The organism is Mesorhizobium sp. M1312 (assembly GCF_040318115.1).
Classification (GTDB): domain Bacteria; phylum Pseudomonadota; class Alphaproteobacteria; order Rhizobiales; family Rhizobiaceae; genus Mesorhizobium.
In genome coordinates this window covers 57,672-99,890 of the sequence record NZ_JAMYLQ010000031.1, presented here as the reverse complement: position 1 = coordinate 99,890, position 42,219 = coordinate 57,672, and the positions used below count along the sequence as shown (strand labels likewise).

The window sequence follows — 42,219 nt, the reverse complement described above, 5'->3', positions numbered from 1 at the left end:
GGGTTAAAGGCCACTCTCCAATCAGCTTCGCTGTTGCATTGATTTTTCGGCGCGTGGACATGCCCCTTTATATAGGTCACCGATTTTCGACAGCGATGAGCCGATCGCAAAGCCAACAGAGTTCTAATCCGCCAGCGGTCTGAACCACGATGCCCTAAAGGCGCAACCACGATTGTTAGCGGGGCCGCTTGCAATTTCGGCTAACAGGAAGCGGCAGAGTTGATCTCAAAGTGCGTTGCCGCCTGGCTTTTTGGGGCCGTCAGAGGACCGGCCGCTTCTCGCGCCCAGAAAGCGATGAACCTTGCGAGCACTTCGCAAAAATGATCGGCAGCTTGCGGATCGTCTTGCTCGTCGCCGCCCGTAGCGCGTTGGCGACGGCCGGGCCGATCGGCGGCACACCCGGCTCGCCAACGCCCGTGGGCGGCTCGTCGGACGGCACAATGTGCACCTCGACGCGCGGCATCTGCTCGATCCTGAGCGGCGTATAGGTGTCGTAGTTCTCTTGGTCTACGACACCGCCCGTCAGGGTCAGCTCCTCCTGGAGGATCGCGCCTAGCCCGAAGCCGATACCGCCCTCCATCTGAGCGCGGATCTGGTCAGGATTTATCGCGGTGCCGCAATCTACCGCGCAGACGACGCGGTCGACTTTGAAATCATTTCCATCGTTGAAGGTGATCTCCACCACCTCGGCGACATAGGTCGAGAGGCTTTCATGCAGGGCGACGCCGCGGAAACGGCCTTCCGGCAGAGGCTTGTCCCAGCCTGCCTTCTCAGCAGCCAATTTCAGCACGCCGGCATGCCGTGGATGGTGACCGAGCATCGACAAGCGGAAGTCGACCGGATCACGGTTCGCAGCGGCGGCGAGCTCATCGATCAGGGTTTCCATTGCGTAAGCGGTGTGGGTGGAGCCTACCGAACGCCACCACAGCACTGGGATGTTCACGTCCGTGGTGGTCAGCTCGATCTTCAGGTTCGGGATCGCATAGGGCAGGTTGGTGGCGCCCTCCACGGAGGTCGGATCGATGCCGTTCTCGATCATCGCCGCAAAGGGCGAACCGCCCGCGATCGATTGGCCCACGATGTGGTCATGAAGAGCGACGACATTGCCTTCCTTGTCGAGCCCCGCCTTGACTGCGTGCACATAGGCCGGCCGGTACCGCCCACCCCGCATGTCGTTCTCGCGGGTCCACTGCACCTTCACTGGCTTGCCGGGTCCCAGTGCACGCGCCGTGGAAACAGCTTCGATAATGAGATCTGCGTCCGAGACCGCTCGGCGGCCGAAGCTGCCGCCGGTCTTCATCACGTGCAGCCTCACCTTGTCCGGCGTGGTGCCGCCTACTTGAGCGGCAGCCGCCTGATAAAGGTCGGGCATCTGGTGTCCGCCCCAGACGTCGATGGTGCCGTCTTCGTTGATTCGGGCGGCCGCGTTGAGTGGCTCGATCGAAGCATGGACAAGATAGGGGAATTCGTAGTGCCCTTGGATGACTTTCTCAGCACTGGCCAACGCTGCGGGAGTGTTACCGTCGTCGCGCGCGGTGGCCGCGCCCGGATCGTCTGCTGCCTTAGTGTATTCGGCCATGATCTCGGCCGTGCCGCGCCTTTCGGCCTTCTCTTCGTTCCAGGTCACCTCCACGAGATCGCGGCCCTTGAGCGCCGTCCACATGTCCCTGCCGACCACGGCAATGCCGCGCGGCGTCTGGACGACATCGACAATGCCGTCGAGTGCCTTGGCCTTGGAGGCGTCGAAGCTCTCGATCTCAGCGCCGAACTTCGGCGGATGGATCATAACGGCCGTATTGAGTCCATCCATCTTGAGGTCGATCGTGTAGGTCTGCGCGCCATTGGTCTTGCCGGCGGAATCGTAGCGCTTGAGGCTGTCCGATCCGATCTGGGCCCACTTGTCGCGCGGCTTTAGCGGCACGTCGTCGGGAACCGGCATTCCCGCTGCGGCTTCAGCCAGATCACCGAAGCGCGCCTGCATCCCTGAGGCGTGCGACACGACCCCGGAAGCGACTGTGATCTCGCCGGCTGGCACGTCCCACCGCTGCGCCGCGGCCGCCACCAGCATGGCCCGTGCGGCAGCACCCGCCTTGCGGTAGCGCTCCCACGACGAGCTCATCGACGTGGAGCCACCGGTTCCCTGCGCGGCCCCGCCCCAGGCGAGATTGCCGTAGAGCGCGGTATTGCCATATCCGCCGACCACGTGGACCTGCGCCCAGTCGCCGTCGAGCTCTTCCATAACCAGGGTGGCGATGCCGAAATAGGAGCCTTGTCCCATCTCGAACTGCGAGGAGTGGATGACGATTCGGTTCTCCGGTGTGATCTCGACATAGGTCTGGAAGGGGTTCGCCTGGACCGTTGCAGGCGTCGTTTGTGCGTTGGCGGGCGCGGCCATCATTAGCCGGTAGCCCACGGCGAGGCCCGCGGTGGTGACGGCCGTGCCGAGGAGGAACTGGCGGCGCGTGGGCCGCACGGAATTATGCTTCGGGAGAAACTGCAACATGCCTCAAGTCTCCAGCCGGTTGGCGGTCTCGTGGATGGCCGCGCGGATGCGATGATAGGTGGCGCAGCGGCAGAGATTGCCGCTCATCGCCGAATCAATATCATCGTCCGTCGGCTTCGGCGTCTCTGTCAGGAGGGCCACGGCCGACATGATCTGGCCAGACTGGCAATAGCCGCATTGAGGTACGTCGAACTCGGCCCACACGGCCTGGACCGTTTCGCCGATCTTGCCCGACACGCCCTCAATGGTGGTGATCGAGGCTCCTTCGATGTCGCCGACTGCGGTCTGGCACGAGCGCGTCGGCATGCCGTTAACGTGAACCGTGCAAGCGCCGCACTGGGCAAGGCCGCAACCGAATTTCGTTCCTGTGAGTCCGATGCCGTCACGGATCGCCCAGAGCAGCGGCATCTCTGGATCGACGTCGAGTGTTCGCGCCTCGCCATTGATGGTAAAAGCGACCATGGCTTGCTCTCCTTGTCCTGAGCTGGCTATCTCGTTGCGCCTCCGCCCGGCTGGGAACCGGACTCTTCTTGCTGAGGCATAGCGACCACAGACTAGGATCGCGCAGCTCGAGCAACAAGCCGCTAGCTGGCAAATCGCGAGATCGTGAAGTGGGTCGTGTCGAAAGGCTGGAGGCAACTGAATGTCATTTTTGGGCCGACCGGCCGGTCAGTTTCCGGCTCGATGACCTGATTGGCAGTCATTGCGCTTCGAAGCCTAAACCCCAGACATGAACTGTAGCAGCATCATACAAGATGACATCAAGCGGCGATTTTTCGTTGCGCTGCACCGCTAGCTCGTTCGCGCGGTTCATGATCCGCTGGTTATCCGCGGATGCTGGTTCACCATAGATGCCAACATAGAGCTTGCGAAACTTGCCACGCGCTATGCGGTTAAGGATGTGGTCGTCATTCGCAGCGAGCGAATGGCCGAAAATGAAGAAGCAATGGCTGGCGGTCTTCACATTCGCGGTGAACTGCTTGAAGCCTTGGTACAGGTAGGCATTGTGACGGATCTTCGCCTTCTTCTGGGCGCTGGTGGGCTGATGAAGGGCGGCTTAGGGTCATGATTTCCGGTTCATCGCGCTGCAATGACCGATGAGTCACAGACGCTGCATTTCGCGCTAGACCGCAGCTGCGGTATTCTCGATCATACGCTCAGCCGTCCTATTCGCACCTCGTTGCCGCCGTTCGCCGCGCCTATCGATCGGAGGCCTTCCAGCCTCGCGATAGCCGCGCTATGTGGCTGCACACAACCTGACGACGAACAGGAGCAAGATTGGACATAGAAGCCAGCACAAGATCGCCCTCCCCCTGTCCTTGCTCGTTTTCATGCGAAAACAATCAAACTGAGTGCTGCGGGGATAGCGAGGTCGATTTGGCCCACTTCAGAGCGAAGTCGGCCATAAGCCATTGATATAATTTTGGTGGGCCCTGAGGGTGCTTGGAAAGTCAGAAATATCAAAGGCTATTCGACAGTGGGACTGTGTTGCGTTACTATGCTCTCGGGTCTTTTCCGGTTGATTTGTCCCACCCTAATGCCGATTGCGGTCATTCGCCGCTGCCTTGGTCAATTCCCGATTCCACAAGCATCCGGTCCTGAGTGGGCAGACGGCCTTCCTAGTGGTAATTAGTCAGCGACACGTTGACCGTTCTCGTCATGCGCGGGTGAAATCTACGTTCGACCATATACGTCGTCGAAGCGAACGATATCATCCTCGCCGAGATAATCGCCGCTCTGCACTTCAATGATCACCAGGTCAATTCTGCCTGGGTTCTCCAGCCGATGCTTATGGCCGCAGGGGATGTAGGCTGATTCGTTTGTCGCCAGGAACAACTCCTGCTCGCCATTGACGATTTTCGCGGAGCCGCTGACCACGACCCAGTGCTCCGAACGATGATAGTGCATCTGCAGGCTCAGCCGCCGACCGGGCTTCACCTCGATGCGTTTGATCTTGAAGCGCTCGCCTTCCTCAAGAACCGTGTAGGTACCCCACGGCCGGTGTACCGTGCTATGGACCAGGTGAGCTTCATGTCCTGAAGCCTTGAGGCCCTCGAACAGCTTCTTGACGTCCTGAACGCGGTCGCGGGATGCGACAAGCAAAGCGTCCGGGGAATCGACGATCACCAGATCGCTGACACCGACCGTCCCGATGACGCGCTTGTCGGAGCTCACATAGCTGCCGGTCGTGTCGACCATATGCACATCGCCGCGTATCCTGTTCCCGCTTTCGTCGGGGGCGATCAAATCGGCCATTGCGTTCCAGGATCCGATGTCGTTCCAATCCATGTCGCAGGCAACCACGGCAAGTTTGTTCGTCTTCTCCATGACAGCGTGGTCGAGCGAGATTCGCGGGGCGGAGCCGAAATGCTCAGGCGCGAGTTCGATTTTGGCAAAGCCTTCGCCTTGACTGAAGCGGCCGTTCTCGTAGCTGTCGGAGACGGCCTGGATCACCGCGGGGCAATGCGATGCCATCTCGTCGAGCATGGTTTGTGCGCTAAAGCAGAAAATGCCGGCGTTCCAGAAGAAGCGCTTGGACGCGACATAGGCTTTGGCTGTGTCCAGATCCGGTTTTTCAACGAAACGGACGACTTTCTCACCATCCGCTTCGATATAGCCGAATGCCGTGTCCGGTCTGGTTGGGGTGATGCCCAATGTGGCGATCCGCCCGAGCTTCGCATATTCGATGGCCCGGCCCATGACGTCTAAAAATGCAGGCAGGTTTCCAACCATGTGATCGGCCGGGAAGACGCATAGAATTGCGTCAGTGCCTTGAGTTGCCCGGGCATGGATGGCGGCTGCCGCCACGGCGGCGGCCGTATCGCGGCCTTCAGGCTCGAGCAGAAAGGTGCGTGGCAGGACCACGGAATCCAGTTCGTCAAAGTCGTCCTTCGTAACGAAGAGGTGTTCCCCGGATATCATACCGACGAGTTCCACTACGCCCTCTATCGAAGCGGCGCGCAGCCAGTGTGCTGAATGAGAGAATGTCCATCTGCTACTTTGAGGAAAGGTTTGGGGTGCGATTGCCTCGAAGCGGGCCATAGCCGCGATCCGGCTCCACCGCTGATGATGACGGGAACCACTTTCATTAAACAACCTCGATTTCGTCTCTGGACGTCATTGCCCGCGTCCTTAGCGTCAGCGTCACGACCGCCATCGCTCTGGGATGGTCTTGCGGCGCTCCGAGTAACAGCGAAGTTCTGGCGCGTTGCCGGACGGCCGCAGATGAATGATCTCGTCATTCTGTATTCGTGCCCTAAGGCCGTCGGTTTCATCGACGTCGGCAACAGTCCCGAATGGAGCCAAGAACTGCTGCAGTGTGTCCGGATCCTCGAGCCTGCGGATCAAGCTGAGCAGCTGCGGGACATTTAGCGTATGCCATGGCCCGCCTCTCGTGAATTGCGGTCGATGTCTCTATGCCTGTTCGTTGCATCTGCCGAATTGCCCAGGTAGCGGGTCCTAATCAAGATGAGAGATTCTTTGGCTGCCTTCTATCAAAATCAAACGACTTGGGTCCTTCAGATCGAACTCAATTACCCGCGGTACGAAAAGGCGTGCATATCGTGTAAAGGCGCTCGTCGGAGGAAACCGAATTACGGTATCGCAGCGCCCGAGAAGATACATCTCAACGAGGGCGGAAATTCCGCCGTCAATCCCGAGTGCTGCAGTGTGCAAGGGGCCATCTTGATCGGATCGGAAACGCTTGGGGACGGTGAGAAGATCGGGAAACCTGGCCGACAGGTGATCCAGGATTTGCGCACTGTCCGTGCACAAGAACAGCCGCACAGGCTTGGGGTGCGGTAACGCTTTAGCCTTATCAACCGCAGTGCACACTTGTCGAACGGCGAACTCCGGATCGGCCCAGTAGGGCGCATGGTCCATGATGTCTTCACCGTTACCATGTCGAACATGAACCCCGATGATGCTGTGCCCCTCAAAACATTCTTGGTAAATGGCATCTATGCGTGTTTGAATTTCAGACCGAGGCTTGACACTCTGGAAGACCTGCCGCTCGGCATCCTCATCGCAGCGCCACATCAAACAAGCGTCACACACTACTGTGTTCGCTTCGACATCGTGTTCGGCCTGAAAGAGCTCGCCCAACTCGTCGCGCTCTTGGAAAATCTGCTCATCTGGGCGGTAAAGGCAGTCGATCGCTGGCCTATTCCACCACTCCGGGAAGAATGGACCCGGGAAGGAAAAGTCGTTGATCCGGTCGTCGCAAATAGCCGGTACGCCAGCGATGTCATTGATCGGTTGGAAGAACACCGGAAAGGCATTTGTGAAGGGTTGGTCGAGATAGCAGGACCCGCGCCAGTCGACGGCTAGCGTTCGTCCCGACCGCTGAGCGTAGCGCCAAGCGGCCGCCAGCGACCACAGACAATCACCGAACCCCGTACGCCTCTGAGAGACGACGAACCTGCGCTTTACCAATCCACTGACCTGCATTTTCGGAAATCTCGTTTCAGAGACGAGGTTGCATCTGGCTTGGGATCTCTTAATCGATACTAATCGACCGTTACGCCGGGCGATTTGGTAGAGGCTGCGCGTGGGGCAGAAGAGCTCCCTCAGCACTGTCCTTATCTCTGTGACGCTCGCAAATCTTGACGCCGGGTACACTCGCTTCCGGTTTAAATTCAGCGTTCTCTAATGCGCCCGGCGACATGTGTAAAATTGATTGCGTGGATGTGGCCCATCCATGTGATGAATACTAAGGCGTTCTTGACGATGAGCCTCTGCTGACGTGGGGCCGCGCTTTGCTAAGCGAAACAGCCGGTCGAGGCTAAGTCCTTTTTTCAAGTCCAATTCTTAACTGCCTCAACGTAACATGTCATTTGCGGGCGTTTCCTGAAGGACGGATGTGCAGGACCCGCCAGCCGTCGAATGTCAGGCGCAGGCCATCCACGTCATTTATGGCCATCATGGCGTCCGGTCCCATCGAAAGATGCGACACGGCGCCCTCTGACGCTTTCAAGTGCGCCAACATGGCGCAACTCCTGCCGGATAGCTTTCGAGCCGGCTGGACTGAGCGACTGGCACGCGATGCTGTGCGACGACGGCCGAGAGAGGAATTTTGGCGTCTGCAGCCATGTGGAGGATCGTTCCGACGGTTCTGCGGGTTCTCGGTGTCAGAGCCAACACCTGTGCGAACCCGCTCTCGTCCGTTTTCGACAGGCCCTTGAGGTTCATGACCCATGCACGCCTGTCGATGCGGCGATCATCGCCTCGGCCAGCGAAGACGATGAAGAGGGCCATTGGGTCAAGCACAAGGGCCGACCGGCGTTTCATTGCTTCAAAGCCCATTTCGGTGCCTACGCCGATACGGCCCTTGTCGAGGAGATCGCGTCACGGCGCCCACACCGAGGACGGCAACGCCGTTCCTGATGCTCTGCCCGACAATCCCGGCGAAGTGTTTGCCGACAGCGCCTACCGAGGCAATCATCTCGGCGACGCGGTGCGCGCAAGGGTGGAAGGCCGCGCATCGTCGCAACCGCTATGTGGGGGCGCGACGAGGCCGAAAGCTCGACGCATGGAACCAACCGATCCACAGAATTTGTAGTCGGATCGAGAAGATCTTCGGCACCTGTAGCCGGATGCGATGGCGAGGGCTGGCAAAGCGGCCGTTCAAATTCGCCGCACTGCGATCGCCTACAGGTATGAAACACAGTTTGATGGTCGCCTCGTCCCGCCCATCGTTGAAGCCCAGCCACCGTTTTCGGGCTAGCGCGCCCGAAATTCCATGGAGGTCAATACGTAATGCCCTACCCGCGCTTTTCGCCGCCGTCTCAGATGTGCAGCCGCCGACTGACACGAACTTTGTCTTCGCGCGGAGCGAAACCTCGCACCCACGACTTTGTGCCGCCGATGGGGCCGCGCTGCCCAAACAATCCATTTTGTGGATGCACCTCATCCAAACAATCGATTTCACTGATCAAAACAATTTCCATTAGAAGACGCTGAAGCAGGCAATGATTAAGATTACTTGGTTAGCGCAAAAGAGCGGTAAGGTGGAGTTGTCGGCTTGGACCCACATGCCCGCCATATTATCTGAGAACGACTACGTGCCCTGTTGGCGCAGGGCAAGACGATTCTACTGGCCACCCACTTCGTGGAAGAAGCGGAGCGGCTATGCAACCGACGTGCGTGCTTGAGAACGGACGTGCGTCCTCACTCGCTGATTGATGAGCAAATCGGGTGCGACGTGATTGGAATCTATGTCGCTCACCGCGTGAGCTGAGTTCGGCACTCAGGCCGCATGTGCGACTTAGGCAGGTTAGCGGCGAGACTCTGTTTTGCTATGCCTCGAAGCAGGAGCAGGTGTGCTCGCTGGCTGACACTGTCAATGACGAGCTCCGCGCCGCATCTGTCGAAATCCTACCATAGGGTATGGGGCGGGCCGCAGTTTGCTGGCGGTGTGGCGAGCCAGATTCGAAACTTCAACTATAATAGAGCAGGAAGAAAATGGGCGAGAACAGGAAAGTTGCTCTGGTTACGGGCATAACGGGACAGGATGGTGCCTATCTTACCCGTCTTCTGCTGGAAAAAGGCTACATCGTGCATGGGATTAAGCGACGTTCCTCTTCCTTCAACACGGGTCGCATCGAAGACATCTACCAAGACCCGCACGATCCCGATCCGCGCCTAATTTTGCATTACGGTGACCTCACTGATGCGACCAATCTCATCCGAGTAGTTCAGGAATCCCAGCCAGACGAGATTTACAACTTGGCCGCTCAGAGCCATGTCCAGGTGTCGTTCGAAACGCCGGAATACACAGCAAACGCCGACGGTATCGGAACATTGCGACTTCTTGAGGCGATCCGCCTCCTCGGTCTGAAGGACAAGACCCGCTTCTATCAGGCCTCGACTTCAGAGCTCTACGGCCTCGTGCAATCCGTACCGCAGAACGAAACAACGCCCTTTTATCCGCGCAGCCCTTACGCCGCCGCCAAGCTCTACGCCTACTGGATCGTGGTCAACTATCGCGAGGGCTATGGTATCCACGCTTCCAACGGCATTCTCTTTAATCATGAAAGCCCACTGCGCGGCGAAACTTTTGTGACGCGCAAGATCACCCGCGCCGCCGCTGCTATCTACCTCGGCAAGCAGGACAAGCTTTATCTCGGCAATCTCGATGCTCAACGCGATTGGGGCCATGCGCGTGAGTACGTGCGTGGTATGTGGACGATGATGCAGCAGGATCAACCGGATGATTACGTGCTGGCGACGGGCAAGACGACCCCTGTCCGCCAATTCGTCGAATGGGTTTTCGAAGATGTTGGCGTCGAGCTCGAATGGCGTGGTGAGGGAGTCGACGAAAAGGGCTATGATGTCGAGACCGGCAGATGCCTAGTCCAGGTAGACCCACGCTACTTCCGCCCCACGGAAGTCGATCTTCTCCTGGGCGACGCCACCAAGGCGAAGGAGAAGCTCGGCTGGGTGCATGAGACATCCGTGCGCGAGCTCGCCGCGGAAATGGTGCGGGAAGACCTCAAGGTCATGCAGACATCGGTAATAATGAAGGAAGCATAATGTACGATCTGAAGGGAAAAGCCGTGTGGGTCGCGGGCAACAAGGGTATGGTGGGCAGCGCTGTTGTACGCCGCCTCGCGTCTGAAGACTGCAAAGTTGTGGCCGCGGAAAGCGGTAGTTCCGTTACCGACCCATAACCAACCGGCAGTCTGTAGTTGATTGGTCCACAGCGGAACCTGCGGCGCGACAATGAAGCTGCGAGCGTTGCGTCAATTAAGATGAGAATGCTGGCGGGTTGGAACGCAGGGAGGGCGTAGCCCGACTGGAGTTGGACGGCCGGAGCACATCTACGAGCTGACGCCCGGGACCCGTTCTGGCTCTAGCCTCGTAACCGACCCGGGCGGCACGGCCAACCGCTCCCTGTCCACCGGCGAGTCAGCTTAGGGGCGCTACTTGCTCGTTGGGACGAGACCAACGACCGCTTCCCACGTCGGCCGGACCTTCCAGAGCCTAATCATGCAATCTGAAGTATGAACCCGCCAACCGACCGCGTGCGTCGTCAGTATCAGTGGGGGCAAATTCGCCGGGAACAACTTTTATTCTGGAAACAACATGGCATGCTCATCTGCCGAAAGACGTCTGGCGGACTGAGCCCATTGAAAGTTGATAAGGCACATGGGCGGCACATGCGCGGGATCAAGTTTCGAAGAAGGCGCGTAGCGCGGACTTCCGAACCGTTCAAAGTCATGAAGCAATCGAGGGCGCCGCGATTGCCCCGGAAAGATATTCCTTCGCGGTAGCTCGCAAGCGATCGGCGTGGTCATAGATTTCGTCGAGCGAGTCGATCTTAACCTTCTCTTCCTTCTCACAATCGAAAAGCCCAAGATATTTAACCGACCTGTTAAACCACAGCCGGGCCAATGGCTTACGGTTGTTGTTGTCGACCAGGATCCCGCAATAGCTTTTCTGATCGCGCATGATCACCCTGGCTGGCTTTAAAAGGTCCCGGACGATTGCCCGCACAACCATGAAGCCCTCTCGCTCGTCCTCAGTGGTCACAACCTCTTCTTCGGCGCCAAGTCCGTCGGCGCCAATTTCCGAAACCTCAGTCTCGGCCAACGCTGTGGAAAGACGTGACTGAACGGATTCTCGAACGATCTCGCGAAAAGCCGCTTTGACCATGGGTGTGAATTGCTCCTTCACCTGGGCGGTGAACCGTCCTTGGTAAAGGCCCCCAGTCACCATCCGCACAAAATCCTCTGGTGGATTCTCCATCACGCTTCCAATTTCTTTCTTGATCGCCGATGTATATTTCAAGCGGTGAGCGGATTGCAGAATCCCATCCACATTGAAATCCGCTTTCGCGAATTTCTTCAACTCGGAGATCAATTGCCCCTGTAGGTCCGAAAGATCGAACGTGAGGAACGGTCGGTCATCGAGCTTGTTTGGTGCAACTAAGTCCGTATGAAAATGGAACGCGCGACCGTTCGTCAAAATGGCGAATTTTGCATTAGTGACGGAAAAATACCTGTATAACTGCGCGAGATGTACTCGATCAAGAACTGTGGTTATCGGTTTGCATTCAACAAGAATCCTGATTTCCCCGTCAATTTTTATGGCGTAGTCAACTTTCTCGCCCTTCTTCCCCACTGCGTCGGCACAAAATTCAGGGATGACCTCGTCAGGATTGAAAACGTCGTAATCTAACGCTGAGAGAAAAGGCAGTACTATCGCTGTCTTTAAGGCCTCCTCTGTAAGCATTGCGCTCGAATGCGTCTTGATGCGATCAGCAAGAACGCGAAGTTTTTCTTCAACACTCATGAGCCCCTCCCCCAAATTGAGATAGGTAAGATCGTGCAAAAATTCCGTTTGCGCAAGTCAATGTAATCTGGCCTCTTAGAAAGAGGCGAATGCCACATACGCGCATACAAGGGCGCTCAACGATTTGCGATGGCCGGTTTGACGTGCACGGTCCGATATCGACATGCTGAGGAGGCTACCCGGCTCGTCAAGACGGAATGCCGTGCGACCAGCCGATGTGTTCAAAATGGCTGTGAGGTCGAGCACGCAGCGCGGAACCCAGCGACGTATGCCCGAGCCCTACACGACTAACCCATCCGACTGGGTACAAAGCCTCTCAGGGGCTCTTAGGTCTTATATTCTTGTGAAATTAGACGCTGTACTGGCCCTCAAGCTAAGCTTCATGTGAAAACCCGCGTGCGGGCCATTGTTTTCCTTTGATTGAACCCTCGTTACCCTTAAACTTGACGTATGAAGTACGTGAAACACAACATACGTCGGCCACCTGACCTGCCGGCATCTTACAGCTCTGGATCAGGCTGTTGCAAAGGGAGCACTTGGGAAACCTGTTTCTTTCGATCTATTTCTTGAAATCCTTTGGGAATGTGGTTCGATCCACGAACAAGCGTATGTCGACCATCTGAAGGCCTCCGGTTTCTCCGGTCAGGGTCGGTCACAAGCTGACCATCGAGCACAATCAGCATAGTGACTCGCACGGAAGGCCATCGCTGTCGCGGTCCAGCTTCCCGCCCCAGGAGCAGTTGTTCAAATACCAATTTGCCTCGTCACATGAACTGATCTGAGGGCATGTTCGGCGGGGTTGGCAGGACCAACTTTGCGCAAGAGCATGCGGGCTGAGCAGGCCTAGTGGCTTGCTGGGCGAATGTTCGGCCTCCCGGTGGTTAGTGCGCCAGTCCCAAGGCGCTTGAAAAAATCCGATCCAGATGCCGCGCTTTGAAGCCTTTGCCGCAGCCTGTTGCGAGGCATAGGCTCCACTGCTGTATTTCGGCCAATCGAGCGCATGACCGTTCTCGACCAACCAGCCAGCAACGCTAACCGCGTCCACACGAGTACAGTTGCCAGCGTAACGGCCATATCGATCCCAACTGACGAACTGGCAGCGGGTCGGCCTTGATTTCGAAAGAAACTCGTGGAGGGCCGCTGCTGCCTTTGCACCGCAGTGGTAGCGAAAGCCCTTTGCGTCGTCGCATAGTTGGCTGCTTTCGGGAGCGTCAATGCCGTTGAGGCGAATGCGCTGCCCATGAATTTCAATCGTGTCGCCATCAATGACCGATGCGACTCCCTCGAGCGGGCCCAGGTCGTCCAGAGACCGAAGGATTTGGAGTTTTCCCAAATCGGAACGGCCCACACTGACATAGCCGACCGCCACGAGAGCCGCTAAACATTTCGCAATCCAAATGGACGCTCGGAGAGGTCCTAGCCGTCCAGATTCTGCGGATTGCCTGCCGAAGCGAGTGATCTTGCCCATCACATCAACCGCCGGTTGGGCTCACGCCCCTGGCTGGCGGCCAGCCAACGTCCCGATGATCACGAACCCCCTTCATTGCCTAAGCCCTCCCAAAGCGCAAATAACATCGCGCAATGTTAATGTGCGCGCAAGGGGAAGAAGCAAATGAGGCCGTGAAATTGCCCGGATGGTCAAAAAATCGTGCGAGCTGGCGGTCTCGATTTTTGGTCTTTTACTTCGACATTGACAGGAAGTTCGCTGCGAAAACTACTGAGTGGCCGCCGTTTTTGCTTACGTGGTATGGCGGCCGATCGATATTTAAGTCGTCGTGGAAATCTGTAATATTAGCGATGTGACAGATTGCCTGACAGGCTCCCTACGCCCGGGTAGCACCGTGAACTAATTCCATCCACCGGAGAATAGCGGCGCCTCGTGAAATTGGCGCGCCTTGACGTTGCCACTCTTTTACTTCTACTCGGTGTTCCAACGAAAAGCGGGTAACTATGGGCGGGACGCATTTTGGTAAGCAGGGCATTATCGGGTCTGTTGGAAAGCGCGCGACGGCCGCCTCACGATAAAGTCGCCTCGATTGAGACTTTTCCTGATCTAGATGCAAACCGTATCGCAAGAGAGATGCGGCTCGAAGATCTCGGTCAAGAACGAGGCGAAAGGAATGAGCCCCCTTCCATCTCCACGTCCCTTGACGACATTGAAGCCGCGATCATCGAACGCGTCGAAATGGAAAAAAAACAGTCTCACGGTGCGCTTGAAGACGAGCTTCGCACCTATTCCGAACGCCTCTCCTCACTGGATTTTGAGGGTAAGTTCGCCGCCATTCGCCATGCCGCTCCTGCATGCGTTGGCGAGTTCAAGGCCGAAGTTGCGAAAGGGCTGGATGACCTACACAGCCTACGAGACAATTTCCGAGAGGCTCACAACGAGCGTGACGAATTCCGCCGCACGCATAACCTGTCGCGTAGCGCACGGGTTCAGGGCCGCGCGAGCACGTTTTTGAAGATCGCTATCCTCGTCTGCATCTTTGTATTCGAGACCATTCTGAATGGACAGTTTTTGGCCGTCGGCAATGAAAGTGGCTTGTTAGGGGGTATTGCCCTAGCTTTCTCCTTCGCATTTGTGAATATCGCTTGCGCCTTGATTCTTGCGCTATTTGGCGTGGTTCAACTCAATCACCGCTCTTTGCTTCGCAAACTCATAGGTTTCGTGAGCCTGGCATTCTACATCGCGGTCGCGCTAGGATTGAATCTTGCCCTGGCACACTACCGTGATGTGTCAGCAATATTGGCCGAGAACCCGGGTCGGCTCGTCATGGAGCGCATGCGGCACACACCCTTGCAATTGGACGATGTAAACTCGTGGGTGTTTTTGGCAATCGGCACATTATTCTCGCTCATCGCGTTTATCGATGGGCTGTTTTTGTCAGACCCTTATCCCGGCTTCGCTGCTACGCAGAAGCGGCTTGAGGAGCGCCGGGCAGCCTATTCCAGGGGGCGGCGGGCGCTTATCGACAGACTCAGCGACATTAGAGATGATTACCGCGATGAGATGGAGGAATTGAACCGTGACCTCTCCGTCCGGCGCGGAGAGCATGATGCGATCCTTACCAATCGCGCACGCTTCATCCAGCTATTTGCAGAACACCAGAATCAGTTGGAACGGACTGCAACGCTGCTCCTGTCTACCTACAGGGAGGCAAACAAGGCAGCACGTAGTACCAAGCCGCCCAAGCGCTTCTCTGCCCCATACAAGCTTCAACGAATACCGGTCGTTGCAAGCATGGCAGGCGAATGGAGAGGCGAAGAACTGCGTGATCGAATTCTTGCGACACAGGATGTGCTGACCGAGCAGGTCGGTGCCATTCACCGAGAATTCGAGAACGCCGTCGATCGTTACCGCCAGCTCGATGAACTCGTTCCGGAACAAAGGGCTTCACATGTCGCGCCGTCAGCGTAGTAGGCGGCGCCCCGGTGACGCTTCCGAAATCGGAAAGATTGTTACCGCCGCGGCGATTCTCCTGGTTTGTGTCGCGATTGCCGTTTTCTTGGGCTACTCGTATCTAAGTCGGCCAGCACGAGTAGCCCTTTCACAGGAATCGCTTTGTCCGGAAGATGGGCCACATTCCAAGATGATCGTGCTTCTCGATCGATCCGACAATCTTCCCGACATCACCAAAAGCGAAATAAAGACCTACCTTCTGGACATTGCTGACACGACCCCGAAGTACGGCCTATTGGAGCTCCGTCTGCTTGACCCAAACATTGCGGGTGGCGCCGTTGTGTTTAGCAGGTGCAATCCTGGCGATGGCTCTGATCTGAGTGCTTTCGATTCCAATCCCAAACTAGCCAAAAAGCATTGGAAGCAAGCTTTTCAGGACCCCCTCGAGGCCGCCCTTAAAAACCTGGCGGGGTCCCCGTCTGATACCTCACCCATCATGGAAACGATCCAGCGTATTGCCGTGGATCAATTTTCCGGCCGCAAAGCGGAGGAGATGCCAAAAAACCTCACGGTCATCTCCGATATGATCGAGCATGTGTCAGACTATTCACAGTACAGAGGCAACTTAGCGTTCGAGGAATTTGCGCGCACGCCTGCCTATCGGCGCTTGCGAACGGATCTTCATGGCGCAGCGGTGACGGTCAAATACCTGGTTCGTCTGAACACTAAGATCGACAGCGCGAAGCACATTCAGTTCTGGCGTGATTGGATTGCAGAAAGCCATGGCTCGCGGCTTGATGCCGACAAGCTTCAGGGAGCTGGATAATGGCGCGCGAAGCTGAAGAACGGGCCGGCGATGCCTGGTACACCGCAGGCATATTCTCCCTTTTTGTCCTTTTTGGTTGCGGCTTTATCATCGCTGCCAAACTGGACCGCTATTCGGCTCTCGTAGTCACCGCGACCCCGGTTGTCGTTATGCTGGTTTACGCAGTCGTGGTAAAAGCCATCCGGTTCTTGCGAATTCGCGACGATCAAGCCGGCGACAATCTTTACTACATGGGTTTTCTTTTCACGCTGACGAGCCTCGGCGTATCCCTCTATCAATTCTCGGCGGATGGTGCCGCAGAAGAGATCGTCCGCAATTTTGGCGTGGCAATCGGCTCAACCATCGCAGGCGTCGCGCTTCGAGTGATCTTCAATCAGATGCGTCGCGATCCTGTTGAAGTCGAACACGCGGCGCGTCTGGAGTTGTCCGAAGCTGCGCGCAAAGTCCGCCGCGAGTTGGACAAGACGGTGGTGGAACTCAGCCATTTTCGTCGCTCATCGCACCAGGCGATTTCGGAAGGGTTTGAAGAAGTCCGACGCGGCATGCAGGAAGTTTCCGGCCGAATTCTCGGCAACTTCGAAGATATGACGTCTCAGGCCCGTAAGCCGTTTGAAGCCGCTTCGGAAAGCTCGAGCATTGCATTGACGTCACTTGCCCAAACCATAACTGAAAGTCTGGAGACCGCGGCAAATCATCTTGCCGATGAGAACAAGAAGCTTGCCAGTGCTGCGACACGCATCATCAGTCAATTCGAGGCGACGACCGATAAGCTGGCGGCGATGCAAACTCCGGACAACATCATCGAAATCAAAATCGAGCCGCTCGTTAGTTCATTGTCCAAGGCGGTCGAAGAATTTGGCGTTCTTGTTCGAAGCCACGCTGACGCCGGTTCCCAAGTTGTTGCCGAGAGCCGCTCCACAGCAATGGAAATTCGATCGAACAGCCATGCCATTCGTGAGCTTGCTACGGCCATCTCATCGTCGTTGACAACGATCCAAAGCAGCGTCCGTACGATCGAAGTCCACGAAGAGCGCTTCCAGCCAATCACGGAGGCTATCAACTCAGCGAGCAAAAAACAGACCGAGGACCGGGCTCTTATTCACGTCATTGGCAGTCGACTGGAGGCCCTTTTCCGACTGCTAAGTCAACGCCAGCCGCCATTGACAACCGAGCCGAAAGAGTAGCACGAATGCAAGGTCGCGCGGCGATCGCAGATGACATGGCGGCGTACCGTCGGGGCGTTGTCCTCGGACTGACCATGGCAGAGATCATGCTCCTTTTGGTCTTCTGCCTGCTCATAGCGACCTCGGTTGTGTTTACACGCTACAAGGCCCAGAACCTCGACCTTCAAAGCAAGCTCACGGCACTCAACACGCAGGTGTCCGAGCTTGAGAATGAGCAAAAAACGCTTAGAGAGTTACTCGACAAGCTTCGTGAAAACAGTGGCCCCCCCGAGAAAATTGCCGACAACTGGGAGAATCTTTCAACGGATCTTAGGTTCGCCAAACAAATCGACCAAGCAGGCCTGCCTCGCGACGAGTTGCTAAAGCAAGCTGCCGAACTCAAGGAATTACTGCCCTCCCTTACCTCTGGCGTAACAGCTGAGAAGATCTTTGCTTCCCTCCAAGAAGTCGAAACGCTGGAAAAAGCAAAAGCCTCCCAAAAGCTCAGCAGGGTCTCCATTGAGGAACTCATCCGCCTCGCCAAGGCCGCTCAGGATCGTGAACAATCAAGCACTGGCGAGCACGATTGGCCGCCTATTATCCCCTTGAGCGAAGCGGACGGTTACAGCTTTGCTGTGGGCAAAGCGGATCTGACGCCGGACTTTGAGCGACGCAAATTGGCACTTGTCGATCAAGTTGCAGACCTGATCTCACGATATAAAGTTGATGTGATCGAAGTCGTGGGGCACACGGACGAGCAGCCGATGGGTGCGAATCGTTCCAATCTTGATGACGACCTAATCGCTGCATTGACCGGAAAGGTTCCGATTGGCCTACTCACCCCGGCCGACAATGCTGGTCTTGGCATGGCCCGTGCCGTATCAGTCGCAAGCGTTCTCCTAGCCGATCCCCGCTTGAAGGGCATCAAGATTGTCCCATTCTCGGCCGGTCAGTTGGTGCTTCCCGGCGACAACCTTTCTAACGGCAGCGCAAAAGGTGACGTAAAAGAGCGGCGGCGCATCGAAATCCGCATGCGGCGTTCTGCACCGATTGCCCATAGGTGAACGAGATTCGCAACGCCGCCTGCGCAATCGGTGCTGCGCGCTCGAGCGGGCAAGTTTTTTTAATGCGAACGCCGTTTCTCGCTTGAGCCTTATAGAAATGGCAGGCTTCCCTTTCCAACGTCCGGACGATTGCCGGAATGACCGTGCGGGATGACGCGAGGTCTACCCGACGTCTTTCGGGATGGTAGCGTAGCTTCGAACTGCTATGCAACCGCGCGCAAATAAGCCGTGAGCAACCAGCTGGTCGCGTGGGAATGCGAGCTGAATGGCAGCTGCCCAGATTCGATAATGCTGGTAATTACACTGGCACGGAGGGACGGTTCGATCTGTACTTCAATTGATGCGGTAGCGAGCGTGGAGTATAACATGACGGCGTTAGCTGCAGTGGGATTGGACGAGCCGCGAGAGTTCATTCCTACTACTCGCGAGGAATGGATTTCTTGGGTTGCGGATCGTGTCGCCGAAACGGACACGGTTTGTCGTAGGCAAGTTGCTTCAATGCAATCGCCTGTCTGACGGTGAGGTTTTGCGTAAAAGCGTCCCACTCGGACTCACTGGACGCTGTTGCTTACTCTGATACCTGATTGATGTCGCGATTTCTCCGACTTGCCAGCATCCGGGAAACCTTCCTTTCTGGCCTTGGCAAACGCTCGATCGCTCTCCAGGAACTCCGCAAGCATGAACGGGATGAGTTCCGCTACCGATTCGGACTCGCCATAGGTCTGACGATAAAGCGCCGCATAGTCCTTCAGTGCTTGGTTCAGGTCTGCACTTACGCTTATGGTGATCTTCGAAGGTGTCCGATCCGGAAGTTTGCCGAGTTTCAGATTGGTCATGATGACTCCAGTCAATTCGGGTACGGCCGCAGCACAAGATCCTTGTGCACGATGACGCGCAGTGGCCAACCGGGCCGGACAGTGATGGTGGGTTGGATATTGAGGTTCTTCTCGGTGATGCGCTGGCCCGCCCGATTGACGTTCTGCTGAGCGGATTCGCGGATTGCTTTGACCAGGTCGCTTTCCTCTTCCCCGAGGCTCAGCTCCGTGCCGACCCCTAGCAACGTGGCCAGCGCAACGCCTTTGATCAGCTCCCAGGTGTGGAAATCCACCTTGTCCTCCAGCCCGGCATAGCCGGCGGTGTCCGTCGCCGGCAGATTGTCGATTTCGATCGAAGAGCCGTCGGGCAGCAGTATCCGTTGCCAGACCAGCAGCGCGCGCCTTTGTCCAAAGGCAACAACGCTGTCATAGGTGCCAATCAGGCGAGAGCCTTGCGGAATGAGCAAGGTGCTGCCGGTGACTGTGTCGTGCACATTCTCGGTGACCTGTGCGACGACGAGGCCGGGCAAGTCGGAATTGATGCCAGTGATCAGGCTCGCTGCGATGACGCTGCCGGCCATCAGCTGATACGGCGAAGCCGGCGTCTGCAGTGCATGCAGATTGTAGATTCCACTTGTGTTCCGCTGGCTGACAAAATCGAGCTTGCGCTCTTGATTGTTTTGGTCGCCCTCGGCCGGTGCAACGGAAGCTGAATCGCGTGCGGCATCGGATTGTGGAGCCGTTGCCTCAAAGGGTGGACGCCCGCCCTGCCCGTTGCCGGCGGCATCCGCTTGCCGGGGTCGATTTTCGATTCGGAAGAAGACGTGCGATTCGCGCGCCTCGATCGCCTGCTGAGCAAGTCGCTGCTCCTCGTCGGAAACCTCCTGGCCCGGCGCGATGCCCAGCTGGCGTTGGTGCTCAAGGATGGGGCGGCCGAGATCGCCGGGCAGCGGTGGTCCAAGCACCGGAGGCTTGGGCTTGATCCCGGAATAGTCCTTAGGCAGCCGTTCAATTGCCTCCGCGGTTGGCTTCCGCTCAGTGTTGTAAAGCTCTTCAGCCTGCTCTTTGATGCGCAGCGCCGGTCCCTGCAGCGCGATCATGGTGACGCCTAGAACGGTGCCGGAACCAACAGCTGCAATGGCGACAATAATGCCGCGCTTGAAGCGCACAGCGCGGCGAGGCGAGGCCCGCAGCTGCAGCTGTTCTGGATCGAGTTTCGGTGTAGCATCGGAGCGGGAAGTATCCGTCATGGGCCGTCCCTCACCTGCTGGAACGCGAAAAGAGCAATGTCCGCCGCGGCGCTTGCCTGGCGTCGGTCCTCGTGATGCGCACCACCTGCTGCTGCTTGGCGCCGAGGCGCAGTTCGGCTGCGGCGAAGAGGCGATCGACGATGTAATAGTTGCCACGCATGCGGTAGTTGACGAGCTGGTTATCCCCGTCAGCACCGACGATGAAGAGTGGCGGGGCCTCGCCCTGATCGATTCGGCGCGGAAACTCGATGTAGACCTTGCTGCCATCATCGAACGCGCGCGTTGGCCTCCAGGGCGGCATGTCGCCGGTAATCGAATAGCGGAAGCGAATATTTTCGAGAGCCACATTCGACGCCACTGGCATAGCGGCCTCGGCCTGCGCATTGCGCCGGCGTAGCGCGATGATCTGGTCCTCGCTGTAGGTCCAGGAGATGGCCGCCATGGCGGTCTTATCCGTGCTTTGAAGCTGCAGGTGATAGCTTCTCCGGTCCGTCGTGATCACCAGATTGGTGGCAAGTCCTGGCGCGAAGGGCTTCACCAGCACATGGGTGCGCTGGTCATCGCCGGAGCCACTGACGGTGTCGCCGATTACCCAGCGCACTGTATCGCCGGCCGACACGGATTGGAGTTTCTCGCCTGACTGCAGAGCGATATCGCTGACGCGCTCCGGTGCGGCATAGAGCTGGTAGAGCGCGCCTTCGGCAAAGGGGTAAACCTGCACCGCATTCACATAGCCATGTTTGGTGGGTTGCTGCGTCGCCGCCTTGTTGGCATCAGCGACACGTTCTTCAGGCGAGCGCTTGTCTTCAGCAGCCTTGCCCGGCTCGGGCTGCAACTGGCCGGGCAGCGGCAGCGGTTTCGGCACTTCGACGACCTTGACGGGCTTCTCCGGCGCCTTCTCGATTGCCGCCGGTTGGAACTTGGCAGCATCATAGGAAATCTGAGGTGGCGGCACCGGCTTCGAGGCACAGGCGGAGATGACCGCAGCCGACGCCGACAGGATCAGCGCAGTGCGGAGCGACGAGAGTCTATTTATCATTGGCGGGCTCCTTTGGGGGAACGGAAGTCTGCGCGGCACTGTCGAGCTCGCGCGACCAGTCGATGGCATTGATGAAGACGCCGAGCGGGTTTTTGCGCAGCTGATCGGTATTGTTCGGCGGCCGGATCACAATGGTGAGGATCCCGGTCCAACGCGCTGTGCTGGCGAGGCTGCCGCGCTCAAAGACCTGCTCGGCCCATTTGACTTGAAAGGAGCTGTCGGACGCTCGAACCACGCTCGTCACCTGCACCGAGACGCTGCGCGTGCCGATCTTGCCGAACGGGTCGTTGGCCTTAGCGTACTCGTTGAGAAAGAGGGCTCCACGGTCGGTGGCAAAGTCGTAGGCCGAGAGCCAATTCTGCCGCACCAGCACCGCATCGGTGGAAACAGAGCGGACATTCTGGATGAAGCGGCCGAGATGCCAGGCGATCTGGGCATCGGTGGGCTCGTAGTCCCGGATTGCCGGGGCGACGGCGCGCGCCTCGCCGAAACGATCTACCTCGACGACATAGGGCACGACGCGGCCCTGCATCGACTGCCACAAGAGTCCACCAGAGAGCCCGGTGGCCAAAGCGAGGCAGCCAAAGGCCATCAGGCGCCAGTTCCTTGCCTGCACGCGCGCTGTGCCGATGCGCTCGTCCCAAAGTTGGGCGGCCTTCTGGTATGGTGTGACGGGGTGGGGCGTCTTCCCGTAGCGTTGAACAGGTCGCTTGAAGAGCATCTAGTCTTCCTTATCATTGAGAGAGGGGTTGGCGCCGCTTCCACCCCGATCGCCATCACGGACGGCCTGCGTGGCGGCGTGGCGATGGGCGCGCGCGGTCTGTTCGGAACGCAAGCGCCTCGCCCACGCCGGCGCGGCATTGGCACCTGACGCGGCAGGGTTTCCGGTCATTGATGCGGTCGGCGTGCCGCCCGTCGCGGTCCAGGCGGCATCGCGGCCGGCATCGGCGCTGCGCCGGAATGGTTCTGTTGCAGATCGCATTCCCCGCATCGCGGCGCCGCCAGCTGCGCCGGCAACGCCCTGCAGTCCAGCAGCTACGCCGGAGAGGCCGGACTCGGGCGATGTTGCACGCCCCATCTGCCAAGCTGTGGAAGCAGCCGATCCCATGGCCGTGCCGGCTCGAACGGCGGCGAGACCGCCGCTGGTTGCCATGCGCGCGCCGGCAAGCGCCGCACCTGCGGCAACGAGCGTTGATCCGGCGGCCGCGGCGGTGGTTCCGAGTGCGGCGCCGGCGCCCAGCTGCGGCGCGCCAGAGACAAGCCCTGATGCGATCCCTGGCCCGAAAATGCCGAGCCCAAGCAGCGCCAACGCGCCCAGTACCTGTGACATGGCCGCGGCCAAGTCCGGCTCCTTGCCTTGCAGCGCGGAAGCGAACTCGCCGAAGAGCGTGGAGCCGATGCCGACGATGACGGCAAGCACCATCACCTTAATGCCCGACGAGATCACATTGCCGAGCACGCGCTCGGCCAGAAACGCCGAGCGGTTCCAGAGCGCGAAGGGCACCAGAACAAAGCCGGCCAATGTGGTTAGTTTGAACTCCAGGATGGTGATAAAAAGCTGGATGGAAAGGATGAAGAAGGCGATGAGGACCAGGAACCAGGCGAGAAGCAGCACGAAGATGGTCAGCGCGTTCCCAAAGATCTCGGGGAAGCCGACTAGCTGGCTCGCTTGATTGAGCAGCGGCCAGGCGCCCTCGAAGCCGGCCGCGGCAATGCGGCCTGGCCGCAGGAGACTGTCGGCGGACAAATTGCCGGACGAAGCGTTGATGCCGAGGCCGGCAAAGGAGCGGTAGATGATGTCGGCAAGGCTTCTGAAATTGTTCAGAATGAACGCGAAGGCGCCGACATAGAGCACCTTTCGGACGAGCCGACCGAGAATATTGGGTTCGCCGCCGAACGCCCAGACCAGGCCCGCGAGCGTGATGTCGATGCCGATCAGGATGGTGGTGAGAAAGGCGACGTCGCCCGAAAGCAGACCGAACCCGCTGTCGATATAGCGGATGAAGGTCTGCATAAAGCGATCGATGACGCCGAGGTCATTCATGTCGCCGCCTTCCTCGTTGTCTTGAAGAATTGCTGATCAGTTGCCTGGGTAGGCCGTACCGGTGCCCAGGAAACGCTTCGTCGTCTCGCGGGCGGCTTCCTCGGACTGCGCCTTGCGGGCAGCATCTTCGGCTTCAGCCCGGAACTGGGTCGCGAGCAGCGTCTGGATCTGGATCTGCTGCTTGGTCGAAAGCGCGATCAGCTGATTGGTGGCCTGGCTTGCCTCAAGGGCACCTGCCGCGCCCTGACTGCGGTTGACGAGATCGGTAAGCAGGTCGCCGTCGGCCCGCATGTTCTCCACAATCTGCGACTGCGCGCTCATGGTTTGGCGGAACGCCTGCATGGCGTTTTGCCAGCGCTCGCGCGCGGCGCTCGCCACATCGCTCACCTTGATTGTGGCGTCGTAGCTTTCCGGATATTGCACACGCCACTGGTTCTGAAGCTTGTCGAGATCGAAGCTCAAGCCGCTGGCCTGGGTCATCAGGCCGTCGATCCGTTGGAGCGAACCTGTGAGCTGGCCGACGGAAGAAAAATCCAGGCGCTGAAGGTTCCGCGCCATGTTCTGCAGCATCGTCGCTTGGTTCTGAAGCGACTGGATCTGGTTGTTTATCTGCTCTAGGGAGCGTGCCGCTGTCAGCACGTTCTGCGCATAATTCGACGGATCGAACACGATCAGGGCGTGGGCTGGCTGGACGTAGTCGGCCATCGGTTTGGCGATCAGGGAAACGGTGATCAGGCCGGTGAGAAGGCGGCGCCGCATCATGACGATTGCTCCTTGTCTGGTTGAGGGAATTGCTGGAGAAGCTCGGCAGCCCAATCGAGGCCGCGCGCGCTCAGGAACCGGGCGGCAAAGCTGTCCTGTCCGTGCTCCGACAGGACCCTGTCGATCAGGGTCTGCGTAGCCGGGTCGGAGGCGCCGGAAAGCGCAAGAGTGATCGGGCCGAGCCCGAGCTCGAAGAGACGGTTGCCTCGGCGCGACTGCAGATAGTAGTGGCGCTTCGGAGTGGCGCGGGCGATCAATTCGATCTGCCGCTCGTTCAGCCCGAAGCGCTCATAGGCTGCCCGCGCCTGCGGTTCCACGGCACGGTCATTGGGAAGAAAAATGCGCTGTGGGCAGCTCTCGATGATCGCCGCCGCAATGGAAGAGCCAGCGATGTCGGCAAGCGACTGCGTGGCAAAGATCACCGACACGTTCCTCTTTCGCAGCACCTTCAGCCATTCGCGGATGCGGGCGGAAAAGAGCGAGTTGTCCAGATAGACCCAAGCCTCGTCGAGCATGAGCAGGGTCGGCCGCCCGTCGAACCGCTCCTCGAGACGATGGAACAGATAGGTAAGCACCGGCAGCACAGCGCCTTGGCTGTGCATCAGCTCTTCGGTCTCGAAACACTGCACGTCCGACAAAGCCAGCCGATCTTCATCCGCATCGAGCAGCCGGCCGAAGGGACCGTCGAGCGTGTAGGGCATCAACGCGGCCTTGAGGGCATTGGACTGAAGCAGAACCGACAGCCCCGTCAGCGTGCGTTCCTGCGCTGGCGCGGTGGCAAGGCTGGTGAGTGCCGACCAGATTGCCTCCTTCACCTCCGGGGTGACGGTGACATTCTGACGGGCGATCCATTCGGCCGCCCAGCTGCGACTAGCCTGGTCGCCGATATTGCGCAGTGGTTGGAAAGCAACCGCACCATCCGCACCCAGCGTGTGGTGTTCTCCGCACATGGCGAGTGTTGCCGCACGAGCCGAATTGCCCTTGTCGAAGACATAGACCTGCGCCCCGGCATAGCGTCGAAACTGCATAGCGATCAGCGCAACCAGAACCGACTTGCCGGCACCAGTCGGCCCGACGACCAGCATGTGGCCGACATCGCCGACGTGTGTGGAAAGCCGAAACGGTGTCGACCCGCTGGTCTCTGCGAAGAGAAGCGGCGGGGATTCGGTCCCAGTCACGTTGGCCAGATGCTCGTTATCCACCGGACCGGCCCATGCCGACGACAGCGGCATGACATGGGCAAGATTCAGCGTGTGAATGAGCGGCTGGCGAACGTTGGCGTAGACATGACCGGGCAACGAGCCGAGCCACGCCTCGACCGCATTTATGCTTTCACGGATCGTGGTGAAGCCGACCCCATTGACTATGCGCTCAACCGCTCGGAGCTTTTCCGCGGCGGCCTGCCGATCCTTGTCCCATACCGTCACCGTTGTGGTGAGATAGCCGAAGCCGACGTGATCGCCGCCCAATGCCTGAAGGGCGGCATCCGCATCGAGCACCTTGTTGTCGGCGTCACTATCGACGAGAGGGACGGGTTCGTTGGTCACGACCTCGCGCAGGATGGCGGCGACCGATTTGCGCTTGGCAAACCACTGACGGCGCAACCGTGTCAGCGTCTTTGTGGCTTCCGTCTTGTCCAGCGGGATGAAGCGCGTCATCCAGCGGTAGGCGAAATCCTGATGGTTGAGCGCGTCGAGGATCCCTGGCCGGGTGACGTTCGGCAAACCAAGGATGGTGAGGGTGCGCAGATGCTGCTCGCCCAGCATCGGCTCCAGGCCGCCGGTAAGCGGCGCATCTACCAGAACGCCGTCGAGATACATCGGCGTTTCCGGCACGGCGACCGAATGGCGACGGGTCGAGATGGTGCCGTGCAGATACCTCAGCGTTTCGGCATCATCGAGCACGCGCACTTCGGGCATGAAGCCTGACAGAAGATCCGAGATCCGGTCGGTCTCGGCTCGGAACCGCCCCAGCTCTTCGCGCCAGTCTCTTGCGCCTCCCGAATGATGGGTGTCCACAAGTGCGCTTTCCGCCCGTGCCTGGGCGTCAGGCGGCGGCATGAACAGGAGGGTCAGATGATAACAGCTCTCGAAGTGGGAAACTTTGCCCTCGAAGGCCGCGCGCCGTTCTTCGTCGACCAGCCATGACGCTGCGTCGGGAAAACGCGAATTCGGGTAGCCCAGCGCTTCGATGCGCTCGGCCTCAAAGAACAACGCCCAGCCGGAGCCGAGCCTCCTCAGCGCATTGTTTGCTCGCGCGCAGACGCCGACAAGTTCGGCTTCCGTCGCGCTTTCGAGATCCGGACCGCGGAACCGGAAGGTCCGCTGAAAACTGCCGTCCTTGTTGAGAACGATTCCGGGCGCCACCAGTGCTGCCCAGGGCAGATGGTCGGCAAGCCGATCGGCCCTGCCGCGGTATTCAGAAAGCTTCAACATGCAAACCAGCCCCTCTGACGAAGATGCCGGACAAGCACTTTGGCGAAGTCTGGATCGCGCCTTGCGGCAAAGACCGCGAGCGTCTGGCCTGCGATCCAGAGCACCAGACCGGCGATCCACTGCTGCAAGCCAAGGCCGATGGCTGCGGCCACCGTGCCATTGAGGATTGCTACTGAGCGTGGCGCACCGCCCAGCAGGATGGGCTCGGTCAACGCCCGGTGAACGGGGACCTCGAACCCCTCGAAATGCTGCTCTCCGGTAGCCATCAGACGAGAGCCCCGCCACCGAAGGAGAAGAAGGAGAGAAAGAAGCTTGATGCCGCGAAGGCGATCGACAGGCCGAAGACGATCTGGATCAGCCTGCGGAAGCCGCCTGCCGTGTCACCGAAGGCAAGCGTCAGGCCGGTGGTGATAATGATGATCACCGCGATGATCTTGGCGACCGGTCCCTGCACCGACTCCAGGATCTGCTGCAGCGGCTGTTCCCAAGGCATCCCGGAGCCAGCCGCGTAAGCCTGTGCTGTGAGAAGAAACACGAGCGCGGCTGACGAAAGAAAGCGAAGCTTCTTGCGCATGGAAGTGACCTTTCAAAGTTGCTGAAGTTGTGGGAGCGTGAGTTGGTTGACGGCGTAATCGCCGCTGCCGTCGAGGCCGGCGACCTCGGCGATCGCCTCAATGCGGCGCGAGGGACCGCGGCCGGCGATGAAGACGATCAGGTCGACGGCATCGGCGATGAGGCGGCGGGGAACGGTGACGACGGCTTCCTGTGCGAGCTGCTCGATACGGTAGAGAGCGGAGCGGGCCGAATTGGCGTGGACCGTGGCGATGCCGCCGGGGTGCCCGGTATTCCATGCCTTCAGCATGTCGAGTGCTTCCGCGCCCCGGACTTCGCCGACGATGATGCGGTCGGGTCTGAGCCGCAGCGTCGAGCGCACCAGATCGGCGAGCGTGACCGACCCCCGCCTCGTCCTCAAGGCAACGCAATCCTTCGCCGCGCATTGCAGTTCGCGCGTGTCCTCGATCAGGATCACCCGCTCGTCGCATTCGGCGACTTGTGCCAGCAGCGCATTGGCAAGCGTCGTCTTGCCCGACGACGTACCGCCGGCGACCAGAATGTTGCGCCGCTCGCGGACCGCCTTCTTCAACGCATCGGCCTGCAGCGGCAGCATGATCCGGTCCGCGACATAGTCGGCCAGCGTGTAGAGTTTTGCCGCAGGCTTACGGATGGCAAAGCATGGCGCCAGCACGACAGGTGGCAACAGCCCCTCGAAGCGCTCGCCCGATGGCAATTCGGCACTGACAATCGGGTTATCCGCGTGCGCCTCGGCGCGCACATGGGATGCGACCAGGCGGATGATGCGTTCTGCCTCGGAAGGGTGCATGTGCACGCCGGTATTGACCCGACCCTCTCCCAGCCGGTCGAGCCGCAGCGCACCATCGGGATTGACCATCACCTCAATGACGGATGGTTCGGCAAGGGCTTCGGTGATCGCCGGCCCCATGGCAGTGCGCAGCATGGCACGGCGGCGATGGTCGGCTTCCGGATGAGAACTCATTGTTCCCCTCCCCCGCCATTGTCGCCACCAAGCGACCGTTTCCCGGAAGCGATCTGGCGGCCGACCTGCTCGACGAATTTGTCGAAGCGCTCCTGGGCAATCGCCTGCGTGGCCCTGTCCGGGACAGGCGTGTGCGCATGAAGCGTGATCGAAAAGCGGATGAAGAGCGCCAGGCTCTCCAGGATCATCTCGACATCGCGCCTGACGTGACCGAGGTCGCGGGAAAGACGGTCGAGCCTCTTGCCATAGCGCTGGTCGAGCTCATTCTCGCCACGCCGCTCGATAAAGGCCTCAACCGCCTTCGCCACGACCGCTGATTTGGTGGTCGAGGGATTACGGCTGAGCTTCTCCAGCTTCTCGCTCAATTCGGGTTCAAGCAGAAACTGATGACGAATGCGGTGCGGCTTCATGCGGCTCGTTCCAACTGGCCGGCGCTGCTGCGCCGGCGGCGGGAATAAGCATCGTCGAGATCCCCGAAATTTCTTACGGCCGTTATCTACGCTGAAATGCGCCTGTGCAGCGGAGCTCAGAAGCCGGGCACGATGTCCTTGTCTTCGCCCATTCCTTCATTGATGCCATAGGCGCGCGCCGCGATGGAAACCCGATCCATGACGCGCTTGTCGGCGAGCGCCTCGCAGTCATCGTCTGCGGGCGTGAACAGATCGCCCTGATCAGGCTCCTGGGCGACGATGGTCTGTTCTTCGGGCAGGCCCGGGTGGCGCTGCTGCTGGACACCTCCGTCTTCGATTGCCGCACCGGCACTGTCGTCGTCGCCAGCAAGACGCCGATCCACGCCGCGCACCTGTCCGCTCCAATCGTCCCGGCGCGACGTAGGCCGATCCGCGTAGGCACCGTCGCGCAGCACCGGCGAAGGCAGCACTCGCTCCGTGAAATTCGGATCCTGGTAATAACGCAACTTCTTGGCGCGAATCGGCGGCAATCCCGAAACCAGGATTAGTTCGTCAGCCTGCGGCAACTGCATCACCTCGCCCGGCGTCAGCAGGGGGCGAGCGGTCTCTTGGCGGCTTACCATGACGTGGGACAACCAGGGCGCCAGCCGATGGCCGGCATAGTTGCGCATCGATCTGAGTTCCGTCGCGGTACCGAGCGCGTCCGAGATGCGTTTGGCCGTGCGCTCGTCGTTTGAGGAAAAGGCAATGCGCACATGGCAGTTGTCGAGAATGGCGTTGTTCTCGCCATATGCCTTGGAGATTTGGTTCAACGATTGCGCGATCAGATAGGCGCGGACGCCGTAACCCGCCATGAAGGCCAGCGCGGTCTCGAAGAAATCGAGCCGTCCCAGCGCCGGAAATTCGTCCAGCATCATGAGAAGTTGGTGCTTACGGCTTTTCTTCGGGTCACCTTCCAGCCGTTCCGTCAGTCGCCTTCCGATCTGGTTGAGCACCAGTCGCACCAGTGGCTTGGTGCGCGAGATATCCGATGGCGGCACGACCAGATAGAGCGACATCGGTCGCTCGGCATCCGTCAGGTCCGCAATGCGCCAGTCGCAGGCCGATGTTGCCGCGGCCACGGTTGGATCGCGATAGAGCCCGAGGAACGACATGGCGGTCGAGAGAACGCCTGAACGCTCGTTCTCCGACTTGTTCAGTACCTCGCGGGCCGCCGAAGCGACTACGGGGTGGACCTGAGGCCTATCCGCCGTGCCGAGGTGGTTGGTGGTCATCATCCGCAGCAGTGTTGCGGCAAACGAGCGTTGCGGGTCCGACAGGAAGGTGGCGACACGGGCAAGTGTCTTTTCCTCTTCGGCGTAGAGCACGTGCAAGATGGCGCCAACTAGGAGTGAATGACTGGTCTTCTCCCAATGATTCCGCCGCTCCAGCGCGCCTTCCGGATCGACGAGAATGTCTGCGATGTTCTGAACGTCCCGGACCTCATCTGGACCTTTGCGCACTTCCAGCAGCGGGTTGTAGTGCGCCGATCTCGGATCGGTCGGATTGAACAAAAGGCAGTACGAGAACTTTGATCGCCAGCCGGAGGTCAGCTGCCAGTTCTCGCCTTTGATGTCGTGAATGACGGCCGAGCCGGTCCAGGAAAGAAGCGTCGGAACAACCAGTCCGACCCCCTTGCCCGAACGTGTCGGCGCAAAGGCCATGACGTGTTCCGGTCCATCATGGCGCAGATAGCGATCCTTCAGTTCGCCAAGGAAAACGCCGGCCGGCTGAAAGAGGCCTGCGTTCTCGACCTCCCGAGTCGCGGCCCATCGTGAGGACCCATAGGTGGTGACCAACCCCCGCTGCCGTGCGCGCCAGAGGGAGCCAGCTATCGCGGCGGCACAGCCCAGGAACCCGCTGGCTCCGGCAAGCATGCCGGCCTTGTCGAAGACCTCAGGCGCATAGGCGTCAAATTGGAACCACCATTCGAACAGTTTCCACGGTTGGTAGATCGGCCAGCCGACTGTCACAAACCATGGCGCGCCGAGTGGCGGCTGATAGGAGAGCATGTGGGCGCACCATTGGGTTGCAGTCCACACGCCAAGAATGACAATTGCGAATACGACAGCGATCTGCCCAATCAGCAACTTCGTGGGTGTCAATGGCTTTGCTCCGCTCTTTGGGCAGACGGACCAAACATCGCGCCGAGCGATGAGAATTCGAACGGCCTCTACGTGCGACTAGGTGCGATGACAAGATTGATAGGCATTGTTCAGCTGCCAAAAGCGAAAATCCGCCGCAGCAATCTATCGGCGCGAATGGCAGGCTGGCGGTCAAAGGCCCGCATGCCGAGCTCAGCGCGGCACTTTCCGGACTGGGGATCGCCCTGCTGCCAGACGCGATGACGGCGTCGCACATCCGCGCCGGCCGGCTGGCCCACGTCCTGCCTGAACTTGCACGCAAGGGCGGAGGCCTGAACCTTGTATATCCCTCGGGCCGCCACCAATCGGTGCGGCAGCTGATCGAGTTCGTTGTCATGAAGATGGGCTGCGCATAGATTGCGCTTTCAGGACAAGGTGAACCCAATCAATCGGCGCCAACATAGCATCTTACTTCCGGACATCTCCGTTCCACCACGGGATCAAAATGGGGCGGGGCGGTCAGCGCCGAGGCCAAAGCGCAATCTCGGACGTGGCCAGCTCGTTTTGCCTTGCGTTACTTTCACCGACGGTCGAGCGCCTAGCCCACCCGCGGGCCGATAGGGCTGCGACGTTTTCGCACGTGCGATAAAGTTATTGTGCATTGCGAAGCCGACCGGATGCCGGTAACTTTTTATTGTCGGCCATCTACTCCTCCCAGATGCGATGCTGACAAACAGCGGGCTCACCTCCTCCCGAGTTCGCCCAAATAGAGAGCCCGCTGCACCTCCTCCCGCAGCGGGCTTTTTTTGCAGCTCGCCACCCGCTAGTTTGATTTCCTGCTAGGCACGTCCGACGGCTTCGTGGCACAATAGCGTCTCGACCGTGAACCGGGGTCGGGTCTCGGCGCCTATCGGCACAATAAGCCCTTGAATCTTGATGGGGCGGGGTCACGCCGGGCGCCAATTCACGCTCAGTTGCCTGAATTGAGAATACCAAGCCGACTGCGGTTCCACACTGCACCTTTATGCTACTTTTCGAGCACAGATGGCGAACATGCGGGAGGCTGGACGTCAGCTTTCTGGCGCGTTCAACAGGGTTTCCAACCGTCGGACGCTCCCGAGCACCAAGTCGAAATTCGGCACAGGCCTAAAGATCATTGCGGTCATGGCAACATAGTCTCGCCGGAGGGTGTCAACCATTTCGTCAAGCGGCAGCAGGGCGAAGGTCGGCGGTTAGGCTGACGCAAGGTCGTAGTCCTTGCGGTTGAAAAACATGCGAGCATGAGCCACGCAGTCGGCGCCAAGTTCCTTGTTCGCGATCGCCCGGCGGCCGGTTTCGGACTCCATGAGCCGATGGATTTCATAATATTGGCGCGAGATCCGTAGTCCGCCACCACGCAGCTCTGCCAATCTCGACGAGCGTTCGCTGCGGCTCAATGACGAGGCTAACCTCAATATTTACGGCGAGGAGTTCGCCGCCGAACAGATTGCGATATTTTACGACGACCTGAAACGGTCGCGGCAGATCAGCCTTGCGCCAGGGTACCTTCCCGTCAACATCGCCCAGTGAATAGCCTAAGTGACCGATCGCACAGATATCGCAGCCAGCCTCGATCCCTCGTCGACGAAGGCGGGAATCTCGCTCGCTTTCATTAGTCGCATGTTGCTGGTCTCGCAGATATCTCCGTTGGTGGTCGGCATGGAAATTGCGCCGACGCCCATTGTGCTCGAACCTGCACGCACTTCGCTACCTGTGCACTTGCACAGGTTGTAGGGTCTCAGGCCTGCCGAAGGCGCCGGATCGAGCGTTCCTGCGCATTTGTTCATTGTTGGCACCCAGGGCACTCAACCGTGTTGCTAGAACAGCCCACCTGCTTCATTCCAGCAAGGCAGCACTGGCCACCGGAACGCTCCCCTTGCCCGCACTGAAAGGCGATGCCGGCGTTCAGGCAGTCGGAGTCAGTCATGCCGAGGCGCCATTTCCTTTTCCTCGCAAGTCGCTCGAGCCGCACGCGCTCCTTTCGCTCTGGAGTCCAGTGGGTTGGGCCGAGGTTGGCCCAATCGGGGGGATCGGCGCGTTTCCATTTAGCTATAGGCGAGGAAAAGCTCCTTAAATCCCGCAGTCAGGAGTCCACCAATCGGTCGAGATGGCTGCGAACCGCGCTGCGGGCGGGATTGGTGCTCCGACGGATCGGTACCCAGTAACCTGCGCCATTTCTTCTTCGATGGCATTATCGCCCCCCCCCGAGTATAGCTAAGTGGCGTGGACAAACCTGATCCACACGACCTAGCGCGATTTGGAGCCAACCGGCCTGGGACCTGGCGGCCGCCTCTGGCTCTACGCCGCAAAATCGGGCCGGTTCCGCGCGTCTGCATCGAATGACGCCGGTCAGAGGTTGTCTCGGAACGGGGTGCTCGGCATTTACGATCCGACCGAGCGCCAGCGAGTGATCGTCGGCGGGCTCGACGGCGGCATCATGTCAGGGGACTTCGGCTTCCAGCCGCGCGAGGAATGCCGAGACCTCGGCGTCGATGTCGACCGGTTCAGTCACCGTGGGTGACGTCCTGGCTAATCCCCCGATCATCTCCGATTTAATTCAAATTTGTCTGTAGATATTGACGATTGCGCGACCTTCACCTCGTAGACGGCAATGCGGGCGGGTAGAGAGGGTCCTATGACAAGCGATTTTTCCGCCGCTCGAGTGCATTTAGATCGAGCGTATGACTACCTTTGTGGCGATGACCCGATGAGTCGAAGGGGACGCGAAGCCTTGGACCTGCTAATTGAGGCGGTTGCCGTCGAAGAGTTCAAGCAGCCACGCCAAAACGCGGAGGTGCTAAGGTTTCCGATTGGGCGCCGCTTCTGAGGCAATCTCCACGACCGCCATGTAGCCTCAGGTGAGGCGCTCACCGGACGGTTGCGCCGCCACTATGAACCCATGGTGAGCAAATCCTCCCAGAACGCCACGCCCCGCATGAGCCGAGGCGGGCAACAAAAAATGGGGGGCCAAAGCGCGTCCATGAAACAGCGCCGCAGGTAAAATTCAGCAGAATGTCCATCCTGGCGCCTTCAGCGGCGATGCGCAGCCAGTTCTTGCGGTGACTATCGGGTGGCCGGAGTCCTGGCGCCCGCGCGGCGGCCACACCGTAAAGACCGAGTGGACCGTTAACGCAGGAATCCTGATGGCGCTCACCTCTCATTATATCGGTCGCGCGTAACGTTTGCGGATCATCCGCTCACCGATCGTGCCAAATTAACAAAGCCTTCAATTACAAATGGTGAGCCGCCCCATCCATGTCCGATCTCCGACGTCGGTCCACGTAAAAGGCTCGGTGCTTCCACGCTCTTTTGCTCTTCGCCCGTCCCTCTTCCGTCTTGACTAGCAGGAGCCTACGGCCTATCTCACTGCCGCGTTAGCACTCGCTTCTGGTGAGTGCTAACCACGCTCCGGCAACGGAGAACCGTTCAACATCCGCACCAGGGAAATCCAAAAATGGCAAAGTCGAATTTCCGGCCGCTGCATGACCGCGTGGTCGTTCGCCGCGTCGAGTCCGAAGCGAAGACCGCCGGCGGGATCATCATCCCCGATACGGCGAAGGAAAAGCCGCAGGAAGGCGAGATCATCGCCGTCGGTTCCGGCGCCCGTGACGAGGTCGGCAAGCTCGTCCCGCTGGACGTCAAGGCCGGCGACCGCATCCTGTTCGGCAAGTGGTCGGGCACCGAAGTCAAGCTCAATGGCGAAGACCTTCTGATCATGAAGGAAGCCGACATCATGGGCATCATCGGCTGAATATCGGCCTCACCGTCACTTAAATCTTCGGGCTCAATTCAAGCCCTTGCCAGGAGCTAAAAATGGCTGCCAAAGACGTAAAATTTTCTCGCGATGCCCGTGAGCGCATGCTGCGCGGCGTCAACATCCTCGCCGACGCAGTGAAGGTCACGCTCGGCCCCAAGGGCCGCAACGTTGTCATCGACAAGTCGTTCGGCGCACCGCGCATCACCAAGGACGGCGTCACCGTCGCCAAGGAAATCGAGCTTGAAGATAAGTTCGAGAACATGGGCGCGCAGATGGTCCGCGAAGTTGCTTCGAAGACCAACGACATCGCCGGCGACGGCACCACGACCGCGACCGTTCTGGCGCAGTCGATCGTCCAGGAAGGCCACAAGGCGGTTGCCGCCGGCATGAACCCGATGGACCTGAAGCGCGGCATCGACCTCGCGGTAACCGACGTCGTTGCGACGCTGATCAAGAACGCCAAGAAGATCAGGACCTCGGAAGAGGTTGCCCAGGTCGGCACCATCGCCGGCAACGGCGATGCTTCGGTCGGCTCGATGATCGCCGAAGCGATGCAGAAGGTCGGCAACGAGGGCGTCATCACGGTCGAGGAAGCCAAGACTGCTGAGACGGAACTCGAAGTCGTCGAAGGCATGCAGTTCGACCGCGGCTATCTCTCGCCCTACTTCGTCACCAACGCCGACAAGATGGTTGCGGATCTGGAAGACGCCTACATCCTTCTCCACGAGAAGAAGCTCTCCAACCTGCAGGCCATGCTGCCGATCCTCGAGGCTGTCGTGCAGACCTCGAAGCCGCTGGTCATCATCTCGGAAGACGTCGAAGGCGAGGCTCTTGCCACGCTGGTCGTCAACAAGCTGCGTGGCGGCCTGAAGATCGCCGCCGTCAAGGCGCCCGGCTTCGGTGATCGCCGCAAGGCCATGCTGGAAGACATCGCCATCCTCACCGGTGGCCAGGTCATTTCCGAAGACCTCGGCATCAAGCTCGAGAATGTTGGCCTCAACATGCTCGGCCGCGCCAAGAAGGTGTCGATCTCCAAGGAGAACACCACCATCGTCGACGGCGCCGGCAAGAAGGCCGAGATCCAGGGCCGCGTCGCCCAGATCAAGCAGCAGATCGAGGAGACCACCTCGGACTATGACAAGGAGAAGCTGCAGGAACGTCTCGCCAAGCTGGCGGGCGGCGTTGCCGTCATCCGCGTCGGCGGTGCGACCGAGATCGAAGTCAAGGAAAAGAAGGACCGCGTCGATGACGCCCTCAACGCGACCCGCGCGGCCGTCGAAGAAGGCATCGTTCCTGGCGGCGGCGTCGCGCTCCTGCGCGCTTCGCTGGCCATCACCGTCACCGGCGCCAACTCCGACCAGACCGCGGGCATCAGCATCGTGCGTCGCGCGCTGCAGGCTCCGGCTCGCCAGATCGCGGCCAACGCCGGTGCGGAAGCATCGATCGTTGCCGGCAAGATCCTCGAGAACAAGGGCCCGACCTTCGGCTTCAACGCCCAGACCGGCGAATATGGCGACATGATCGCCATGGGCATCGTCGATCCGGTCAAGGTCGTGCGCACGGCTCTCCAGGACGCGGCCTCGGTCGCCGGCCTGCTGGTCACCACCGAAGCCATGATCGCGGAGGCTCCGAAGAAGGAGTCGGCTGGCGGCGGCATGCCAGGCGGCATGGGCGGCGGCGGCATGGGCGGCATGGGCGGCATGGATTTCTAAGGAAATCCATCAGCACGCCGATGAACTGATAATGCTCAAGCCCGCAAGCGGGCTTGAGTGGCGGCATGGATTTCTAAGAAGTCCATCAGTCTTCAGATACGGAAAGGGCGGCCGAGAGGTCGCCCTTTTTCGTGTGCCGAGCATGATCGACAGCTTTAGACGTGCAAGTCCTCTACCCAGCCTGATGGCGGCGAAGCGCAACGGCGTCGTCGTGAGACGGGGTCTGGCCGTGTGCTTTCGTTCAGCCGCTGGTCGAAACTCACGACGATCGTGCTGCCTTCCGCCGCGCCGTCGATCTTTACAGGGCTGCGAGAAGGCCTTGCCAACGGCTGGCAGACCCTGGTTGCGGTAGAACTCATCGCATCGTTCGAAGGGCTCCGATACCTGATGGCCTATGGTCGTCAGCTCTTTCAATTGGAACTCGTTCTTTCGGCCATGATCGTGGTCGGCCTGACCGGATTGGTGATCCACGGCCTGCTCACGCTTGCCTAAAACCATCTGCAACGCTGGCGTCCGGAGACCCATGATGAGCCTGATCACGATTGCAGGTCGGGATAGGCTGTCGCACGGCGCTTCCATCGCACCGCCGCCCTTCCGCTTCATCGGCCGACATCTGCGGCCGCTTGCGGTGCCGATGGCGCTGCTCGCGATTTGGGAGTTGCTCGCCCATGCCGGCGCTGCTGACCCACGTTTTCTACCGCGGCTGGAACAGGTGGCGGCCCGCGGCATGGCAGAGTTCAGCCGAGGTGGCCTCGGCTCCAATCTTCTGGCGAGCCTGGAACGTGACCTGATCGGTTTCGTGTGTGGCAGTGTGGCGGAATCGCGCTTGGTCTGGCGATCGGATTTTCCCGCCTCATCGAACGCCTGAGAGACTCGTGGTAACGGTTGTGTTACCGCTACATGGCCTGATCACGTTGACGATGCCAGCACCTTCATTGGCCACTCTCTCGACCATCTACGTCACATCAGGCTCCCCCGCCCGATCGACACGAGCCGGCTCTGTAACCAGGCCGCCGTCATATGGCGGTTCCACGACGGCACTGGCAGTCGTCTTCTCAGCGGCCACAGGTGGACGTTTCAGCATGACGCCAACGAATCCGATGGTGGCAAGGACAGGCAGACCAAGCACCGCGTAGAAGCCGTACTCCGCTGGAGTGCGCCTCGGAAGTGGAGCGACAACGGCCTGATTTGTCTTGCCATGCCGACATTGTCAGCACGCTTTTCGAAGCCTCTGAATTCCTTCGTGTCCATCCCAGCTCGACTTGCGACCATCCCCATTTCCGGCTGCCTGCGGCACGGTAGCCCCTGGCCTCTTGCTGCGCTCGAGCGGATCAGCGTGCCGTCCGCCCCTCTGGCTGATCAAAATGTCTGCACCCATTTGGGAATGGCCGCTTCGCGCAAAAGTATTCCCCCGTGAGCCGACTTTCCGAATTGGCTTAACTTCCAAATCTGTGGCTTTGCCTGCATTGCGGACCGCGGAGTTCCGACCACTCGCCCAAGGGTATGCCATGGCGTTTCGTCTCTTTGTTCCGATCCTTGCCGGTGCAACGCTGCGCGAGCGGCTGCTCGCCTGCATCGGGGCCATGATCGGCATCGCATTGACTGGCGTGATCAGTGCGCTGGCGAACGGGTCTGGCCCACATGTCGCACTGCTGGTTGCTCCAATGGGAGCATCGGCCGTGCTGCTCTTCGCCGTGCCTTCAAGCCCGCTGGCGCAACCTTGGTCGATTATCGGTGGCAACACGATTTCGGCGCTGGTCGGGGTGATCGTGGCGCATTTCGTGCATGAACCCGTCCTTGCTACCGGCATTGCGGTGGCGCTGGCCATCGCCGCTATGTCATTCGCGCGCTGCCTGCATCCGCCGGGCGGCGCCGCCGCCTTAACCGCGGTGTTCGGCGGACCGGCCGTCTTCAGCTCGGGCTTGCTGTTTCCCTTCGTTCCGGTAGCGCTGAACTCGATCGTGCTGGTCGCACTCGGCTACGGCATCCATAAACTGTCGCGGCGCAACTATCCGCATGTGGCAGCCCCCGCCCTTAAAAGCACGCATGGCACCATCGATCCGCCGGCGCGGGAGCGGGTCGGCTTCCAGCCCGAGGACATCGATGCCGCGCTCGGCGCGCTGGAGGAAACCTTCGATATCGACCGCAACGATCTCGAGCGGCTGCTGCGGCAGGTCGAGTTGCAGGCGATGGTGCGCTCCCCCCGGACCCTGCTGTGCGAGGACATCATGTCGCGCGATGTGATTTCGGTCGATGAACATGCGCCTGCCGACCAGGCGCGTCATTTGCTGCTCGATCACAACATCCGGACGCTGCCGGTGACCGACCCCGAGGGCGGGCTGGTCGGTGTAGTTGGCCTGCGCGAGCTGACGAAGGCGACCGACACGGTGAGGGCTGTGATGTCGAAGGCTGGCACCGCCTCTCCCGATACGCCGGCGATGAGCCTGCTGCCGGTGCTCACCGACGGCCGCCGCCATGCCGTGGTCATCGTCGATGCCGAGCGACGCATTATTGGGCTGATCACCCAGACCGACCTGCTGGCGGCGGCAGCGCGCGTACACATGGCCGACACAACCGCAGATATCGCCAGGCTCATTCTCCTGGGCTCAGGCACTTCACGATGCCCCCTTCAACAATTTCCTCTTTCTTGCGCAGACCGTGCACCGCCAGAATTCGATCCCAACAAGGTCCAGCTCAGCCGGCTTCTCAGCATCAAGACAGGCGGCTGCCCGGAGGATTGCGGCTATTGCAGCCAGCGTATCAGAGGGCATCGCGATAAAAGTACGCCAAACAACGCTAAGGAGAACAAACGGTGATCTGATTTCATTCGACGCTCGTTTTCGAGAGCCGTTCTGGGTCGTTCGCAATCAACTGTGTAGGTCAGCGGAGCGAGCAAGGAGCGCCAGATCTGGACAGGGCTGAGTGGGGTGTTTTTCCGAAAGGTGGGGCCATGCCCTAAGGGACACGAGATGTAGTGGACTCGTCGATCCGCGCGGTTTCGATTCGCGCACCCGGGCACAACGCTTGGATAAGTCCCATCAGATGCTCTCCGATGGCCGTCATCTGTTTAGCTGACATTGGGCCGAGGGCTTCCAGCACGAGCCACATGGCGCGGGTATCGACCGTGACCATGGTGCGCCGCCCCTGCCGCCAGTTCCAGCGGCGGCACGTGACACCGGCATCATCGCACCAGATGACTTCGCCCGGTTCGGGATGCTCGGTTACCATTTCACCTTGCTGGATCGTGTCGAATGGCTCCGCTCCCTTCGCAATTAAAAGTCTCGGGACCCCTTGGTAGAGATCGAGATCCTCCCCGCCAATCGGAACGCCATACAACACGCTGACGGCATTGTAGGCATCGACCAGCGGGGATATCCGCGGGAGAGAGCCATCTTTCCGCACCCGCTTGAGAAGCGCGGCGGCCGAGCACGGCGTTCGATTGGCCTTTGTGCCGAAAGCCTCGTAGGCAACGGCCCACGCCGCAAGATGCGCGTCCCTTTGGGCGTCATCGCGAAGCGCCGCCTGTTCCGCCGCCGCAATCGTGTCGTTCAACGCCTGTGCATCCGGCACGTCGATTTCAGCGTTCCGCACCACAATGCTGATCAGATGAAAATCCGGGTAGCGGGCCTTGATCTCGGGGTCAATCAATGGCGTGAAAGACATGGGAGCTCTTTTCTTTGGGGAGGCTTTGCGCTGCGGGTCGTTCGGGAAATGTATGAAGAAAGGTGCTTGTCGAGCGTCCAGATCTTCTGGCATCGGCGTGGTGCATGCCGCACCATGCGCTGGATAATTCCATCATTCGGCCGTGGACAAGGCCTGGTAGAGATCGTCGATTATGTCTTGCGGGGTGCTCGAGCCCGACCGAGACGCGCAGCAACCCCGCCGGAGCAATCGACCTTGGTCCTTCTACAGAGGCCCGATGCTCCATCAGCGAATGCGTGCCCCCAGGGCTCGTGGCCCGCACCACAAGATTGAGCCGCCCAGCGACCGTCATGGCTGCCTCGGCGCCGCCTCGAACGATTAAGGAAAGCATGGCACCGTAGCCAGACATCTGCCGCCCGGCCAACTCATGGCCCGGGTCATCGGGCAGGCCCGGAAAGAGAACACTTTCGACTGCCGGATGTTTGCCCAGCGCTTCGGCGACTTTCTGGGCGCCGTGACAGTGGGCTCGCATGCGAACCGGCAAAGACTGCAGCCCACGAAGTGCCAGCCAGCAGTCGAAGGGAGCCGCGATGCTTCCCTTGTGCCGCTGGATCATGCGCAGGGGGCGTTCCAGAGACGCGGCGTCCGGCAAGACGACGACCCCAGCCATCATATCGGAATGGCCACCTATGTATTTCGTTGCCGAATGCATCACGGCATCGGCCCCCAATTCGAACGGGCGCTGGAGGACGGGCGTCGCCCAGGTGTTGTCAACCACCGCAATCGCACCGGCCTCGTGCGCTATGCCGCAAGCCGCCCGGATATCCACGATACGGATGAGCGGGTTCGAGGGGGTCTCGATCCACACAAGGCCCGTGGGGGCGGCACCCACGGCCGTGCGCAGCGCGTCCAGGTCGCGCATGTCGACGGCGACGAAATCGAACCGGCTTCCGATATCGGTTTCGTCAATCAGCGATCGGATGCCGAAATACATGTCGTCCGGCACGACAATGCGATTGCCCTTGCGGGGGTGCGCCTCGAACACCGCCGTAATGGCGGCCATGCCAGACGAGAAGGCGACAGCGGCGTGACCTCCTTCAAGCGCGGCCATCGCCGTTTCGAAGGCGTTCCGCGTCGGGCCCGACGGGTAGCCACCGTCCGCACTCCGTTCGAAGGTCGTACTGGGATGGAAGGGGATCGTGACGGCGCCGGTGAAAGGATCGACACCTCGACCCGCATGTATCGCTTTGGTTTCGAGTTGCATGGAGCACCTCCTTAGGTGGATCTGAGAAGGAAGACGGCAGGAATGGCCAAAAGCAGACCGATTCCCTGTGTCATTGAAGGCCGCTCGCGCAGAACCTTAATGGCCAGCACGATCGTCGCGACCGGGTAGAGCGAGGCGACGGCCGCGGTTTCGGCCAATCCTCGGTGGCGAAAGCCACCATCAGCAACAGGTTTGCAATTCCATCGAGAAGGCTGGCCACGGCGGCAATGCTGAGGCCGCACGGGCAAGACGCGTGGCTTCGGCACCCCGGGCGGCACCGCCAAGAAAGTCGCCCGCACCGAATGCGACGGCAGCGAGACCTGCAGCCATCACTCTCATGCGTGGAACACCGCAGGATGCGTGGGGCAAATCGCGGATGCGTGTCCACCCGCCCCATTGCTGGCCGTGGTTCCTGCTGAACGGCAATTGCTCCACAGACGATGAGCCGGCGCATCTTCATCGATCCCTGGGACTACGTGATGACGCGGTTGAAGGGTCAGCCCCGGTCGACGCCGCGCGGAACTCCGGTTGCTCGTGCGCGATGCCGTCGATCCGGCTAATCAGCCCGTGAATGTCGCCCAGCACCCAGAGGTCTCTCACCTTGCCGTCCTCGAATGTGAAGATCGGCATGCCGTCCCACCACACGTGCCGACCGGTGGGGGCGCGACCGAACAGCGGACGGCGATGGATTCCGTGGAAGCGGAGCTTCGCTGCGACCCGATTTCCCTCCCCGACCATTTCCAGGATGTCGGATGTGTAGTGATCGAGAGAGCTTGTCACCCATCTGACATAGTCAGCGAACGCACTGTGCCCCACGAGAACCGGGCCGAGCGACCCGCGGAAAGTGAACCCCTCATGAAAGATTGCCGGGATCAAGTCGACGGCCGCGTGATCCCACATGTCCTTGTAGAACACCCGGACGATCTCTTTCTGCGGGCTGAGCTCGATGTCGTCGAACGTCATCACCTTCTCATGCTCATCGGGCGCGATACTCATGAATGCCTCCTTTTGCCGCTTGATATCGAGCATTCGAACCGGAACGCCCGTGGAACCAGCCGATCCGTACCGGCCACGGACGACCCGGTAGCTCATGGTCAGGGCAGCGCCTTCCGGTAGCGAATA

The 42,219-nt window shown here is 59.7% G+C and carries 37 protein-coding genes and 6 pseudogenes (1 of these 43 cut by a window edge); 16 read left to right on the top strand and 27 right to left on the bottom strand.

Going from position 1 to position 42,219, the window contains the following annotated elements:
* Nucleotides 1-259: 259 nt before the first annotated feature.
* The 8 genes and pseudogenes from NKH36_RS28075 to NKH36_RS28045 all read right to left on the bottom strand — a co-directional run bounded on the left by NKH36_RS28075 (nt 260) and on the right by NKH36_RS28045 (nt 7,490).
* Nucleotides 260-2,503 (bottom strand): xanthine dehydrogenase family protein molybdopterin-binding subunit, encoded by a 2,244-nt coding sequence (locus NKH36_RS28075; RefSeq protein WP_352964600.1) that lies wholly within the window; start codon nt 2,501-2,503, stop codon nt 260-262.
* Nucleotides 2,504-2,506: 3 nt separating this feature from the next.
* Nucleotides 2,507-2,965, bottom strand: a complete 459-nt coding sequence (locus NKH36_RS28070; RefSeq protein WP_352964598.1) for a (2Fe-2S)-binding protein — start codon at nt 2,963-2,965, stop codon at nt 2,507-2,509.
* A 238-nt stretch (nt 2,966-3,203) separates the two neighbouring features.
* Nucleotides 3,204-3,530: pseudogene (locus NKH36_RS28065) on the bottom strand (DUF4917 family protein); the annotation flags it as partial.
* A gap of 647 nt (nt 3,531-4,177) precedes the next feature.
* Nucleotides 4,178-5,545 (bottom strand): mannose-1-phosphate guanylyltransferase/mannose-6-phosphate isomerase, encoded by a 1,368-nt coding sequence (locus NKH36_RS28060; RefSeq protein ID WP_502912130.1) that lies wholly within the window; start codon nt 5,543-5,545, stop codon nt 4,178-4,180.
* On the bottom strand, nt 5,449-5,745 hold the full coding sequence (locus NKH36_RS34935) for a sugar phosphate nucleotidyltransferase (RefSeq protein WP_502912128.1): 297 nt from the start codon (nt 5,743-5,745) through the stop codon (nt 5,449-5,451). The genes NKH36_RS28060 and NKH36_RS34935 overlap by 97 nt, the downstream gene beginning before the upstream one ends.
* On the bottom strand, nt 5,648-5,851 hold the full coding sequence (locus NKH36_RS28055; RefSeq protein ID WP_502912127.1) for a hypothetical protein: 204 nt from the start codon (nt 5,849-5,851) through the stop codon (nt 5,648-5,650). The genes NKH36_RS34935 and NKH36_RS28055 overlap by 98 nt, the downstream gene beginning before the upstream one ends.
* A gap of 111 nt (nt 5,852-5,962) precedes the next feature.
* On the bottom strand, nt 5,963-6,952 hold the full coding sequence (locus tag NKH36_RS28050) for a nodulation protein NodZ (RefSeq protein WP_352571703.1): 990 nt from the start codon (nt 6,950-6,952) through the stop codon (nt 5,963-5,965).
* A 382-nt stretch (nt 6,953-7,334) separates the two neighbouring features.
* On the bottom strand, nt 7,335-7,490 hold the full coding sequence (locus NKH36_RS28045; protein WP_352483792.1) for a hypothetical protein: 156 nt from the start codon (nt 7,488-7,490) through the stop codon (nt 7,335-7,337).
* Between the two features lie 1,032 nt (nt 7,491-8,522).
* Between NKH36_RS28045 and NKH36_RS28040 the strand changes: the two are divergent.
* The 3 genes and pseudogenes from NKH36_RS28040 to NKH36_RS28030 form a co-directional block, all read left to right on the top strand.
* A pseudogene (locus NKH36_RS28040) lies at nt 8,523-8,824 on the top strand (nodulation factor ABC transporter ATP-binding protein NodI); the annotation flags it as partial.
* A 141-nt stretch (nt 8,825-8,965) separates the two neighbouring features.
* Entirely contained in the window at nt 8,966-10,036 is a 1,071-nt protein-coding gene (gene gmd / locus NKH36_RS28035; protein ID WP_352964594.1) for a GDP-mannose 4,6-dehydratase, read from the top strand.
* Nucleotides 10,036-10,143 (top strand): annotated as a pseudogene (locus NKH36_RS28030) (GDP-L-fucose synthase); the annotation flags it as partial. The gene gmd and the pseudogene NKH36_RS28030, both read left to right, overlap by 1 nt.
* Nucleotides 10,144-10,720: 577 nt before the next feature.
* On the opposite strand, the gene NKH36_RS28025 reads toward NKH36_RS28030, so the two are convergent.
* Entirely contained in the window at nt 10,721-11,797 is a 1,077-nt protein-coding gene (locus tag NKH36_RS28025; RefSeq protein WP_352895867.1) for a type I restriction enzyme HsdR N-terminal domain-containing protein, read from the bottom strand.
* A 676-nt stretch (nt 11,798-12,473) separates the two neighbouring features.
* The gene (locus NKH36_RS28020) at nt 12,474-13,265 is read right to left on the bottom strand and encodes a thermonuclease family protein (protein ID WP_352964591.1); all 792 of its coding nucleotides are present in this window, start codon (nt 13,263-13,265) and stop codon (nt 12,474-12,476) included.
* 612 nt (nt 13,266-13,877) lie between these two features.
* Here NKH36_RS28020 and NKH36_RS28015 point away from each other — a divergent pair.
* The 4 genes from NKH36_RS28015 to NKH36_RS28000 all read left to right on the top strand — a co-directional run bounded on the left by NKH36_RS28015 (nt 13,878) and on the right by NKH36_RS28000 (nt 18,250).
* On the top strand, nt 13,878-15,215 hold the full coding sequence (locus NKH36_RS28015) for a hypothetical protein (protein WP_352964590.1): 1,338 nt from the start codon (nt 13,878-13,880) through the stop codon (nt 15,213-15,215).
* Nucleotides 15,216-15,387: 172 nt separating this feature from the next.
* Nucleotides 15,388-16,023 (top strand): hypothetical protein, encoded by a 636-nt coding sequence (locus tag NKH36_RS28010; RefSeq protein ID WP_352964589.1) that lies wholly within the window; start codon nt 15,388-15,390, stop codon nt 16,021-16,023.
* The gene (locus NKH36_RS28005; RefSeq protein ID WP_352964587.1) at nt 16,023-17,207 is read left to right on the top strand and encodes a hypothetical protein; all 1,185 of its coding nucleotides are present in this window, start codon (nt 16,023-16,025) and stop codon (nt 17,205-17,207) included. Before NKH36_RS28010 ends, NKH36_RS28005 begins: the two co-directional genes overlap by 1 nt.
* A gap of 5 nt (nt 17,208-17,212) precedes the next feature.
* Nucleotides 17,213-18,250, top strand: a complete 1,038-nt coding sequence (locus tag NKH36_RS28000) for a hypothetical protein (RefSeq protein ID WP_352964584.1) — start codon at nt 17,213-17,215, stop codon at nt 18,248-18,250.
* Between the two features lie 551 nt (nt 18,251-18,801).
* On the opposite strand, the gene NKH36_RS27995 is transcribed toward NKH36_RS28000, so the two are convergent.
* The 12 genes from NKH36_RS27995 to NKH36_RS27940 form a co-directional block, all read right to left on the bottom strand.
* Entirely contained in the window at nt 18,802-19,086 is a 285-nt protein-coding gene (locus NKH36_RS27995; protein WP_352964581.1) for a DUF2274 domain-containing protein, read from the bottom strand.
* Nucleotides 19,087-19,097: 11 nt separating this feature from the next.
* Nucleotides 19,098-20,315 carry a TraB/TrbI/VirB10 family type IV secretion system protein gene (locus tag NKH36_RS27990; protein ID WP_352965298.1) on the bottom strand — a complete coding sequence of 406 codons (1,218 nt, stop codon included), beginning with the start codon at nt 20,313-20,315 and terminating at the stop codon, nt 19,098-19,100.
* A gap of 10 nt (nt 20,316-20,325) precedes the next feature.
* Complete coding sequence (gene trbG / locus NKH36_RS27985) at nt 20,326-21,354, bottom strand: P-type conjugative transfer protein TrbG (RefSeq protein ID WP_352964579.1); 1,029 nt, start codon at nt 21,352-21,354, stop codon at nt 20,326-20,328.
* Nucleotides 21,344-22,075 (bottom strand): conjugal transfer protein TrbF, encoded by a 732-nt coding sequence (gene trbF, locus NKH36_RS27980; protein WP_352964578.1) that lies wholly within the window; start codon nt 22,073-22,075, stop codon nt 21,344-21,346. Before trbF ends, trbG begins: the two co-directional genes overlap by 11 nt.
* The gene (gene trbL, locus NKH36_RS27975) at nt 22,076-23,398 is read right to left on the bottom strand and encodes a P-type conjugative transfer protein TrbL (protein WP_352964576.1); all 1,323 of its coding nucleotides are present in this window, start codon (nt 23,396-23,398) and stop codon (nt 22,076-22,078) included. It abuts the gene before it with no gap.
* Between the two features lie 36 nt (nt 23,399-23,434).
* Entirely contained in the window at nt 23,435-24,160 is a 726-nt protein-coding gene (trbJ, locus tag NKH36_RS27970; RefSeq protein WP_352964574.1) for a P-type conjugative transfer protein TrbJ, read from the bottom strand.
* Entirely contained in the window at nt 24,157-26,595 is a 2,439-nt protein-coding gene (gene trbE / locus NKH36_RS27965; RefSeq protein ID WP_352964573.1) for a conjugal transfer protein TrbE, read from the bottom strand. Before trbE ends, trbJ begins: the two co-directional genes overlap by 4 nt.
* Nucleotides 26,589-26,861 carry a VirB3 family type IV secretion system protein gene (locus NKH36_RS27960; protein ID WP_352964570.1) on the bottom strand — a complete coding sequence of 91 codons (273 nt, stop codon included), beginning with the start codon at nt 26,859-26,861 and terminating at the stop codon, nt 26,589-26,591. The genes trbE and NKH36_RS27960 overlap by 7 nt, the downstream gene beginning before the upstream one ends.
* Entirely contained in the window at nt 26,861-27,169 is a 309-nt protein-coding gene (locus NKH36_RS27955) for a TrbC/VirB2 family type IV secretion system protein (protein ID WP_352964568.1), read from the bottom strand. Before NKH36_RS27955 ends, NKH36_RS27960 begins: the two co-directional genes overlap by 1 nt.
* A 12-nt stretch (nt 27,170-27,181) precedes the next feature.
* Nucleotides 27,182-28,150 carry a P-type conjugative transfer ATPase TrbB gene (gene trbB / locus NKH36_RS27950; protein WP_352964566.1) on the bottom strand — a complete coding sequence of 323 codons (969 nt, stop codon included), beginning with the start codon at nt 28,148-28,150 and terminating at the stop codon, nt 27,182-27,184.
* Nucleotides 28,147-28,560: a CopG family transcriptional regulator gene (locus tag NKH36_RS27945; RefSeq protein ID WP_352964565.1), complete on the bottom strand. Its 414-nt coding sequence runs from the start codon at nt 28,558-28,560 to the stop codon at nt 28,147-28,149. The genes trbB and NKH36_RS27945 overlap by 4 nt, the downstream gene beginning before the upstream one ends.
* Nucleotides 28,561-28,676: 116 nt before the next feature.
* Nucleotides 28,677-30,704, bottom strand: a complete 2,028-nt coding sequence (locus NKH36_RS27940) for a conjugal transfer protein TraG (protein ID WP_352964564.1) — start codon at nt 30,702-30,704, stop codon at nt 28,677-28,679.
* Between the two features lie 95 nt (nt 30,705-30,799).
* On the opposite strand from NKH36_RS27940, the gene NKH36_RS27935 reads away from it, so the two are divergent.
* Entirely contained in the window at nt 30,800-31,099 is a 300-nt protein-coding gene (locus NKH36_RS27935) for a LysR substrate-binding domain-containing protein (protein WP_352964601.1), read from the top strand.
* Nucleotides 31,100-32,042: 943 nt separating this feature from the next.
* Here the strand turns inward: NKH36_RS27935 and NKH36_RS34930 are convergent.
* Nucleotides 32,043-32,297: a Y4lK-related protein gene (locus NKH36_RS34930; RefSeq protein ID WP_502912129.1), complete on the bottom strand. Its 255-nt coding sequence runs from the start codon at nt 32,295-32,297 to the stop codon at nt 32,043-32,045.
* A 781-nt stretch (nt 32,298-33,078) separates the two neighbouring features.
* Here NKH36_RS34930 and NKH36_RS27930 point away from each other — a divergent pair.
* From NKH36_RS27930 to NKH36_RS27895, 8 genes and pseudogenes are all read left to right on the top strand, one after another.
* Nucleotides 33,079-33,243, top strand: a complete 165-nt coding sequence (locus tag NKH36_RS27930; protein WP_352965290.1) for a hypothetical protein — start codon at nt 33,079-33,081, stop codon at nt 33,241-33,243.
* Between the two features lie 114 nt (nt 33,244-33,357).
* Nucleotides 33,358-33,549 (top strand): hypothetical protein, encoded by a 192-nt coding sequence (locus NKH36_RS27925; protein ID WP_352594214.1) that lies wholly within the window; start codon nt 33,358-33,360, stop codon nt 33,547-33,549.
* Nucleotides 33,550-34,176: 627 nt separating this feature from the next.
* Nucleotides 34,177-34,473 carry a co-chaperone GroES gene (gene groES / locus NKH36_RS27920; protein WP_352964560.1) on the top strand — a complete coding sequence of 99 codons (297 nt, stop codon included), beginning with the start codon at nt 34,177-34,179 and terminating at the stop codon, nt 34,471-34,473.
* Nucleotides 34,474-34,535: 62 nt separating this feature from the next.
* Complete coding sequence (gene groL, locus NKH36_RS27915) at nt 34,536-36,191, top strand: chaperonin GroEL (protein ID WP_352965288.1); 1,656 nt, start codon at nt 34,536-34,538, stop codon at nt 36,189-36,191.
* A gap of 231 nt (nt 36,192-36,422) precedes the next feature.
* Nucleotides 36,423-36,683, top strand: coding sequence for an ABC transporter permease (locus NKH36_RS27910; protein WP_352965286.1), 261 nt, complete (start codon nt 36,423-36,425; stop codon nt 36,681-36,683).
* A 34-nt stretch (nt 36,684-36,717) separates the two neighbouring features.
* Entirely contained in the window at nt 36,718-37,059 is a 342-nt protein-coding gene (locus NKH36_RS27905) for an ABC transporter permease family protein (protein WP_352965284.1), read from the top strand.
* 640 nt (nt 37,060-37,699) lie between these two features.
* Nucleotides 37,700-38,758, top strand: a pseudogene (locus NKH36_RS27900) (HPP family protein); the annotation flags it as partial.
* A gap of 13 nt (nt 38,759-38,771) precedes the next feature.
* Nucleotides 38,772-38,947: pseudogene (locus tag NKH36_RS27895) on the top strand (biotin synthase BioB); the annotation flags it as partial.
* A 199-nt stretch (nt 38,948-39,146) separates the two neighbouring features.
* Here the strand turns inward: NKH36_RS27895 and NKH36_RS27890 are convergent.
* The 4 genes and pseudogenes from NKH36_RS27890 to NKH36_RS27870 form a co-directional block, all read right to left on the bottom strand.
* Nucleotides 39,147-39,854: a B3/B4 domain-containing protein gene (locus tag NKH36_RS27890; RefSeq protein ID WP_352965282.1), complete on the bottom strand. Its 708-nt coding sequence runs from the start codon at nt 39,852-39,854 to the stop codon at nt 39,147-39,149.
* Nucleotides 39,832-41,097: a trans-sulfuration enzyme family protein gene (locus NKH36_RS27885; RefSeq protein ID WP_352965280.1), complete on the bottom strand. Its 1,266-nt coding sequence runs from the start codon at nt 41,095-41,097 to the stop codon at nt 39,832-39,834. The genes NKH36_RS27890 and NKH36_RS27885 overlap by 23 nt, the downstream gene beginning before the upstream one ends.
* 456 nt (nt 41,098-41,553) lie before the next feature.
* Nucleotides 41,554-42,126: an ester cyclase gene (locus tag NKH36_RS27875; RefSeq protein WP_352965278.1), complete on the bottom strand. Its 573-nt coding sequence runs from the start codon at nt 42,124-42,126 to the stop codon at nt 41,554-41,556.
* 65 nt (nt 42,127-42,191) lie between these two features.
* A pseudogene (locus NKH36_RS27870) lies at nt 42,192-42,219 on the bottom strand (transketolase); it runs 2,367 nt beyond the window's last position.

Excerpts from the sequence above, each read along its gene's own strand:
- NKH36_RS28075 (WP_352964600.1), bottom strand. The coding sequence starts at position 2,503 with ATGTTGCAGTTTCTCCCGAAGCATAATTCCGTGCGGCCCACGCGCCGC.
- NKH36_RS28070 (WP_352964598.1), bottom strand. The coding sequence starts at position 2,965 with ATGGTCGCTTTTACCATCAATGGCGAGGCGCGAACACTCGACGTCGAT.
- NKH36_RS28060 (WP_502912130.1), bottom strand. The coding sequence starts at position 5,545 with ATGGCCCGCTTCGAGGCAATCGCACCCCAAACCTTTCCTCAAAGTAGC.
- NKH36_RS34935 (WP_502912128.1), bottom strand. The coding sequence starts at position 5,745 with ATGACGAGATCATTCATCTGCGGCCGTCCGGCAACGCGCCAGAACTTC.
- NKH36_RS28050 (WP_352571703.1), bottom strand. The coding sequence starts at position 6,952 with ATGCAGGTCAGTGGATTGGTAAAGCGCAGGTTCGTCGTCTCTCAGAGG.
- NKH36_RS28045 (WP_352483792.1), bottom strand. The coding sequence starts at position 7,490 with ATGTTGGCGCACTTGAAAGCGTCAGAGGGCGCCGTGTCGCATCTTTCG.
- gmd (WP_352964594.1), top strand. The coding sequence starts at position 8,966 with ATGGGCGAGAACAGGAAAGTTGCTCTGGTTACGGGCATAACGGGACAG.
- NKH36_RS28025 (WP_352895867.1), bottom strand. The coding sequence starts at position 11,797 with ATGAGTGTTGAAGAAAAACTTCGCGTTCTTGCTGATCGCATCAAGACG.
- NKH36_RS28020 (WP_352964591.1), bottom strand. The coding sequence starts at position 13,265 with ATGGGCAAGATCACTCGCTTCGGCAGGCAATCCGCAGAATCTGGACGG.
- NKH36_RS28015 (WP_352964590.1), top strand. The coding sequence starts at position 13,878 with ATGCGGCTCGAAGATCTCGGTCAAGAACGAGGCGAAAGGAATGAGCCC.
- NKH36_RS28010 (WP_352964589.1), top strand. The coding sequence starts at position 15,388 with ATGATCGTGCTTCTCGATCGATCCGACAATCTTCCCGACATCACCAAA.
- NKH36_RS28005 (WP_352964587.1), top strand. The coding sequence starts at position 16,023 with ATGGCGCGCGAAGCTGAAGAACGGGCCGGCGATGCCTGGTACACCGCA.
- NKH36_RS28000 (WP_352964584.1), top strand. The coding sequence starts at position 17,213 with ATGCAAGGTCGCGCGGCGATCGCAGATGACATGGCGGCGTACCGTCGG.
- NKH36_RS27995 (WP_352964581.1), bottom strand. The coding sequence starts at position 19,086 with ATGACCAATCTGAAACTCGGCAAACTTCCGGATCGGACACCTTCGAAG.
- NKH36_RS27990 (WP_352965298.1), bottom strand. The coding sequence starts at position 20,315 with ATGACGGATACTTCCCGCTCCGATGCTACACCGAAACTCGATCCAGAA.
- trbG (WP_352964579.1), bottom strand. The coding sequence starts at position 21,354 with ATGATAAATAGACTCTCGTCGCTCCGCACTGCGCTGATCCTGTCGGCG.
- trbF (WP_352964578.1), bottom strand. The coding sequence starts at position 22,075 with ATGCTCTTCAAGCGACCTGTTCAACGCTACGGGAAGACGCCCCACCCC.
- trbL (WP_352964576.1), bottom strand. The coding sequence starts at position 23,398 with ATGAATGACCTCGGCGTCATCGATCGCTTTATGCAGACCTTCATCCGC.
- trbJ (WP_352964574.1), bottom strand. The coding sequence starts at position 24,160 with ATGATGCGGCGCCGCCTTCTCACCGGCCTGATCACCGTTTCCCTGATC.
- trbE (WP_352964573.1), bottom strand. The coding sequence starts at position 26,595 with ATGTTGAAGCTTTCTGAATACCGCGGCAGGGCCGATCGGCTTGCCGAC.
- NKH36_RS27960 (WP_352964570.1), bottom strand. The coding sequence starts at position 26,861 with ATGGCTACCGGAGAGCAGCATTTCGAGGGGTTCGAGGTCCCCGTTCAC.
- NKH36_RS27955 (WP_352964568.1), bottom strand. The coding sequence starts at position 27,169 with ATGCGCAAGAAGCTTCGCTTTCTTTCGTCAGCCGCGCTCGTGTTTCTT.
- trbB (WP_352964566.1), bottom strand. The coding sequence starts at position 28,150 with ATGAGTTCTCATCCGGAAGCCGACCATCGCCGCCGTGCCATGCTGCGC.
- NKH36_RS27945 (WP_352964565.1), bottom strand. The coding sequence starts at position 28,560 with ATGAAGCCGCACCGCATTCGTCATCAGTTTCTGCTTGAACCCGAATTG.
- NKH36_RS27925 (WP_352594214.1), top strand. The coding sequence starts at position 33,358 with ATGACAAGCGATTTTTCCGCCGCTCGAGTGCATTTAGATCGAGCGTAT.
- groES (WP_352964560.1), top strand. The coding sequence starts at position 34,177 with ATGGCAAAGTCGAATTTCCGGCCGCTGCATGACCGCGTGGTCGTTCGC.
- groL (WP_352965288.1), top strand. The coding sequence starts at position 34,536 with ATGGCTGCCAAAGACGTAAAATTTTCTCGCGATGCCCGTGAGCGCATG.
- NKH36_RS27905 (WP_352965284.1), top strand. The coding sequence starts at position 36,718 with ATGAGCCTGATCACGATTGCAGGTCGGGATAGGCTGTCGCACGGCGCT.
- NKH36_RS27890 (WP_352965282.1), bottom strand. The coding sequence starts at position 39,854 with ATGTCTTTCACGCCATTGATTGACCCCGAGATCAAGGCCCGCTACCCG.
- NKH36_RS27885 (WP_352965280.1), bottom strand. The coding sequence starts at position 41,097 with ATGCAACTCGAAACCAAAGCGATACATGCGGGTCGAGGTGTCGATCCT.
- NKH36_RS27875 (WP_352965278.1), bottom strand. The coding sequence starts at position 42,126 with ATGCTCGATATCAAGCGGCAAAAGGAGGCATTCATGAGTATCGCGCCC.